39 protein-coding genes, 1 pseudogene and 1 CRISPR repeat array are annotated in these 50,749 nt (G+C 68.9%); of the genes and pseudogenes, 24 read left to right on the top strand and 16 right to left on the bottom strand.

Going from position 1 to position 50,749, the window contains the following annotated elements; genetic code table 11:
* From casA to cas2e, 7 genes and pseudogenes are all read left to right on the top strand, one after another.
* On the top strand, positions 1–1,600 hold a 1,600-nt coding region (gene casA / locus ON37_RS22925), incomplete at its 5' end, for a type I-E CRISPR-associated protein Cse1/CasA (RefSeq protein WP_157171554.1).
* On the top strand, positions 1,597–2,274 hold the full coding sequence (casB, locus tag ON37_RS22920; protein WP_083893219.1) for a type I-E CRISPR-associated protein Cse2/CasB: 678 nt from the start codon (positions 1,597–1,599) through the stop codon (positions 2,272–2,274). The genes casA and casB, both read left to right, overlap by 4 nt.
* Positions 2,271–3,413: a type I-E CRISPR-associated protein Cas7/Cse4/CasC gene (cas7e, locus tag ON37_RS22915; RefSeq protein ID WP_040722176.1), complete on the top strand. Its 1,143-nt coding sequence runs from the start codon at positions 2,271–2,273 to the stop codon at positions 3,411–3,413. Before casB ends, cas7e begins: the two co-directional genes overlap by 4 nt.
* Positions 3,410–4,120 (top strand): type I-E CRISPR-associated protein Cas5/CasD, encoded by a 711-nt coding sequence (gene cas5e, locus ON37_RS22910; RefSeq protein ID WP_040722175.1) that lies wholly within the window; start codon positions 3,410–3,412, stop codon positions 4,118–4,120. Before cas7e ends, cas5e begins: the two co-directional genes overlap by 4 nt.
* The gene (gene cas6e / locus ON37_RS22905) at positions 4,117–4,833 is read left to right on the top strand and encodes a type I-E CRISPR-associated protein Cas6/Cse3/CasE (protein WP_245553381.1); all 717 of its coding nucleotides are present in this window, start codon (positions 4,117–4,119) and stop codon (positions 4,831–4,833) included. Before cas5e ends, cas6e begins: the two co-directional genes overlap by 4 nt.
* Positions 4,830–5,555 (top strand): annotated as a pseudogene (cas1e, locus tag ON37_RS31955) (type I-E CRISPR-associated endonuclease Cas1e); the annotation flags it as partial. The gene cas6e and the pseudogene cas1e, both read left to right, overlap by 4 nt.
* A 217-nt stretch (positions 5,556–5,772) precedes the next feature.
* Entirely contained in the window at positions 5,773–6,144 is a 372-nt protein-coding gene (gene cas2e, locus ON37_RS31950; RefSeq protein WP_083893218.1) for a type I-E CRISPR-associated endoribonuclease Cas2e, read from the top strand.
* Positions 6,145–6,184: 40 nt separating this feature from the next.
* Positions 6,185–6,878: direct repeats of the CRISPR family, unit length 23 nt; unit sequence GTGCTCCCCGCGCACGCGGGGAT.
* Positions 6,879–7,083: 205 nt separating this feature from the next.
* Here cas2e and ON37_RS22900 read toward each other — a convergent pair.
* Positions 7,084–7,308 (bottom strand): hypothetical protein, encoded by a 225-nt coding sequence (locus ON37_RS22900; RefSeq protein ID WP_040722171.1) that lies wholly within the window; start codon positions 7,306–7,308, stop codon positions 7,084–7,086.
* A gap of 1,180 nt (positions 7,309–8,488) precedes the next feature.
* On the opposite strand from ON37_RS22900, the gene ON37_RS22890 reads away from it, so the two are divergent.
* The 3 genes from ON37_RS22890 to ON37_RS22880 all read left to right on the top strand — a co-directional run bounded on the left by ON37_RS22890 (position 8,489) and on the right by ON37_RS22880 (position 24,032).
* On the top strand, positions 8,489–22,141 hold the full coding sequence (locus ON37_RS22890) for a non-ribosomal peptide synthetase (RefSeq protein ID WP_083893217.1): 13,653 nt from the start codon (positions 8,489–8,491) through the stop codon (positions 22,139–22,141).
* On the top strand, positions 22,138–23,127 hold the full coding sequence (locus ON37_RS22885; RefSeq protein ID WP_040722167.1) for a daunorubicin resistance protein DrrA family ABC transporter ATP-binding protein: 990 nt from the start codon (positions 22,138–22,140) through the stop codon (positions 23,125–23,127). The genes ON37_RS22890 and ON37_RS22885 overlap by 4 nt, the downstream gene beginning before the upstream one ends.
* Before the next feature lie 83 nt (positions 23,128–23,210).
* The gene (locus ON37_RS22880) at positions 23,211–24,032 is read left to right on the top strand and encodes an ABC transporter permease (RefSeq protein WP_083893225.1); all 822 of its coding nucleotides are present in this window, start codon (positions 23,211–23,213) and stop codon (positions 24,030–24,032) included.
* 109 nt (positions 24,033–24,141) lie between these two features.
* Here ON37_RS22880 and ON37_RS22875 read toward each other — a convergent pair whose 3' ends face one another.
* Complete coding sequence (locus tag ON37_RS22875) at positions 24,142–24,477, bottom strand: RNA polymerase-binding protein RbpA (RefSeq protein WP_030517018.1); 336 nt, start codon at positions 24,475–24,477, stop codon at positions 24,142–24,144.
* A 207-nt stretch (positions 24,478–24,684) separates the two neighbouring features.
* Between ON37_RS22875 and ON37_RS34315 the strand changes: the two genes are divergently transcribed.
* Positions 24,685–25,008, top strand: coding sequence for a hypothetical protein (locus ON37_RS34315; protein WP_083893216.1), 324 nt, complete (start codon positions 24,685–24,687; stop codon positions 25,006–25,008).
* An 898-nt stretch (positions 25,009–25,906) separates the two neighbouring features.
* Here the strand turns inward: ON37_RS34315 and ON37_RS22865 are convergent.
* Complete coding sequence (locus ON37_RS22865; protein WP_040722165.1) at positions 25,907–26,887, bottom strand: glycosyltransferase family 9 protein; 981 nt, start codon at positions 26,885–26,887, stop codon at positions 25,907–25,909.
* Positions 26,888–27,146: 259 nt separating this feature from the next.
* Here ON37_RS22865 and ON37_RS22860 point away from each other — a divergent pair, with 259 nt between their 5' ends.
* Positions 27,147–27,497, top strand: coding sequence for a hypothetical protein (locus ON37_RS22860; protein WP_040722163.1), 351 nt, complete (start codon positions 27,147–27,149; stop codon positions 27,495–27,497).
* Between the two features lie 80 nt (positions 27,498–27,577).
* Here the strand turns inward: ON37_RS22860 and ON37_RS22855 are convergent, their stop codons facing one another.
* The 5 genes from ON37_RS22855 to ON37_RS22835 form a co-directional block, all read right to left on the bottom strand.
* Entirely contained in the window at positions 27,578–28,771 is a 1,194-nt protein-coding gene (locus ON37_RS22855; RefSeq protein WP_040722161.1) for a Dyp-type peroxidase, read from the bottom strand.
* A complete protein-coding gene (locus ON37_RS22850) occupies positions 28,764–29,378 on the bottom strand; it encodes a copper chaperone PCu(A)C (protein ID WP_245553373.1) in 615 nt (204 codons plus the stop codon). Before ON37_RS22850 ends, ON37_RS22855 begins: the two co-directional genes overlap by 8 nt.
* 441 nt (positions 29,379–29,819) lie before the next feature.
* Positions 29,820–30,362 carry a hypothetical protein gene (locus ON37_RS22845; RefSeq protein WP_157171553.1) on the bottom strand — a complete coding sequence of 181 codons (543 nt, stop codon included), beginning with the start codon at positions 30,360–30,362 and terminating at the stop codon, positions 29,820–29,822.
* 182 nt (positions 30,363–30,544) lie between these two features.
* Entirely contained in the window at positions 30,545–31,447 is a 903-nt protein-coding gene (locus ON37_RS22840) for a TIGR03619 family F420-dependent LLM class oxidoreductase (RefSeq protein ID WP_040722160.1), read from the bottom strand.
* Positions 31,444–31,953: a GtrA family protein gene (locus ON37_RS22835; RefSeq protein ID WP_040722186.1), complete on the bottom strand. Its 510-nt coding sequence runs from the start codon at positions 31,951–31,953 to the stop codon at positions 31,444–31,446. Before ON37_RS22835 ends, ON37_RS22840 begins: the two co-directional genes overlap by 4 nt.
* A 101-nt stretch (positions 31,954–32,054) precedes the next feature.
* Between ON37_RS22835 and ON37_RS22830 the strand changes: the two genes are divergently transcribed.
* Positions 32,055–32,855 (top strand): helix-turn-helix domain-containing protein, encoded by an 801-nt coding sequence (locus ON37_RS22830; RefSeq protein ID WP_051031936.1) that lies wholly within the window; start codon positions 32,055–32,057, stop codon positions 32,853–32,855.
* On the opposite strand, the gene ON37_RS22825 is transcribed toward ON37_RS22830, so the two are convergent.
* Both ON37_RS22825 and ON37_RS22820 read right to left on the bottom strand, forming a co-directional pair.
* The gene (locus ON37_RS22825) at positions 32,841–34,607 is read right to left on the bottom strand and encodes a hydroxysqualene dehydroxylase (RefSeq protein WP_040722158.1); all 1,767 of its coding nucleotides are present in this window, start codon (positions 34,605–34,607) and stop codon (positions 32,841–32,843) included. The two genes, ON37_RS22830 and ON37_RS22825, sit on opposite strands and share 15 nt — an antisense overlap.
* 120 nt (positions 34,608–34,727) lie before the next feature.
* The gene (locus tag ON37_RS22820) at positions 34,728–36,182 is read right to left on the bottom strand and encodes an NAD(P)/FAD-dependent oxidoreductase (protein ID WP_083893221.1); all 1,455 of its coding nucleotides are present in this window, start codon (positions 36,180–36,182) and stop codon (positions 34,728–34,730) included.
* Between the two features lie 217 nt (positions 36,183–36,399).
* Between ON37_RS22820 and ON37_RS22815 the strand changes: the two genes are divergently transcribed.
* The 4 genes from ON37_RS22815 to ON37_RS22800 all read left to right on the top strand — a co-directional run bounded on the left by ON37_RS22815 (position 36,400) and on the right by ON37_RS22800 (position 39,155).
* Positions 36,400–37,029, top strand: coding sequence for a TetR/AcrR family transcriptional regulator (locus ON37_RS22815; RefSeq protein ID WP_040722156.1), 630 nt, complete (start codon positions 36,400–36,402; stop codon positions 37,027–37,029).
* Positions 37,026–37,904 carry a fructosamine kinase family protein gene (locus ON37_RS22810; RefSeq protein ID WP_245553371.1) on the top strand — a complete coding sequence of 293 codons (879 nt, stop codon included), beginning with the start codon at positions 37,026–37,028 and terminating at the stop codon, positions 37,902–37,904. The genes ON37_RS22815 and ON37_RS22810 overlap by 4 nt, the downstream gene beginning before the upstream one ends.
* A 165-nt stretch (positions 37,905–38,069) precedes the next feature.
* Positions 38,070–38,456: an SMU1112c/YaeR family gloxylase I-like metalloprotein gene (gloA2, locus tag ON37_RS22805; RefSeq protein ID WP_040722154.1), complete on the top strand. Its 387-nt coding sequence runs from the start codon at positions 38,070–38,072 to the stop codon at positions 38,454–38,456.
* A gap of 207 nt (positions 38,457–38,663) precedes the next feature.
* Positions 38,664–39,155, top strand: coding sequence for a peptidylprolyl isomerase (locus tag ON37_RS22800; RefSeq protein ID WP_040722152.1), 492 nt, complete (start codon positions 38,664–38,666; stop codon positions 39,153–39,155).
* 91 nt (positions 39,156–39,246) lie between these two features.
* On the opposite strand, the gene ON37_RS22795 is transcribed toward ON37_RS22800, so the two are convergent.
* Positions 39,247–39,972 carry an SDR family oxidoreductase gene (locus tag ON37_RS22795; RefSeq protein ID WP_040722150.1) on the bottom strand — a complete coding sequence of 242 codons (726 nt, stop codon included), beginning with the start codon at positions 39,970–39,972 and terminating at the stop codon, positions 39,247–39,249.
* A gap of 101 nt (positions 39,973–40,073) precedes the next feature.
* Between ON37_RS22795 and ON37_RS22790 the strand changes: the two genes are divergently transcribed.
* Positions 40,074–40,946 (top strand): helix-turn-helix domain-containing protein, encoded by an 873-nt coding sequence (locus tag ON37_RS22790; protein ID WP_040722148.1) that lies wholly within the window; start codon positions 40,074–40,076, stop codon positions 40,944–40,946.
* Here the strand turns inward: ON37_RS22790 and ON37_RS22785 are convergent.
* Together ON37_RS22785 and ON37_RS22780 are read right to left on the bottom strand one after the other, a co-directional pair.
* Positions 40,884–41,594: a metal-dependent hydrolase gene (locus ON37_RS22785; protein ID WP_040722147.1), complete on the bottom strand. Its 711-nt coding sequence runs from the start codon at positions 41,592–41,594 to the stop codon at positions 40,884–40,886. The genes ON37_RS22790 and ON37_RS22785 overlap by 63 nt on opposite strands.
* A 42-nt stretch (positions 41,595–41,636) precedes the next feature.
* Positions 41,637–43,907 carry a serine/threonine-protein kinase gene (locus tag ON37_RS22780; RefSeq protein ID WP_051031935.1) on the bottom strand — a complete coding sequence of 757 codons (2,271 nt, stop codon included), beginning with the start codon at positions 43,905–43,907 and terminating at the stop codon, positions 41,637–41,639.
* A gap of 271 nt (positions 43,908–44,178) precedes the next feature.
* Here ON37_RS22780 and ON37_RS22775 point away from each other — a divergent pair, with 271 nt between their 5' ends.
* The 6 genes from ON37_RS22775 to ON37_RS22750 all read left to right on the top strand — a co-directional run bounded on the left by ON37_RS22775 (position 44,179) and on the right by ON37_RS22750 (position 47,022).
* Positions 44,179–44,925: an SCO6745 family protein gene (locus ON37_RS22775; RefSeq protein ID WP_040722145.1), complete on the top strand. Its 747-nt coding sequence runs from the start codon at positions 44,179–44,181 to the stop codon at positions 44,923–44,925.
* A gap of 115 nt (positions 44,926–45,040) precedes the next feature.
* A complete protein-coding gene (locus tag ON37_RS22770) occupies positions 45,041–45,313 on the top strand; it encodes a hypothetical protein (RefSeq protein WP_040722143.1) in 273 nt (90 codons plus the stop codon).
* Entirely contained in the window at positions 45,310–45,717 is a 408-nt protein-coding gene (locus ON37_RS22765) for a hypothetical protein (protein WP_040722141.1), read from the top strand. Before ON37_RS22770 ends, ON37_RS22765 begins: the two co-directional genes overlap by 4 nt.
* A 66-nt stretch (positions 45,718–45,783) precedes the next feature.
* The gene (locus ON37_RS22760; RefSeq protein WP_040722139.1) at positions 45,784–46,323 is read left to right on the top strand and encodes a hypothetical protein; all 540 of its coding nucleotides are present in this window, start codon (positions 45,784–45,786) and stop codon (positions 46,321–46,323) included.
* Between the two features lie 70 nt (positions 46,324–46,393).
* A complete protein-coding gene (locus ON37_RS22755) occupies positions 46,394–46,702 on the top strand; it encodes a hypothetical protein (RefSeq protein WP_051031934.1) in 309 nt (102 codons plus the stop codon).
* A complete protein-coding gene (locus ON37_RS22750) occupies positions 46,699–47,022 on the top strand; it encodes a ribbon-helix-helix domain-containing protein (protein ID WP_157171552.1) in 324 nt (107 codons plus the stop codon). The genes ON37_RS22755 and ON37_RS22750 overlap by 4 nt, the downstream gene beginning before the upstream one ends.
* Here the strand turns inward: ON37_RS22750 and ON37_RS22745 are convergent.
* The 3 genes from ON37_RS22745 to ON37_RS22735 all read right to left on the bottom strand — a co-directional run.
* On the bottom strand, positions 46,988–48,490 hold the full coding sequence (locus tag ON37_RS22745) for a MutS-related protein (RefSeq protein ID WP_051031933.1): 1,503 nt from the start codon (positions 48,488–48,490) through the stop codon (positions 46,988–46,990). The genes ON37_RS22750 and ON37_RS22745 overlap by 35 nt on opposite strands.
* The gene (locus ON37_RS22740) at positions 48,487–50,007 is read right to left on the bottom strand and encodes a MutS-related protein (protein ID WP_040722136.1); all 1,521 of its coding nucleotides are present in this window, start codon (positions 50,005–50,007) and stop codon (positions 48,487–48,489) included. The genes ON37_RS22745 and ON37_RS22740 overlap by 4 nt, the downstream gene beginning before the upstream one ends.
* A 170-nt stretch (positions 50,008–50,177) precedes the next feature.
* Positions 50,178–50,749: SRPBCC family protein (locus tag ON37_RS22735; protein ID WP_479687407.1), on the bottom strand; the 572-nt coding region annotated here is incomplete at its 5' end.

Here is a 50,749-nt window from a genome sequence, read left to right as displayed (position 1 = left end):
AGGTGGTCGGCCCTGCGAATTATCACTGCGCGATGTCTTCGCTCGGGCCCATGAGCTGGGGAGCCTGGCCGGGGAAATTCCGACGCAATCGTTCGCCGTGCTGCGTCTTCTGCTTGCAGTATTACTGCGGACTTGCGACGACCGTTCTCGACCGGCCGCCGAGGCGTGGGGAGCGCTGTGGCGTCCGGGGGGCGAGGCGAAAAAGCTACCAGTCGAGCAAATAGACGGGTATTTGGTTCGCTATCGGCATCGCTTTTCGCTGCTGGATACGGTTGAGCCGTTCATGCAGGTAGCCGGCCTGCGGGCGGAAAATGAAACGGTCAGCGGACTGGACAGGATTATCGCGGACGTTCCGAATGGAGAGAAATACTTCACCACGCGAGCCGGATCCTCGATTGCCCGGATGAGTTTCGCCGAAGCTGCGCGATGGCTCGTGCACACCCATGCGTTCGATTCGTCGGGCATCAAGACCGGCGCGGCCGACGATCCGCGGGTCAAAAAGGGCAAGGGTTACCCGATCGGTGTTGCGTGGGCAGGGTGTCTCGGCGGAGTTGTCGTCGAGGGCGCCACCTTGGCGGAGACCTTGCTACTCAACCTCGTTCTGCATGACGGCAACGGCGAGCGTTGGGATCTCGATGACCGGCCGGTCTGGGAACGAGACCGCGACAGCGGTCGGGCAAGGCTTCATTCGGTGCCGGCCGGGCCTGCGGATCTGTTCACTTGGCAGAGTCGCCGAATCCGGCTTGTCCACGACGGCCATCACGTAACAGGCGTCCTGTTGTGCAATGGCGACGCGCTCGAGCCTTTCAACCGACAACGGATAGAGCCCATGACGGCGTGGCGGTTCAGCAGTGTGCAGTCGAAGAAGGCCGGCCAGCCCCGCCACTACCCAGTACAGCACGATCCGGACCGGACGCTGTGGCGCGGGTTGACAGCGATGCTCGGCGAACTGGGCAGCCGCGGCTCTCAGCAGGGGCGACCGTTCGCGCCGGGCGTGATGGAATGGGTTCGCTACCTGATCGATGAGGAGGAGTTGGACTCGGCATATCCACTGCGACTACGCGCCATCGGAATGCACTACATAAACAATCAGTCGGTCGTCGGCGACATCGTTGATGACGCCCTGGGATTCCGCGCCGCCCTGCTGACTACCGATCCAGCGCTCCGGGTGTGCGCACTGCGAGCTGTGGAAATCGCCGACAACGCCGTCGGTGCGCTCGACAACCTCGCCGGCACTCTCGCCCGCGTCGGTGGGGGTGATCCAACCGGTGCCCGTCACCGCGCCCGTGAGCAAGGCTTTATCGCCTTGGATTCGCCGTATCGCCAGTGGCTTTCGAAACTCTCTTCATCTGACGACGTACCCGTGTACGAGACCGAGTGGCAGATCACCGTGCGTGAGGTCATCGAGTCAGCGGCCTCACAGATCGTGGCTGCGGCAGGACCGAAGGCGTGGATCGGCCGCCTCATCGATGGCAGACATGTCGATGCCGGATTGGCCGAAATCTGGTTCCACCACCGAATCCGCAAGATCCTGCCTGCCCTATTCCCTCGCCTGTCCGAGGAGCACGCAAAGCAGAACAAGGACACTGCAGCAGCATGACCACTACTTCGAATACTCGGCGTGACAGCAGTTTTGCTGCACGGGATCGCGAATTGGAATCGTTCGTAGGTCGACAGGTCAGCCGTCGCCAACGCGAAGGACTGGCCGATAACCCCGCCGCTGTCTCAGCCCTCGCGCGCCTGCGCCGCGGGCTCGGGGCGCCGCTCGGCTGTGATCCCGCGCTGTGGGCCTTGGTGATGACAGGCTTGCCGGAACTCTTGGCAGATCCCAGCTTGTACTCGGTGGCCGAGCGGGATGGCATCGCCACACCTTGGGAGCAGGCAGCCTACGACGCCGTCACGCTGCACGCATGGCATCAGCAATCGCGCAAAGAACCCATGCACGTCCAGGGATGTACGTTCGGTGCCGCAGTGTGGACGCTGGGGCGGCGGTCGGATGCAGAGGAAGCCGTGCGTCGGCGGTTCCACGCGGTCGGCAGCGCGCGTGAACGGCGCACTCGCATGGTGTATTTGCGCGCTTTGATCACCCAGTTACGTGACTATCGCATTCCCATCGACTACGGCCGGCTCGCGCGTGACCTACGCCGCCTCCAGCAACCCGATCTCGCACCGCGGATACGTCTGCAATGGAGCCGCGACTACCACCGGCCCAGTGCCGCCGCCGACGAGAGCGACGACAACCTCGTTAACCAGACCTCAGGAGACAACCAATGACCCGAATGTTCGTCGATGTGCACATCCTGCAGACCGTGCCGCCGAGCAACATCAACCGCGACGACACGGGAAGCCCGAAAACTGCTGTATACGGCGGAGTGCCACGAGCACGCGTCTCGAGTCAGGCATGGAAACGCGCTGCCCGCCTGATGTTTCGTCGTGACCTCGATCCAGGTTCTCTCGGTGTGCGCACCAAGCGCGTAGTCGAACTGGTATCGGAGGCCATCATTGCTCTCGATGAGACTCTCACCGATTGCGATGACCTGGCCATCAGCGTCCTCAAAGCAGCGGGGATAAAAGAACTCGAGAAGCCGACCCGCAAAACGAAAACAGACAAAGCTTCCACCGAGGGCGACGAACGTGCGCAGTCCAAGTACTTGGTCTTCCTCAGCGCCACCCAAATCCAACGACTCGCCCAACTCGCGGTCGACTCGGCCCGCGGCGGAAAGGCCGTCGACAAGGCTGAGGCCCGCGCCGCAGCGCAGACCGGCAACAGTGTCGACGTGGCATTGTTCGGTCGCATGATCGCCGACGCCGCTGACCTGAATGTCGATGCCGCCGCGCAAGTTGCTCACGCGATCAGTGTTCACGCCGTGGACACCGAATTCGATTACTACACTGCGGTCGACGATCTGTCCCCTGATGACAACCGTGGTGCCGGAATGATCGGCACTGTCGAATTCAACTCGTCCACGCTGTACCGGTACGCTACGGTCGACGTCGCACACCTGCGTAGGAATCTCGGCGACGACGCCGCCACCGTTCGTGCGGTCGAAGTCTTTCTGAACGCCATCGTCACGAGCATGCCCACTGGCAAGCAGAATACGTTCGCCAACAGGACCCTGCCCGATGCCGTGGTGATCAGCCTGCGAACCGATCAGCCGGTCAACCTGGTCACGGCCTTCGAGGAACCAGTCAACGCAGCAGGCGCCGCCCGTGCCGTCGCAGCGGCTAAGGCCCTCGTCGCCCGCCAGCGCTCGATTGAAGAGGCATTCGGTGATGGAACGACCGAGAACTTCGTTGTCGCCGCGGGCGAGGGCATCGAGGAGCTTGCGGCGCTGGCTCCTCCGGCCTCTTTCGCATCTGTCCTCGCGAGCATAAGTGCGCGAGTCGAAGCGGCCCTCGGGTCCCGATCATGAGCGTGCTGGTTCTTCGGCTGGCTGCCCCGTTGCAATCCTGGGGAGTCGCCAGCCGGTTCGCACGACGCGAAACACAGCAGTACCCATCGAAGAGCGGAATCCTAGGCCTGATCAGCGCTGCGCGTGGTCACCGGCGCATCGACCCCATCGAGGACGAACTCACCGGCTTGGCGTTCGGCACACGCATCGACCAGCAGGGAAGTCTCGTCCGCGATTTTCAAGTCGCAGTCAGCCTCGACGGACGCAACCAGTATCCGCTGTCGCAGCGCTACTACATCGCCGACGCGGTATTCACCGCCTATATCCAGGGTGATCGAAACCTGCTCGACGGAATCCGGGAGGCCTTGCGCCGCCCTTCATTTCCGCTGTATCTGGGCCGCCGATCGTGCCCGGTGACCGAACCGCTTGTCCTCGGCGATATTCGAGAGATGACACTGATTCAGGCGCTACAAGAGGTCCCCTGGGAAGCGAGCGAGCGGTACCGTCGCCGACAGCCGACAACGGTACACCTGCCGATATATCGCGATCGGTTGCCCGGGGATCCTGTGGATCCGATGGATGACCGTGTTCGGGATGTCCCGATCAGCTTTGATCCGGAACGACGTGAATACGGTTGGCGTGCGGTCGTGGCCGACCATGTCCGCGTCGGCAATCCCGCATCGCGAGTTCAGGGCCACGATCCGATGAGTGTGTTCGGAGGCGCATGATGTATCTGTCGCGGATACCGCTCAACCCCGCACGGCGTGATACAGCCAAGCTCATTACCTCGCCACATGCCACACACGGTGCGGTCATGAAGTCCTTTCCACCGGAAGCGCTCGAACAGCACACCGGCGACGGGCGCGTGCTGTGGCGAATGGATCGAGTCGGGCACGCGATTCATCTGTATGTCGTCAGCCCGATCGAACCTGACTTCACCCACGTCGTCGAGCAAGCCGGATGGCCGACCACAACAGCGTGGGTAACACGCAAGTACGGTGAGCTTCTCGACATCTTGCAGCCAGGTCAGTCCTGGCATTTCCGGCTGACCGCCAACCCCGTACGTGGCGTTCCGAAACCGTTCCCCACCAGCACAGCCGCCCAGGGCGCGACTGTGGGCAAAGGTCGCGGAGCTCCCAGAGGCCTCAATTCCGCTCAACAACTGGACTGGTTCCATCGTCAAGCATCCCGCTATGGATTCATCACCTGCGAATGCGGGCCCAACGACGACCGCCAGCCCGACGTCGCCATCGTCGACCGTCACACCGCACGCTTTCGACGCGGCAACGGCACCGCGAACAACGTCACACTGTCGATGGCCACATTCGAAGGCACACTGATCGTGACCGATGCCACGCTTCTCAAATCCGCACTGATCAATGGCATCGGTCGCGGAAAGGGTTACGGCTGTGGACTGCTGACCCTTGCCGCAGTCGGATGAATGACCTTCCAGGGGTACGGCCCCCACGCATTAGTGAACTCGTACGCGCACAGGACCGGCTGTCGTTCATCTACCTCGAACGCGCCACCGTGCACCGCGATGCAAATGCAATTACCGCAACCGACGAACGTGGCGTCGTCCACATCCCTGCCGCGACACTGGGTGCGCTGCTGCTGGGGCCAGGCACCCGAGTAACACATCAGGCAATGATGCTGTTGGCCGAAAGTGGCTCAACTGCGGTATGGGTAGGAGAGCGCGGTGTCCGGTACTACGCACACGGACGGTCTCTCGCCCGTACCTCGCGCCTACTTGAAGCACAAGCAGCAGCCGTGTCGAATCAAACGGCCCGGCTCGCTGTTGCCCGGGCAATGTATGCGATGCGGTTCCCGGGCGAGGACGTCAGCGCCCTGTCCATGCAGCAATTGCGTGGACGCGAGGGAGCACGTGTTCGTCGGCTCTACCGCGAACACGCCGAACGCACGGGAATCGACTGGAAGAGAAGGAGTTTCGACCCAAACGACTACACCGCCAGTGACGCTGTCAACCAAGCGCTTTCGGCCGCAACCACCTGCCTGTACGGCATTGTCCACGCCGTCGTGGTAGCCCTGGGATGCTCGCCGGGCCTGGGATTCGTCCACACCGGCCACGAGAGATCGTTCGTCTTCGACATCGCCGACCTCTATAAAGCCGAATTTGCCATACCCGTGGCATTCGACGTAGTCGCGGAAGCGACAGATGACATCCCCAGCGTCACCCGTCGCTCCGTTCGAGACACTGTCTACGCGGGAAATTGCTCGAACGATGCTGCAGAGATATCCATGCGCTGTTGCTTCCCGACAATCCCGAGGCCGGCGACGAGTGGGACACCGACATCGTCGAATTGTGGGACCGCAAAGGTAATGTCGCTGCCGGTATCTCGTACGACGACGAGGAAGTTCCGTGGTAGTCCTCGTCCTCAGTGCCTGCCCGGCAGGCCTGCGTGGTCACCTCACCAGATGGTTGCTCGAGATCAGTCCCGGTGTATTCGTTGGAATCCTCACTACCCGCGTCCGCGACCTGGCCTGGCAACGTGTCGTCGAACTGTCGAAAGACGGGCGCGCCATCATGATCTACTCCACCCGCTCGGAACAAAGACTGGCGTTCAAGGTGCACCGCCACGAGTGGGAACCCGTAGAAACCGACGGTGTCCACCTCATCCGCCGACCGCACCCAGGAAACCAGAAGACCGTGGGCCCTCGAGCGGGTTGGAGCAAGGCCAGCCGATACAGGAAGGCTGGCCGCAACCGACAGACCCGACGGGAAACTGAATGAAAAACCGCCAGGTTCAATGCAAACCTGCATGTCAACAAGTGTGCTCCCCGCGCACGCGGGGATGAGCCGAACCCGGTTGCGCGGTACGGGCCGCCATCGAGAGTGCTCCCCGCGCACGCGGGGATGAGCCCCCAGCCGACGAGTCCGGCTGGTTCGTCCACATGTGCTCCCCGCGCACGCGGGGATGAGCCCGCCTTGTTGTACGGATTCGACCCAGACAGCACGTGCTCCCCGCGCACGCGGGGATGAGCCCCGCGTCCGCAAACTGAACAACCCTGAGCGCCTGTGCTCCCCGCGCACGCGGGGATTAGCCCCGGCCGGACCCGGGTGAGAGCTTGCGGCTGGCGTGCTCCCCGCGCACGCGGGGATGAGCCCGTCCAGCACAACATGTTCCCGGATCCGGCGTTGTGCTCCCCGCGCACGCGGGGATGAGCCCTCGCCGGAACCGATCGGGCATCGTCCGTCACCGTGCTCCCCGCGCACGCGGGGATTAGCCCCTGCTGGCCCGCACCTACGGGAGACCGCAGATGTGCTCCCCGCGCACGCGGGGATGGGCCCTTCCCGGACACGATCATCCGGACCAGGGTCAGTTGCTCCCCGCGCATGCGGGGATGAGCCCTGCTGCTGTGCAGCGCTCACGCGCTGGCGTGGTGCTCCCCGCGTATGCGGGGGTGATCCCGAGCTGGTTGGTGCCGGCGGGGGCGGCCGCATGCGCTCCCCACGTCCGCGGGGATGATCCCTCCTTTTCGCCCGTGTTCATGCGGGATGTGATACTCACCCACACTCCGCGTTACGAACGTCGCTACCCGCCACAACCAGAACTCGGGGCCGTCGGTTTCGGCGGATGCGGTGGCGTCCAGGGCGGTTTGCTGCAGGGCGGGCCAGCTTTGGATTCCGTGTTCGCGGTTGGCCCGCTGTGTCTCCTCAGCGGTGGATTGTTCAGGTGTGAGATCGGCGCGGCGTGAGTTCAGCCTCGAGCTCGGTGAGTTCGTCTTCCAGCCAGGCGGTATCCGTCGAGTCTCCTGCGTTGGTGATGCTGGGTGCGGGGCCGTAGATGGTGGAGTGGTCGTCGGCGAGGTGAATGCGGAGTTCGAGGGTGCTGATCGCTTGGACGAGTTCGGTATGGGTGAGCCATGTGAGGCGGATCGGGCGGATCGAACCCACTGTCGCCGTTGGGATGCTGCGGTGAATGGCCTTCGCCCACTGGGTTTTCGGCTGTCATCAGTGCGTCCGCGAAGGTTTCGATGGTGGCACGGGCGGCTGGGTTTCGCGTGTGGCGCCAGTCTTTCCGTAGCGGGACAGTGCCGCGCCGGACAGTTGCTGGGTGGTGATGAATGTGCATCGGGCGGCGATGTGATCGGCGGGGGTGTGGTCGGGGATGCCGGGTTGGTTGTCGCCGCGGCAGCTGCTGCAGAGTCCGTCGTCGCAGTGCAAGTGTCGGTGTCGGGGCGGGCACGCTCGAGCCCACGGGCCAGGCACGGGAGTTTGTGGTGGTCGGGCACGGCCTGCCGGTCATTGTCGACGTCGTGGTCGGTGCCGGGGAGGAAGGTGGTGCTGTCCGCGTGCTCCGATGTCCTGCGGCCCGTTCGGTGTCGGGTGGTGCCGGCGCCTTCGGGACGGGTGGGTGGGGGTCGGGGCGAGCTGGGTGCCGACGTGCGGGTCCACATATTCGCGGTGATCGCATGCTGCATCTCGCCGGTCGCGGTTGGGCCGCGGGTCGAGTGGTTGATGGAGGTGGTGGTCGACTGCCGTTGGTTCGGTGGACCGCGTATTTCGCGCCCGCAGTGCAGTCGCGTGAAGCTCCCGCTGGGTGGCCGAATCACGCCCGTGACCGCGATGGTGCCTCGGCCGGAATGTGTGTTGTGTATTCTTGCTGCGGCCGTTGCCCTGGTCGCGGCTATTCGGCGGCGAACGGCGCATTCGATGCGTCGCGGCGATGAGGACGTCACCGGCGACCCGGTATTCGCCTGACGGCTGGTACAGCTCTCCCGGACAATCGAAAATCGCGGGCTCCCGCGGATCGACGTCTGCTGAAATCTGTCGGTCCCGAGCCGCCCATGCGCATTCGCCGATCGGTTGCGGAACCGGTTGCCGTGCACTGCGGGTCCGGCCGTTCTCGGCGGACTTCCCCCGCTCCGACCCGCAGTTTGCGGTGAATTAGCTGTCTGAATGCATTCCGTGCCGACGGTGTTCGAGGCCAAACATCACGACATCGTTACCAGTCCGGCTGCATGGGTGCTCCGAATCATAGGGCGTGGATCACGTCCTACCCGCTGGCGCGCGCTTTTCCGCCGCGGGACGGGGACCGGGGAGTTGCGTCAACAGCGGCAGAACGGAGTGATTGATGAGTTCATTGGCCACCGATCGCGTCGACCAATGTGCTTCCGGCGAATTTTCAGCACAGCCCTTCGCTCTGTCACCGGCGCAAACCGCCCTCTGGTACGCGCAGCGAATCCGGCCCGATGTTCCGTTGACCATCGCGCAGTACGTCGAGATCCACGGCGATCTGGATGTCGGGCGGTTGCTGTATTCGATCGAACGCTTCGGTGCCGAATCGCAGGTGGGCCAGGTGCGCGTCGTCGAGATCGACGGCGTGCCGCATCAGGTGGTCGACGGCGCGCATCGGCCGGGCTGGGCCCGGATCGATCTGCGGCAGGAGCCGGACCCGCACGCGGCCGCGCTGCGGTGGATGAACGAGCACGCCAGCAGCCCGATCGATATCGAGAACGATCCGCTCACCATCAACGTCGTGCTGCGCACCGGCGACCACGACTACATCTGGTACTCGCGCGGACACCACATCGTCATCGACGGGTACGGCGCGATGAACGCCCTCACCCGCACCGCCGAGATCTACACCGCGCTCGAGAACCACACCGAACCCCCGGTCTCGCGCGCGACGCCGCTGGCCGAGATCTACGCCGGTGAATCGCAGTACCGCGAGTCCAGCCGCTACCGGGCCGACCGGGAGTACTGGCGCGAGCAACTCGAAGGGGTCGGCGCCCCGCTGACGCTGTCGTCGAGCGGGATCGCCGCCTCGGTACCCGACCCGGGCCGGCGGATCGCGGCCGCGGTGCTCGATCCGGAGACCGAGGCCCAACTGTCCACGGCCGCAACCGCATTCGATTCCCAGAACTCGGCTCTGGTGGTGGCCGCACTGGCCGGCTACGTGCGGGCGGCCACCGGCAACTCCGATGTGGTGCTGAGCCTGCCCATGTCCGCGCGGACCACGGTGGCGCTACGCCGGTCGGCGGGGGTGGTGTCGAATGTGGTGCCGATCCGGGTGCGCTTCGGCGCCGACACCACGGTCGCCGACGTGATCAAGGCCACCGAACTCCAGATCACGGGCGCGCTGCGGCATCAGCGCTACCGCCACGACGACATCAGACGCGACTGCGGCTACTCGCGCGACGCCCGTGGCTTCTTCGGGCCCATGGTCAACCTCATGCTGTTCCACAGCGAGCTGAATTTCGGCAGTCTGGTCGGATCGCTGAACGTGCTGTCCACCGGACCGGTGGAGGACCTGTCGATCAACCTCTACAACGGCGCCGGCGGGCGGATCCACGTCGACTTCGAGGCCAATCCGCAGCTGTACGGCAGCGCCGAGCTGGCCCGCCATCATCAGCGGTTCCTCGACTATCTGACCCGCTTCCTGACCGCTGATCCGGCGGACCGGATCGCCGATGTCCCGGTGATCACCGCCGCCGAACGCGAGCAGGTCCTGCGGCACTGGAACGCCACCGAGGCGCCGACCCGGCCGGGTACTCTCGCCGATCTGTTCGACGCCCAGGCCCGGGCCACGCCGGACGCCGTCGCCGTCGAATTCGACGATGCCACACTGACTTACGAACAGCTGCGGGCCCGTGCCGATCGGCTCGCCCGGATACTGATCGAGCGCGGAGCGGGTCCGGACACCGTCGTGGGTCTGGCCATGCGCCGCAGCCTCGAACTCGTCGTGGGCATGTACGCGATCGTGCGCGCGGGCGCGGTCTATCTGCCGATCGACCCGGATCACCCGGCCGAACGCACCGGCCACATCCTCGAGCAGGCGGCGCCGCTGTGTGTGCTGACCACGACCCGCGACGAGGTGACGCTGCCGGCGGATCTCGCCGTGATCGATGTCCGGGCACTCGAGGCGGTCGCACCGGACGGTGCTGTCGAACCCGTGACCGATGCCGATCGCCGTGCCCCGCTGCGCGGCGATCACCTCGCCTACGTGATCTTCACCTCCGGTTCCACCGGTAAGCCCAAGGGTGTGGGCGTCTCCCATGCCGCGATCGTGAACCGGCTGGCCTGGATGCAGGCTCGCTATCGGCTCGACGACACAGATGCCGTCCTGCAGAAGACGCCGGCCACCTTCGACGTCTCGGTCTGGGAATTCTTCTGGCCGTTGCAGGTCGGTGCCCGCCTGGTGATCGCCGCTCCGGACGGTCACCGGGACCCGGCGTATCTGGCCCGCGTCATCGCCGAAAAGCACGTCACCACAGCGCATTTCGTTCCGTCGATGCTGTCGGTGTTCGTGACCGACACCGACGTGCGCGGCTGCGGTGGCCTGCGGCGGGTGTTCTGCAGTGGTGAGGCGCTGCCGGCGGCGACGGTGCGCGACTTCCACGCCGTCGTACCGGGGGCCCGGCGCATCGGTGCGACGGCGTCGGCGGGTGGGCCACAGCTGCACAATCTGTACGGCCCGACCGAGGCGGCGGTCGACGTCACCGCCTGGGCCTGCGACCCGGAGAACGAGATCGTTCCGATCGGTGCGCCGATCTGGAACACCCAGGTCTACGTCCTCGACGAGATGCTGCGGCCGGTGCCGCCGGGCGTGATCGGCGAACTCTATCTGGCGGGCGTGCAGCTGGCGCGGGGATATCTCGGCCGTCCGGGCCTGACCGCCGATCGCTTCGTCGCGAACCCGTTCACCCCGGGCACGCGGATGTACCGTACCGGCGATCTGGTCCGGTGGCGGGTGGACCCGATCACGGGCGCCGACTCGGCCGAGCAGCCGTCCGCTGTCCTGGAGTACTTGGGGCGCAGTGACTTTCAGGTCAAGATTCGCGGGCAGCGGATCGAGCTCGGCGAGGTCGAGGCGGCGCTGCTCGACGACGAACGGATCAGCCGCGCGGTGTGCATCGCACACGGCGGTCCCGCCGGTGACGAACTGGTGGCGTATGTGGTGGCAGCACCCGGACACACCGTCGACAGCGCCGCGCTGATCGGGGACCTGCGCGGCGTTCTGCCGAGCTATATGGTGCCGGCTGTCGTGGTCGTGCTGGACGAACTGCCGTTGAGCCCGAACGGCAAGATCGATCGCAAGGCGCTGCCCGCGCCCGAGGCGCCCGTGCGCCGCGGTGACGGCGAGATCGTCGCGCCGCGCACGGCGACCGAACGGCATCTGGCGGCCATCGTCACCGAGGTGCTCGGGTGTGAGACGCTCGGCGTGGACGACAGCTTCTTCGATCTGGGCGGCAACTCGCTGTCGGCCGCCAGGGCGGTGGCCCGGATCAACGCCGCGTTCGGGGCCGGGCTGACCATCCGGGATCTGTTCGAATCGCCGACCGTCGCGGCGCTGGCCGGACGGATCGGCACCGGGGGCGACGACCAGGCGTCGCCGAAACTGGTCGCCGGCCCACGGCCACAACGGATTCCGCTGTCCCTGGCCCAGCAGCGGCTGTGGATCCTGAATCGGTTCGCCGAACACGCGGGCGCCTACAACATGCCGCTGGCGGTCGAGCTGACCGGCCCGCTCGAGGTCGGTGTGCTGCGCGCGGCCCTGCTCGATGTCCTGGAGCGGCACGAGAGCCTGCGCACCACCTTCCCGGATTCGCCGACCGGCCCGGTGCAGGTGATCCATCCGGCCGACGAGATTCCGCTGTCGTTGGATCCCATCGACGCTTCGGGCGCGGATGTGCTGGCCCTAGCGACCGAGTACGCCGGCTACGGTTTCGACCTGCGCAGCCAAGCGCCGATCCGGGTGGCGCTGTACGCCACCGGCCCCGACCGTCACGTTTTCCTGGTGGTACTGCACCACATCTGTGGTGACGGCTGGTCGGTGGCACCGCTGGCCCGGGATCTGATGAGTGCCGTGGCCGCGCGGACCGCGGGTGACGCGCCGCAGTGGACGCCGCTGCCGGTGCAATACGCCGATTTCGCGTTGTGGCAGCGTGAACTGCTCGGCGACGAAACCGACCCCACCAGCGCGCTGGCCCGCCAGCTGGCCTACTGGCGGACCGCGCTGGCCGATCTGCCCGATCAGCTCGACCTGCCGTTGGACCGGCCCCGGCCGCGGGAACGCGACACCACCGGCGGCCGTGTCGAATTCACGATTCCGGCCGAGACCCGGCGCGCGGTCGCCGCGCTGGCGGCCGAACGCGGCGTGAGCACGTTCATGATCCTGCACGCCGCGCTCGCGAGCCTGCTCGCGCGGCTGTGCAACACCAGCGATATCGCCATCGGCACGCCCATCGCCGGGCGATCCGATCCGGCGCTCGACGATCTGGTCGGCATGTTCGTCAACACCCTGGTGCTGCGGACCGAGGTCGACCCGGCCGGCGGATTCGACCGCATGCTCGACCGGGTCCGGGAAACCGATCTGGACGCCTTCGCCAATTCGGATGTGCCGTTCGAGCGGCTCGTCGAGGTGGTCAATCCCTCCCGCGACGCCGGCCGGCATCCGCTGTTCCAGGTGATGCTGTCCTACGAGAATTCCCCGGAACTGCGGGTGGAGCTGCCCGGACTGAGCGCGCGGGTGCTGCCGATGGATGTCGGGGTCGCGAAGTTCGATCTGCAACTGATCGTCCACGACTCCGACACCGACACCGAGGACGGTCCGTTGACCGCCGAATTCGGTTACGCCGCCGACGTTTTCGATCGGGGCACGGTGCAGCGCATGGCCGGGCGTTTCGTTCGGCTGCTGGATGCGGCCGTTGCCGCGCCGGCGACCCCGGTGGGCGATCTGCCGATCCTCGACGCGCGCGAAATCGGGAACCTGGTGCCGATCACCGGTGCGCCCGGCGTGCCACCGGTCAGTCTCGCCCGGCTGCTCAGTGAGACCGCCGAACGGGTACCGGATGCGGTGGCGGTCCGGTATCAGGGCCGCGACACCACCTACCGGCAACTCGACGAGGCGTCGAACCGGCTGGCCCGCGTGCTGATCGAACACGGCGCCGGACCGGAGGTGGTGGTGGCGATCGCGCTGCCGCGCGGCCTGGCCTCGATCACCGCCATCTGGGCGGTCGCGAAATCCGGGGCGGCCTACGTCCCGATCGACCCCGACTATCCCGCCGAACGCATCGCCCACATGCTCGACGATTCGGGCGCGATGCTCGGCCTCACCGACGCCCGCAGTCGCGCCGCGATGCCGGACCGGCCGATGCGGCGCGGGCGGCACCGCAAACAGGGCGCCGATTGGCTGCTGATGGGTTCCGAGGCGCTCGCCGACGCCCTCGCCCGAGTATCGCCGGCGCCGGTCACCGATACCGACCGGCATCTGCCGCTGCGGATCTCGCATCCGGCCTATCTCATCTACACCTCCGGATCGACCGGCAAACCGAAGGCGGTCGTGGTCACCCACGGCGGGATCGCGTCGCTGGCCCACGAGCAGATGCAGCGGTTCCGGGTGTCCGATGCGGCGCGAACGCTGCACTTCTCCTCGCCCTCGTTCGACGCCTCGGTGCTCGAACTGCTGCTCGGCTTCGCCGCGGGCGCGACGATCGTGGTGGCCCCGCCGGGGCTTTTCGGCGGCGCCGAACTGGCTCGGTTACTGCGCACCGAGGGGATCACCCACGCATTCGTCACACCGGCCGCGCTGGCGACCGTCACCCCGGAGGGGCTGAACGAACTGGAGGCCGTCATCGTCGGTGGCGACGCCTGCCCGGAGGATCTGGTCCGCACCTGGACCGCGGGCGGTCGGCGCATGCACAACATGTACGGCCCGTCCGAGGCCACGGTCGCCGCCACCGTCACCGATCCCATGGTGGCGGGCGCACCGGTGCCGATCGGCAGGCCCGTCCGCGGGATGCGGCTGTTCATCCTGGATTCCCGGCTGCATCCGGTTCCGCCCGGCGTGGCCGGCGAGTTGTACCTGTCCGGCCCGGGGCTGGCCCGGGGCTACCTCGGCCGTCACGGCCTCACCGCGGCCCGGTTCCCGGCCAATCCGCACGGCCGGCGCGGCGAACGCATGTACCGCACCGGCGATCTGGTGATGACCGACGCCTCCGGCGTGCTGCGGTTCCTCGGGCGCGCCGACGATCAGGTGAAGATCCGCGGATTCCGGATCGAACTGCGCGAAATCGACCACGTGCTGCGCGAACACCCGGGTGTGCGATTCGCGATGACCGTGGTGCACACCGGAGAGCACGGTGCCGCGCGACTGGCCTCGTATCTGGCTGCCGACACCGAACTCGACCCCGCCGATGTGCTCGAGACCGCGCGCCGCCGGCTGCCGGCGTATATGGTTCCGGCCGCGATCACGATCCTGGACCGGGTGCCGGTGACCCCTGCCGGCAAGGTCGACCGCAAGGCCCTGCCCGCGCCGGTCTTCACCACCGGCGGCCCCACGCGCGCGCCGGAATCCGGTCTGGAACAGCGGGTCGCGGAGGTGTTCGCCGCGGTGCTGGGTCATGCCGTGCGGGGCGCCGAGGACAGTTTCTTCGACGCCGGCGGTAATTCGCTGCTGGCCACCCGCCTCACCGCCGCGCTGCATGCCGAATTCGGGGTGGAACTGCCGGTCCGTGCGATCTTCGAAACTCCCACGGTCGCCGGTGTGGCCGCCCACCTCGCGCACGCGCCCCGCACCCGGCGGGCGCCGCTGGCGAGGTATTCGCCGCGACCCGGCCGGGTCCCGCTGTCGCTGCCGCAGCAGCGGATGTGGTTCCTCAATCGCTATGCGCCCGAATCCAGCGCGTACAACATCGCGTTCGCGTTGCGCATCGAGGGCGAGCCGAATGTGCCGGCCCTGCGCGCGGCGCTCACCGACCTGGTCGAGCGGCACGAGGTGCTGCGCACGATCTTCCCGGAGGACCAGGCCGGTCCGTACCAGCTGGTGCTGGATGCGCACCGGTGCCTGCCGGTGCTGGAACCCGTGGTGACCGACGAACGCGGCGCCCGGCTCGCGCTGCGGACGCTGGCGCAGCGCGGGTTCGACCTCACCCATGAGATTCCGTTGCGAATGGTGTTGCTGCGCACCGGAGCTCGCAGCTATCGGCTCGGGATCGTGGTGCATCACATCGCGGCCGACGGCTGGTCGCTGGGCCCGCTGACGAACGATCTGATGGTTGCCTACACCGCGCGCCGCGAGGGGGTCGCCCCGGCGTGGACACCGCTGCCGGTGCAGTACGCGGATTTCAGCCTGTGGCAGCGCGATTGCCTCGGCGACGAATCCGATCCCGCCAGCGCCGCGGCACTTCAGCTGCGGTTCTGGCGCGAGACCCTGGCGGGTCTGCCCGAAGAACTGCCGCTGCCCTACGACCGGCCGCGCCCGGCGGACCCGACCAACCGGGCCGGAACCGTCCGCATCGAGGTTCCCCAGCAGCTGCGCGAGCGCCTCGACGAGTTGGCGCGCACGCAGAATGCGAGCCCGTTCATGGTGCTGCGGTCCGCGCTGGCGGTGATGCTGCGCATCATCACCGGGGGACGTGACATCGTCATCGGCACCCCGATCGCCGGCCGCTCCGACACCCGGCTCGACGATCTGGTCGGCATGTTCGTCAACACCTTGATGCTGCGCTCCGACGTCGATCTCGACCAGAGTTTCGCCGAGCAGTTGCGGGCCGACCGCGACGGTGAACTGTCGGCCATGTCGCATGCGGAACTGCCCTTCGAACGGATCGTCGAGGAACTCGGCCGCGGGCCGGGCGGGCTGCGGCCGTTGCTGCAGGTCGCGCTCACCGTGCAGGACACCACCCCGCCGGCGCTGGAACTTCCGGGGCTGCGGCTGCAGGCGGAGGAACTCGACATCGCGGTCGCGAAGTTCGATCTGGAACTGCGCGTACCCGCCGATGCCCGGGTTTTCGAACTCGTCTACGCCGCAGAGCTTTTCGACGAGGACACGGTGCGAACCCTGGCCGAGCGGCTGCTGATGGTGTTGGCGACGGTGAGCGAGGATCCGCGAATTCCGGTGCGCGACATCGACGCTCGCACCGCATTCGAGCGGGCGCAGTTCACGCCCGGCCGCGGTCCGGCCGCCACCCCGCAGTGCAGTCTGGCCAACTACTTCACCGCGACCGCCCACCTGCATCCGCACCGCCCCGCGATCCGCAGCGGCGAAACCGAATTGACCTACGCCGAACTCGACCGCTACTCCAACCGGATCGCGCGCGCACTCATCGCCCGCGGCGTCGGCAGTGGCGACCGGGTCGCCCTGGGATTGACCCGATCGGTGGAATCGGTGGCCGCCGCCCTCGCGGTCGCCAAGTCGGGCGCCGCCTTCGTGCCGGTCGATCCGAACTATCCGGCCGACCGGATCCGGCACATGCTCACCGATTCCGGGTGCGCCCTCGGGCTCACCGTCACCGCCCAGGTGGGCCGGCTGCGGCAGGCCGCCACCGGCGGGAACGGGTCGGACCGTGGCGCGAGCACCCGGTGGCTGCTGCTCGACGACGAGGCGTTTCGCGCCGAACTGACGGCCCAGGACGAGCGCACCATCACCGATGCCGAACGCGTGCGCACGGTGTGGACCTCCGATCTGGCGTACCTGATCTACACCTCCGGCTCGACCGGTAAGCCCAAGGGCGTCGCCGTCACTCACGCCGGTCTGTCGAATTTCGCCGACGAGATCCGCGATCGGATGCGGGTGGATCGCGAATCACGCACCCTGCATTTCGCCAGCCCGAGTTTCGATGCGGCGGTGCTGGATCTGCTGCTCGCGATCGGCGCGGGCGCGACCATGGTGGTGTGCCCGCCCGACATCTACGGCGGCGACGAATTGGCGGCCCTGCTCGAGCGGGAACGCATCAGCCACACCTTCATGACGCCGGCCGCCCTGGCGACCATCGATCATCGGCGCTGGCCGCTGCCACACCTGCGTTCGATCATGGTCGGCGGCGAGGCGCTCGGCGCCGATCTGGTGGAGCGGTGGGCACCGGGACGGGCGATGTTCAACGGATACGGCCCGACCGAGACCACGATCGTCGTGTCGATCGCCGGCCCGCTCGCGGTCGGTGCGCCGGTGACCATCGGCTCGCTGGTCCGTGGAGCGCGCGCCCTGGTCCTCGACGAACGGCTGCGGCCGGTGCCGGTCGGCGTCCCGGGCGAGCTGTACCTGGGTGGCCAGTCCGTCGCACGCGGGTACTTCGACCGGTTCGGGTTGACCGCCTCCCGTTTCGTCGCCGACCCGTACGGGCCGCCCGGTTCGCGGATGTATCGCACCGGTGACGTGGTGCGCTGGCGGGCCGACGGCGAGATCGTCTACCTCGGCCGCAGCGACCATCAGGTCAAGGTGCGCGGATTCCGGATCGAACTCGGTGAGATCACCGAGGTGCTGGCCGCGCATCCCGCGCTTCGCTTCGCGCACACCGAGGTTCGCGAGATCGCGGGTACCGCCCGGATCGTGTCCTATGTGCAAGCAGCCGAAGCCGGTGCGGTCGTCGACCTCGACGCCCTGCGCGGACATGTGGCGGCACATCTGCCCGCGCACATGGTGCCGAGCAGCATCACCGTGCTCGACCGGATCCCGCTGACCCCGGTCGGCAAACTCGATCGCGACGCGCTGCCCGAACCGCAGCCGCCGACCACCGCGGCGCGGGAACCGGAAACCGACAGCGAACGCCTGGTCGCGCGGGTGATGGCGGAACTGGTCGGCGCCGAATCGGTCGGCGCGGACGACAACTTCTTCGAAATCGGCGGAAACTCGCTGCTGGCAACGCAATTGGTTGCCCGGCTGAGCGCCGCCACCGGGGTCCGGGTCGCGGTCCGTTCGGTCTTCGGCGCCCCCACGGTCGCCGAACTGGCGGCCCTGCTGGACGGCGGTGACCACAGCGGCGAGCACCCCGCGCTGGTGCGGCGCGAACGGCCCCGCCGGGTGCCGCTGTCGGCAGCGCAACGCCGGCTGTGGTTCCTCGAGCGGTTCAACGCCTCGGCCGGCGCACAGGTAGCGGGCGTGTACAACGTGCCGGTGGCCCTGCGGATGCGTGGCGCACTGGATGTGACGGCCCTGCGCTCGGCACTGCACGCGGTGCAGCGGCGCCACGAAACGCTGCGGACGGTGTTCCCGGAAGTAGACGGCGAACCGTACCAGAGGGTGCTGGACGCCGGTGAGGCCGCGGTGGAGTTGCCGGTGCGGGAGGTGGCCGACCACGAGATCGACGCCGCCGTCCGGGAATTCGCGACCCCCGGCTTCGATCTCGCGACCACCGCGCCACTGCGCGGGCAACTGCTGCGGATCGGGGCCGAGGACCATGTGCTGGTGCTGGTCGTCCATCACATCGCGATGGACGGCTGGTCCCTCGAGCCGCTGGCCGCCGATATCGCGGACGCCTACCGCTCCTATGCCGCGGGGTCGGCGCCGGACTGGACGGAACTGCCCGTCCAGTACGCCGATTACACCCTGTGGCTGCAGGAGACGCTCGGCTCGGAGGACGATCCGGAATCGCCGATCAGCCGTCAGCTCGACTACTGGCGCGGTGCGCTCGACGGTATTCCGGAGCTGCTGGGCCTGCCGACCGACCGGCCGCGCCCGCCGCTGCCGAGTTATCGCGGCGGCACGGTCGAATGTGTGCTCGACGCGGCCGTTCACCGCGATCTGCAGACCGTCGCGGCCCGGCACGGCGTCACCATGTTCATGGTGCTGCACGCCGCGCTGGCCACCCTGCTGCACCGGATCAGCGGCGAATCCGACATCACCGTCGGCACCCCGATCGCCGGCCGGGGCGACCAGGCCCTCGATGCCATGGTCGGCATGTTCGTCGGCACCCTGGTACTGCGGACCCCGGTGACGGGCGGACGGTCGTTCGCCGAGCTGTTGAACGCGGTGCGCGACACCGACCTCGAGGCCTTCGCCCACGCCGATGTGCCGTTCGAGCGGCTCGTCGAGGTGCTCAATCCGGCACGCTCGCAATCGCACCACCCGATGTTCCAGGTCATGCTCTCGGTGCGGAACGAACCCGTGCGGACTGTGGAGCTGCCGGGCCTGCGCATCGACGCCCGCGACGCCGATCCCGGCATCGCCAAATTCGATCTGCAGTTCACGCTCACCGAATCCTGGACCGCGCGGCGCGAGCCGGCGGGCATCACGGTCTCGGTGAACTACGCCCGCGACCTGTTCGACGAGGACACCGCCGCACACCTCGGTTCCCGCTTCGCGCGGCTGCTGCGGGCGGCGGCCTCGGATCCGGACCGGCCGGTGGGCGATCTGGAACTGCTCGACCCGATCGAATGGACGAGCCTGGCGCCGGTGCGCGGGGCGAACGCGGATCGGCCCCGGACGCTACCGGAGGTTTTCGCCGCGGCCGTGGCCGTCGATCCGAGCGCGGTGGCGCTGCGCAGCGCGGGCACCGAGATCACCTACGAATCTCTCGACCGCTGGACGAACCGCTTGGCCAGGGTGCTGATCTCCCTCGGTGTCGGCCCGGAAACCCTGGTGGCACTGGGCATTCCGCGTTCGGTGGAATCGGTCGCCGCCACCCTGGCGGTGGCCAAGACCGGGGCGGCGTTCGTGCCGGTCGACCCGAACTATCCGGCACACCGCATCGCCCACATGCTCACCGATTCCGGTGCCGCCCTGGGCATTACGCTGGCCGCCCATCGTGACCGGATGCCCGGTGACGTCGAGTGGTCGCTTCTGGATGCGCCGCTGATGCGGGAGCGGGTGCTGAGCACCTCCGATGCGCCGATCACGGCCGCCGAGCGACCGGGCCGGTTGCGGATCGAGAACCCGGCCTACGTGATCTACACGTCGGGATCCACCGGCACACCCAAGGGGGTGGTGGTCACCCACGGCGGGCTGTCCAATTTCGCCGCCGAAACCGCCGAGCGTTTCGCGGTCGGGCCCCACAGCCGGGTCCTGCACTTCGCCACGCCGAGTTTCGACGCGGCGATGCTTGATCTGCTGCTGGCCCTGGGTGGCGCGGCGACGCTCGTCATCACCCCGCCCGGGGTGTACGGCGGCGCCGATCTGGCTCGGGTGCTGACCGAGGAACGCATCACGCACGCGTTCATCACCACCTCCGCGCTCGGCACGGTCGACCCGACGGGTATCGACACCTTCCAGCACGTGCTGGTCGGCGGTGAGGCCCTGCCGCCGGAACTGGTGGCACGCTGGGCGCCCGGCCGCCATCTGCACAACGTGTACGGCCCGACCGAGACCACCATCGTCACGGTCATCTCGGAACCGACCGCGCCCGGTGCGCCCATCACCATCGGCGGACCGATCCGTGGCGTCTGCGCCGTGGTGCTGGACCCGCGGCTGCATCCGACGCCGGCCGGGGTCGTGGGCGAGCTGTACCTGTCCGGTCCGGCGCTGGCGCGTGGCTATCACGAACGGCCGGGGTTGAGCTCTCAGCGGTTCGTCGCCAATCCCTTCGGCAAACCGGGGGAGCGGATGTACCGCACCGGCGACCTGGTGCGATGGGTGCATCGGGACGGCCGGCCGGAGCTCGAGTACGTGGGCCGGACCGACCATCAGGTGAAGATCCGCGGCTTCCGCATCGAACTCGGCGAGATCGACGCCGCCCTGCATCGGCATCCGGACGTCGAATTCGCCACCACGATCGGCCACCGCACCGCCGCGGGCGCCACCGCACTCGTGTCGTATGTCAAGCCGCGCACGGGTACCGGCCCGACCCCGGGGCAACTGCGTGATCACGTGGCGGCGCTGGTGCCGAGTTACATGGTGCCGCAATCGATCATGCTGCTCGATCGGGTGCCGCTGAGCCCGGTCGGCAAGTTGGATCGAAAAGCGTTGCCGGAACCGGTCTTCGGCGCCGAGCGCGGCTACCGCGCACCGTCGGGTCCGGTCGAGACGGCCATCTGCGCCGCCTTCGCGGATGTGCTCGGGGCGGAACGGGTCGGCGCCGACGACGGATTCTTCGATCTGGGCGGCAATTCGCTGCTGGCGACCAAGGTGGTCGCCCAGTTGCGCGCCGCCGGGATCGAGATGCCGGTGCAGCTGATGTTCGGCGAATCCACCCCGGCCGGGATCGCGCGCCGGCTCGAGGCCTCCGGTGAGGACGCGCTCGCGGTGGCCATGCAGCCGCTGCTGCCGATCCGCGCGGCGGGCGATTCCGGAGTGCCGCCGCTGTTCTGCGTCCATCCGGCGATCGGGTTGTCCTGGTGCTATGCCGGACTGCTGGCACATCTGCCCGGCGACCGTCCGGTCTACGGCCTGCAGGCCCCGCACATCACCGGTGGCGAGAGCCACGATTCGATCCGGGCGGCCGCGCAGGACTACGTGGCCCATATCCGGTCGGTGCAGCCGGAGGGGCCCTACCATCTGCTGGGCTGGTCGCTGGGTGGTCTGATCGCCCACGAGATCGCGGTCCAGCTGCAGGAGGCCGGGCAGCAGGTGGCATTGCTGGCGATGATGGACAGCTATCGGCTCGGCGACCGCTGGCTCGATCAGGCGATGCCCGATGTGGCGGATATCCTCGGCGAATTCGGCAGCGATGTGCTCGGCGGGGAACACGGCGTGGACCGGGAACTGACCCTGAGCGAGGCGGCCGAGTTGCTGCGCAACCGGCCCGGACCGTTCGCGGCGCTGACCATGGATCACCTGGAGCGTCTCTACACCGGCTACGCCGCCGGCACGGTGCAGGCCAACAGCTTCCGGCCCCGGGTCTTCGACGGTGACCTGCTGTTCTTCACCGCCGCCGACGACGAGGTCAACCTCGCCGATCCGGCTCGCCGCGCCCAGGCCTGGCAACCGTATGTGACGGGCGCGATCGACGATCGTGCCCTGCGCTGCCGGCACTCCGGCATGACGACACCGGAAGCGCTGGCCGTCATCGGGCCGGTGCTGCGGGAATACCTCGAGGCCGCGCACGGCCGCGACACGAAGGAGTCACTGTGAGTCTGGCAGTGGAAATCGGAGGTCTGGTCAAGACCTACGGCCGGGTCCGCGTCCTCGACGGCATCGATCTGGAGATCCCGTCCGGCACGGTCATGGGGCTGCTCGGTCCCAACGGTGCCGGCAAGACCACCACGGTGCGGATCGTCACCACCTTGCTGAAACCGACCGCCGGCACGGTCCGGGTCGCGGGGGTGGACGTGGTCCACCATCCGGCGCGGGTGCGCACCCGGATCGGGCTGTCGGGACAGTACGCCGCGGTGGACGAGAACCTGTCCGGGTTCGAGAACCTGCGCATGGTCGCCCGGCTGTACGGAATGGACCACAAGAAATCCGCCGAGCGCGCGACCGAGCTGCTCTCGGCGCTGGGCCTCGAGCATGCGGCGGGCCGGCGGGCGGGCACCTATTCCGGTGGTATGGCGCGGCGCCTGGATCTCGCCGGGGCGCTGGTGGCCCGGCCGACGGTGGTGGTGCTGGACGAGCCCACCACCGGACTCGATCCACGCGGCCGGTTGGACATGTGGAAGGTCATCGGCGATCTGGTCGACGACGGCACGACGGTCCTGCTCACCACGCAGTATCTGGAGGAGGCCGACCAACTGGCCGACCGGATCACGGTCATCGACAAGGGCCGGGTGATCGCCCGCGGATCGACCGACGAACTGAAGACCTCGATCGGTGGTGATCGGCTCACCGTCACCCTCGCCGAGGGTCAGGATCCGGGCCCGGCGAAATCGGTGCTGAGCGAGGTCGGCCTCGGCGAGCCGATCCACGAACCCGGCGCCGACCACGTGTCGATCGTTGTCGGCGACGGCACCCGCACCATGGTCGAGGCGTTGCGCCGCCTGGACGACGCGGGGGTGTGCGTGGTGGACGCGGTGGTCACCCGGCCCAGCCTCGACGATGTGTTCCTGTCGCTGACCGGTACCCCCGCGGCGCCGGTCGAGGAGTCCGAAACCGAAGACGTAGCAGAGGAGATCATGTCGTGAGTACCGCGGAAGTGGCGGTCGCCGAACAGGATTCGGCGGCCGAGGCCGCCGAGCAGGCCGACGCGGCCGGGACGCGGCCGGATATCGACAGCGACGTCCGCGCGATCGCCGCGCCGGTCCGGGTCTTCCGCGACAGCGCCATCATCGCCTATCGCAATCTGCTGACCATCCTGCGGGTGCCGACCCTGCTGGTGACCGCCACCATTCAGCCGCTGATGTTCGTGTTCCTGTTCGCCTACATCTTCGGCGCCTCGCTGGGCGGCGGACAGTATCGCGAATTCCTGCTGGCCGGTATCTTCACGCAGACGGTGGCGTTCAACGCCGCGTTCACCACCGTCGGGCTGGCCAACGACCTGCAGAAGGGCATCATCGACCGGATGCGGACGCTGCCCATGTCGCGGATGGCGGTGCTGATGGGCCGCACCCTGTCCGACACCGTGGTCAACGTCGTGGCGCTGGCCGTGATGGTCGGCTGCGGCTATCTGGTCGGCTGGCGGATCAACGGCTCGATCGCCGATGCGGCCCTGGCGTTCGCGATCCTGCTGCTGTTCGCCTTCGCGATGTCGTGGGTGGGGGCGCTGACCGGGCTGATCGCGCCGAATGTCGAGGTCGCCCAGAGCGCCGGGTTGATCTGGCTGTTCCCGGTCACGTTCATTTCCTCGGCGTTCATCTCCGCCGAAACGTTGCCCGGGCCGCTGCGCTCGATCGCGGAGTGGAATCCGATCACCGCGGTGTCGGCGTCGGGTCGCAAGTTGTTCGCCAACAGCTCCCCGCCGACCTTCGCCGCCCCGCACGGCTGGCCGGTCGATCACTGCGTCGAATACGCGGTGGCCTGTTCGGTCGCGATCCTGCTCGTCGCCGTCCCGCTGGCGCTGCTGCAGTACCGCAAGGTGGCGAGCAACTGACAGCAGGCGCCGCGGCGCCCGACCAGACAGTCACCGAACGACGATGTCCCCCTCGCATTCGGGTGCGAGGGGGACATCGTCGTATTCGTGGATGCCGCTATTCCTGGGATCAGCGTCCGCGGCGGGTCTTGAGCAGTTCGAGGCGCTCCTGCAGCAGTTCCTCGAGCTCCTCCTTGGAGCGGCGCTCCAGCAGCATGTCCCAGTGCGTGCGCGGAGGCTTCACCTTCTTCGGTTCCTGGGTGGTGCCCTCGATCAGGATGCCCTCCTGACCGTTACGGCACAGCCAGGTCGGCGGGATCTCGGCGTCGTCGGCGAACGGGACGTCGAACTCCTCACCGTTGTCGGTCCGGTACCGCGCCACTCGACGTGGTGCCAGGTCGTGGTCGCGGTCGGTCTCGTAGCTCACCGCTCCGAGCCGGCTACCTCGGAGTACGCGATCTGCCATGGTGTGCGGTCCTCTCTGGCCTGTCGGCAACGTTCTACTGGACTATCAACGCGCCAGCGGCCCGATCGGTTCCCGGTGACGGTCAACCGGTGTATTTTACGGTCTCCACCGGGGCGCGAGTTCCCCGACCCGGCCGAGTCGCGGTGATCGGACGAATTCGGCGTGCCCCCCGGGCGGGGCGCGGGGCGGAGGCTAAGGTGTCGGGTCATGTCGCGCCGTCTGCTGTCGTGTCTGTGGTGCGGGCGGGAGATCGCCGATACCGACATCGGTCGCCGCCGCCGGTATTGTCGGCAATCGTGCCGTCAGCGTGCCTACGAGCACCGGAAGGGCTTGGAGGGCACCGGGATTCCCGAGGATTCGGTGGTGCTGAGCGCTCAGGAAGCGGCGGATCTGGCCGATCGCTGGTTCGCGGCGCGCTGCGCGGCCGAGGATGTGGCCACCGCTGTCGCCGAGGGCGCCGACCGGGCCGAACTGGCCGAGCTGACCGCGAATCTGGTGGCGTTGGCCAAGGACGCCGAACGACTCCGATAGCCGTGGACCAGCACGCCGACGAGGCGGCCGCGGACGCGCTCGTCCAGCCAGGGACGCCGGCGCGCCACCCACGCCGTGGCGACCGCGATCGCGATCAGGATCTGAATGCCGTGCAGCCCGGCGAAGTGGGGGATACGCAGATCGCCGCCGAGCGTGCTCCAGTGGACGATCGGCATCTCGCCGACACCGTCGCGGACCGTAAGCACCGGATCGGTGACGGTGTGTCCGGCCGCCAGCCGCACCGGATGTCCGGCCGCGTCCCGGACCGTCTGCTCGCCGGTGAAACCCATCAGATAGCCCAGCGCCATTCCCGCCACCGCGATCGCCAGCCCGGCGTGTACGGCCCGGCCGGTCGGGCGGTCGAGGATGCGCTGCCACGAAAGGTTCACGGCCACCACGAGATTCGCGACGAACAGGCCGGGAACACCGGAGGTGAAGATCACCTGTCCGACGGAGTTCACCACATCGGTCTCGGTGTCGAAGTGGCTGAAGGTGCCGCGCGCGGCCTGGACGACGATGAAGCCGACATCGACGATTCCGGTGACGGCGAACAGGGTGCCCATCCACCGGCTCAGCCGCGCACCGCGATGGGGTTGCGAGACCAGCCAGGCCAGGGTGAGGGTGTACATCGCGAAGGCCACGCCGAATTTCGCGGGTTTGAGCCAGACCGATTCGCCCAGGATCCGGCGATCGTCGACGAACATCGCCACCAGCGACACCACGGTGAGTGTGGCCATGACGGCCGCGGTCACCGTCAACGGGCGATGCCAGTGCCGCGGCGAGAACAGCTGGGCGGGGGCGGGGAGGGTGGTCATGCGGCGACGCTAGGTCCGGAAGATCGGTGCCCGCGTCCCCCGGCGGTGCCGTCCGCCCCTCATACCCCGGTATCAGGGCACGGTCATCCCACGCGCCGGTAGTTCGTGCCGCGCCGGTCCGCTTCGGCCCAGCGCCGCCTGCTGAGCTGGGTGTCCACCGCCTCCATGACATCCGCGGCGGTCAGTTGCAGCAGTCCGGGGTCCGGGGTGTGGCCGTCACGGTCGCCGGTCCGGCCCGCCCACAACGCGATGTGCCGGCCCGACAGATGCGGCGGCGGCCCGCTGTGGCTGGGGGCGGTGGGCCCGAACAGCACCACCGTGCGGGTGCCGAACGCGGTCGCCAGATGGGCGACACCGGTATCGCCACAGACCACCAGCGCGGCCTCGGCCACCGTCGCCGACAGTTCGATGAGATTCTGCTGTCCGGCCAGGACATGGTCGTGCGAGAGGCCGGCCCGCGCGGCGATGGCCAGCGCGATCTCGCGCTCGAACTCGTCGCCGGTCACCACGACCTCGCGCCCCTGCACCAGCAGATGGCGGATCACCGCGGCGAAACGTTCCACGGGCCAGCGGCGGGCGGGCGCTCCGGCGCCTACGTGCACTACCACACAGTCGCGGTGGCTGGTGGTCGCCACCGGGGGAACGAGACCGAGATTGCGGCGGTCGGCACTCATCCCGGCCGACTCCAGCAGGTGGCACCAGCGATCGATGTCGTGCATCTCCGGCACCCACTGCGGCCCGTCGAGCTCGGGGAAGGCGGGGTTGCGATAGGTCAGAATCCGGGTGGGTTCGGTGCGGGCCAGCTCGACGATGGGTTCGGCGCCCGGTCCGTGCAGGTTCACCGCGAGCGCGGGGGCGGGGCCGTCCCAGCGCAGACTCTGCGGATCGGCCGCGGGCACCATGTCGTCGACCGAGGTGATCAGGTCGACGATGGGTTTGAGCCGGTGCGGTGCGGCCAGCACGATCTGATCGCGCGGCCTGGCCCGGCGCAGCGCACGGAGAGCCGGGACCGCGGTGAGGAGATCACCCAGTCCGCGTGCGCGCAGCACGAGTACAACCGCCACCCTCTTCTCCTAGCCATCACCGAGCGACCCAGCAGTCCCGACCCACTCGATTCCGCGCCGATGTCGCGGCACGGCCGAAGAGAGCCACCTGAGGATGACTACCCGACCCGCTCGGGCGTGAAACGCACGCATTTCCGCCCCGCCTCGGCACGGCTGTGCGGTGGCCGGCGTGAGAGTGCATGCAGCGCAGCGTGACCGGGCCACTCAGCTCTACTACATGCTGTCGTTGAATCGTCGTCGATGATCTACGCTGTGAGCCATGACAGTCGTCTACAACCTGGTGGTGATCACCCACCTGCTCGGTCTCGCCGCGGTGATCGGCGGATATGCGGCCGGTCGGCCGGCGGTGTCGCAGGTGATGCTGTGGGGCGCGCGAGCGCAGATCGTCACCGGCCTGATCCTGGTCGGCATGGCCGACGGCATCGATTCGCTGGACAAGAATCTCGACATGGCCAAGATCGTGGTCAAACTGGTGATCGCGGTCGCCGTGGCCGGGCTGGCCGAGGTCGCGCACGCGGACGCCAAGCGCGGCAAGACGATTGCCTGGATGGCCGACGCCGCCGGAGTGCTGGCGATCGCCAACGTGTTCGTGGCCGTGCTCTGGCACTGAGCGTCGAGGTCGCGACGGCGGGGCACTGTGTGCCTACCGGCATCGAGTGCCGGATCGCAGCGAGTGCCCCCGCCGTGCTCTCAGCCCTCCAATAGGGTCTGCCCGATATAGCCCTGCTTGTCGGCGATCCCCGGCGGGATCACGAACACCGCGGAACCGACAGGGGTGGTCCAGGTGTTCAGGGCGTCGAATTCGGCCAGGCGGCGCTGCACCGGCAGATACTGCGCCGCGATATCGCGCTGGTAGGCGGCGAACAACAGCCCCGAATTCGAGGTCGCACCCGGCGCGGGTGCGTCGTCGTAGTTGTAGCCGCGCCGCAGGAACCGTTCGCCGTCACTGGTGTGGTGTGCGCGAGCGATATGCGCCGAGGGCGGGATGACCGGAATGCCGTGAGCGTCGACCGCCGCGAAATCCGGATCGTCGGTTTCGCGGGTTCCGGTCAGCGGGGCACCGGTCGCGATGCGCCGGCCCACGGTCAATTCCCGGCCCTCGGGGTCGAGTTCGTCCCAGGTGTCCAGATTCATCGCGATCCGGCGCAGCACCATCGAGGTTCCGCCCTGCAGCCACGGCCGGGCCCGGCCGTCGTCCCAGACCAGTCGATCGAAGTCGGCGCCGGCGGCGATATTGACGGTGCCGTCGATCTGACCCATCAGATTGCGCATCGTCTGCCCGGCAGCAGCGTTGCGGAATCCGCGTTGGGTCCAGCGCACGGTGACCAGTGAGCTCACGCTGCGGGTCAGAGCCCGCACCGCATGCGCGACCGTCGTCGCCTCGTCCGCGCAGACCTGCAGCAGCAGATCCCCCTCACAGAATGCGGAGTCGAGGCGATCGATGGAAAACGGCGGCAGTTGCGCCAGCCAGTCCGGCCGCGCGGCGTCGAGTCCGGCGACCGTGAACAGGCGGGGTCCGAAGCCGATCGTGACGGTGAGCCGGGCCGGTCGGGCGGCCAGTTCCGGTTCGGTGTCGGCGAGCGCCGGCTCACCCTGGGTGAGCCGCGCCGCGTCCCCGGACCAGATCCGCAGCAGGCCCGCGATATCCGCCCGGGTGGTTCCCGGCCGCAGGTCGAAGGCGACGAATGCCGCGTGCAGTTGCGGTGCGGTCGCCACGCCGGCCTGGTGCGGCCCGTAGAAGGGCTCGCATGCCGTTCCCGGGTCGGGCGTGTTGTCGCGGCGTGACCAGCGATCGGCGCCGAGCGTCAGCCCCGCGACACCGGCGGCGCCCGCGGCCGCCGCGCCGCCGCTGAGCAACCGGCGGCGCGAGAGCCGCTCAGCCACCGTGCGCGGGGGTCGAGCCGTCGCCGGGGGAGTAGTTCTCCTGATTACCGGCGAAATCCCGCACCTGCGCGGTGAACGTGGTGCTGGTGCCGTCGGCGTATTTCACCGTGACCGGGGTGTTCGCACCCGTGCGCAGCGGGGCCTTCAGATCGATGAACATCAGGTGGTCGGCCCCCGGCTTCAGGGTGGCGCTGCCGTGTGCCGGGATGACCAGGCCGCCGGCCTTGGGTCGCATGGTGGTGCCACCGGCGGCCGACACGAGCTCGTGGATCTCCATTCGGGCCGAGGCGGGGCTGGTGGCGTCGACGATGCGGATCTCGTGATCGCTGCGGTTGGTGAATTCGGCGAACGCCGCCGACATCCCCGCATCGGCCGCCTTGATCCACTGATTGCTCACCGCGATCGAATCGGCGTCGGCGGTGGTGGTACCGCCGGAGGAGCACCCGGCGAGCGCCAGCAGGACGACTGCAGCGGCTGCCACGGCGAGCCGGCGCAGCGGTCGGGTGTTCGCGCGGAGGCCGCGCCGGGCCAGGGTGGCCGGGCGGCCGGAGGACGCCGACGGCATCGGTGTGGCGTCGGCGCGTTGGGTACGGGGGACCGAGAACATGATTCGAACTCCATTGCGGTAGAGGGCTTTTCACTCCCGGTGTGGGTAGGCCGGGAGCGCGCTGATGCGCCCCGGGACCGGGAGGACACATATCTCGAACGGGTTCGTAACAGCTGCAGGTGCTGTCCGCGATGTGGCAGCGCGATTCGCCCGGGCAGGGCGTGGTGCGGTAGCCGAGTCGGCTTCCTCGGCGCGACCGATGCCGCGCCCGAGCGCACCGGCCGAACCTGCGGTGACACGCCAGGTCGTCCGCGCGTGCCGCGATGCGGCGGCCGCGGTCCGATCGTTGGATCGGCAGTACGCACCGCGCCGTCACGCAAGATGGCCCGGCACAAACGGCTGCCACCTTCGACGGCTACTCGCGTGTCCCGCGAGACCGCGCGGGTCGCCGACAGTGTGCTCGACGAGTGCAGCCTGGGTGCCTCGGATCTGCCGCGGTCCTCAGACCGAGCAGCGGACAGCGTACGAACCCGCGTACGCCGGCGGACCCCGTCGGCCCGTCCCCGAGGCCAGGACCAGCCGATGCGGCCGGCCGGGCGTATCCGGGGTCACGATCACGACCGGATCACCGGAGACGAGGAGAGCATGGACCGCGGCGACGGCGCGGCGGATACGTGAAATCGCTCGCAGCAGCGTGGATTCCGCGGCGCGGATGAGTCCGGCGCCCACCACGATCGCCACGACGTGCGCGATCAGCATCGGCGCGGTGAGCAGCATGTCGTGACAGTGCGGCGCGAGCGACAGCGCCGCGTGTCCGGCCACCTGGCCGACGGCGAGCAGAGCCATCAGGCGCAGCGCGCCCGTGCGGGCGTGCGCGGCGAGCGAGCCGATCACAGTACTGGTCGCCAGCAACAGCATGATGCCGGCCGATCCGGGGGCCGGGGCGCCACCGCCGAGAGCGTGGGCCGCGACACTCACCGTCGCCGACGCGGCACCGACGCAGCTACCCCGCAGCCGCATGGCCGGATCCGCCGTCGCTCGCACCCGGTCATGGTATCGGTGCTCCGCGCCGACCGGCCGCGCCGGTCCGCCCACCGCCGACCGCGGTGACCGCGGTCACGCCCGGCGAATTCTCCGATCACCACAGCCGCGCCGGGCGATCGGTGCTCGTCCGGAATCGGCTGCGCCGGTGGCCGTTCGAGCTCGCGAACGAACCGCGCGACCGCTCAACGCACGCCGTCCAGCACCCGCCGGGCCAGGTCGGCCGCCTGCTCCACCGTCGCCGCCACATACATCAGATCGACGAAATAGTCCTGAAAGCCGGTCTCCGCCGTCGCCGTCCGCAGGGCCGCGACGATCTCGTCCACGGTGGTGCCCCGCCCGGCATTGAGCCGGACGATCGTCTCGATCGCGGCCGGATCGCGCCCCGCCGCTCGTGCCGCTGTATCCACCGCCGCCCGCGCCTGCCGCAGCAGCTCACCCTGACCCGGCGGTCCCGCTACCCGCCACACCGGCAGCCAGCCGTCCGCACGCCGGCCGACGCGGGCCAGCCCGGCCGGCGAATACGCGCCGAGATGGATGGGTGGATGCGGACGCTGGACCGGGCCGAGCTCACGTCGGTGTTCGGGTACCGAGACATAACGACCGCGATAGCCCGCCGGATCCGAGGTCCAGATCGCCTGCAGGGCGTCGAGCGTCTCCTCCAGCCGCGCGCCGCGCCGATCGAACGGCACTCCGGCGGCGGCATATTCCTCCGGTGACCAACCGATACCCAGCCCGACCAGCAACCGGCCACCGCTGACGACGTCGATACTGGTCAGCGACCGGGCCAGCAGCGCGGGCGGATAGAGCGGCGCGATCAGCACATCGGTTCCCAGGCGCACCCGCGAGGTCGCCGCGCCCGCGACCCCGAGGGTCACGAAAGGATCGAGGACGGAGTGGAATTCCCGGGGGAACGAATCGGTACCGGCGTAGCCCACGGTGGGATTCGTCGCCGCGAACACCCGGTCGCCGACCCAGAGGCTGTCCGCCCCGGCGTCCTCGACGCGCCGCGCGAACCAGGCGATCCGGTGGCCCTCGTGTGCCTGCGGACCCAGCTGCGGCAGGGCGAATCCGACCCGCGGGTTCACAGGATCTCCAGTTCGGCCTCGCGCAGATCCTGCGGAAAGACGAAGCGGCGCAATGCCCAGAACCGGAACGCCATCGCCAGCAGCACGCCGAGGATCTGCCCGGTGACGAAATTCGACACCGCCTGGGTGAACGGGCTGACATGCGGCACCCGGATGTCGAAGACGTACAGCGAGACCGCCTGCGGGATCACCGTCACCCCGACCGCCAGGGCACTCACCGCGAAGAACAGCGCCGCCTCGTGATGCCGCTGGCGCCCGCCGCGGGTGTTGAACGACCACTCACGGTTGAGGATGTAGGACACGATCGTCGCGATCAGCACACCGAAGGCGCGCGCGGTCAGCGGCTTGTCCTGCAACACGGTCAGCTTCAGCGCGTACACCACCCCGGTGTCCACGAACCAGGTGATCGCGCCGACAACGGCGAATTTCATCAGCTCCCGATGGGCGAGCAGCAGTGCTCGCCACCGTTCGGGCAGCCGGTCCAGTCCAGCCTGCACCAACGACACGCATCCCACCCTAACCGTGCCCTGCCTCGGGGGCATCCGGGCAGCGATCATGACCTCCCGGGTAATCGTGGCGCCCACCCGCGCCGCCTACCATCGGGCGGGTGCCCACCCATACCGCCGGGGACCTGCTGCGCCACTGGCGCCGCACCCGCCGCCTGAGCCAGCTCGAACTGGCCGGTCGTGCCGAGACCTCGACCCGCCACCTGAGCTTCATCGAAACCGGTCGTTCCACCCCCAGCCGTCAGCTCATCCTGCACCTGAGCGAGGAGCTGGAAATCCCGCTGCGCGAACGCAATCGCATGCTGCTGGCGGCCGGCTACGCCCCCGTCTACGCCGAACCCGGATTGGACATCCCCACCATGGCCCCGGTTCGTACCGCGATGCGGCAGATCCTCACCGGTTACGAGCCCTATCCCGCGCTGGCGGTGGACGCACAGTGGAACATGGTCGACGCCAATTCCGGTGTGGCCCTGTTCCTCGACGGCATTCCCGCCGAGCTGCTCACCCCGCCGGTCAACGCGCTGCGGCTGAGTCTGCACCCGGACGGCCTCGCCCCGCGCATCGTCAATCTGGCGCAGTGGCGCGGACATCTGTTCGAACGCATCGAACGCCAGATCGAGGCGACCGGCTCGACGGAGCTGGCCGAACTACGCACCGAACTCCTCGGCTATCCCGGCGGGCGCGACGACCCGGGCCTGCCCGAACCCGATCAGGCAGTGGTCCCGCTGCGCCTGCGCCGGCGCGACCCCGAACACGGTGACGTCGAACTCGATTTCATCAGCACCATGACCATCTTCGGCAGTCCGATGAACGTCACCGTCGCCGAACTCGCGATCGAATCGTTTCTGCCCGCGACCCCGGCCACCGCCGAATTCCTGCGCCGCCGTTCACATGTCGAGTAGATGCGGCAGTCCGGCCCGGTAGCGGTCGGCGTCGAGACGCTTCAACGGCTCCAGTTCGGGCGGTGCGTACAACGCGAACACCGCCGCCCGCGGCGACGGATCACCGGCCGCGTCCAGCACCCCGTTGGCGGCCTTGCGCCCGGCCTCACACGCGCCCTCCATCGTGGCCAGATCGATGCCGGTGCGGACATGGTCGCCGCAGAAGAACAGGTTGCCGATCGCCGATCGAGCCTCCGGCCGGTGATCCCACGATCCGACCGTATTCACCAGCAGCGGAGTGTCGTTGGTATTGCCGCCCTCCTCGAAAAGCACCCCGGGATCGACGAACCAGGACCGCAGATCCTCATCGCGCAACCATCCGGTGCCGGTGTTGAGCCAGCGTTTCAGCTGCGCCCAGACCTCTTGCACCACCTCGTCCTTCGAGCACTGCCGGGCGGGTTTGCCGAACAGGATTCCGGGAGTGTCCCAATCCGACACATCCGCCGACAGACATTCGACCACGGTGCCGTCGCCGTAGCGGGCCGCGAAATCGCCCCGCCACATGGGCGCCTGCCGCAGGGCCGTGATCGCCCACGGCGAGCCGAGCGCCGCGATATGGCCATCGGGAACCCCCGTGGGTTGCCGGAGGTAGAACTGCACACCCACCATCCAGTCGAGCACCAGCTCCCGCATCCCGGCCAGCGCCGGATCGGCGGTGAGTACCGCGTCGTCGAGAACGGTCGCCGCGCGGTCGGCCGGCATCGCGCAGACGTACCAGTCCGCGCGCACGGTCCGGCCGCCCACATTCGCGCCGGTGATCCGATCGCCCGACACCCGCAATCCGGTCAGCCCGGCGCCGGTCACGAAGCGAACACCCAGTCCGGACAGGTACGCCACCCACGGATCGATCCACGCTTCGTTGGTGGGCCCGTTCAGAATGCGATCCACCCCGCCCCGATACTGTGGCGCGATGCCCGCCCCGGCGAAAACCAGTGCCTCCCCGATGGTTCCGATGGTCCGGGCCGAACTGGTCTCGGCCTTCGCCGCCACCGTGATCCGGGTGAGCGCCCGCGCCAGATACTCGCGATAGGCCCGCGACTTCCCCTCGGCCCGCACCGCATCGAGCCAGGAGCGATATTCCCACTCGCCGAAGCGGCGTTCGGTCGACGTGGTGAACCACATGAGCATCCGGTCGCCGAAGAAGGCCAGTTCCTGCGGTGGCAGGCGGGGAATGAAACCGAGGCCGGCGAGCAGCGCATTGCGCAGGCGATCCGGATTCAGTTCCCGCAGCCCCGCGATCTCGGTCGGCACCGTGACCGGCGGCAGGTCCGCGAAGCCCGCTACCGTCGACTCCACCCGGACCAAGTTGCCGGCGACGCCGTTCACGTTGCCGGGGAACGGGATTCGCGCCATCGTATCGGGCACGTGCTGATAGCAGCCGGGGAAGAACCGGAAGCCGTGCTCGCCGGGCAGATCCGCCCGCCCGCCCGTGCCGGTGCCCGGCACCCCCATGCTGCGCGCCTTACCGCCCGGGGCGGTCGGCTCGTAGACGGTCACCGCGTATCCGCGTTCGGCCAGTTCGTGGGCGGCCGTCAGCCCGGATACCCCGCCGCCGAACACCGCGACCTCGCGGCCCGGCCGTACCTGTCGGCGCACCGGATTGGCCCGCGCGTGCGCGGACCACATCCCGCCGGCCGCCCACGCCGCACCCGCCACCGCCGCGCCGCGTAACAGGTGTCGCCTGTCGAACGTCCCCGTGCCTCGACCACCCATGTCCACTCCTCGATCCAGCGAGCGGGACCGGCGCTGGGTCGACCCCCGACTCGAATTACCTTGACCGCCAGTCGCTCTCGACGCAGCCCGGCGGTGCACCGGGCACGGCCGGGCTGCTCGTCATCTCGAGGCCGAAGCCCGCCGCGGCAGGGCCGGACCCCACTGCGCCAGCCGGCGCTCACGCCAGTCCTCCGCGCCATCGCGCAACTCGCGAATCACGGTCTCCACCACCGCGGCCGGCGGCGCGTGCCACAGCGCCTGCACCGCGAACTTCGCTGCCCGCACCGGAGTCAGCAGCTGGTCCGGAGTCCGGGCGCGCGTCATCACATCGAGCGCCAGCCCGGCGAGGTGCGGATCGGTCGCCCCCGACCGGTACAGCTGGACCTCGAGTGGTGACATCTCCGTACCGCGGGCCAGTCGGTTGGTCCACTGGTACATGGGCAGGCAGTCACGTTCGCGCCCGCGCTCCCAGCGGGCGAGTGCCCGGTCCAGCGCGGCGGCGTCGTCGAGGACCGGGGCGGCCGATTCGCCGAGCAATCGCCCGTAGCGCATGGCGTCGCGCATCCCCTGCGCGGTGACCGGGTCCTTGAAATGCCCGGCGTCACCGGGCAGCGCCCACCCCGGTCCAGTGGAGCGCCGGAAGTAGGAGACGATGTCGGTGGCCGATCGGACCCGGCCGAGTAGTTCGCAATCGGCCAGGCGCGCAGCCAGTTCCGGGATCGCCTCGATCATCTCGCGGTAATGCCGCTCGGTCCGGCCATCGCCGCGGCGGACGCGCTCCACCGGCGGTTGGATCAGGGACAGTACCGTCCCGTTCTCGCACGGGAATGCGGTGCCCAGCAGATTTCCGGCCCGCCACTGGGCGGCGGTCGAACGCCATTCCGGGCGCTCGTCGCGCCAGTATCCGAAATAGCAGGCCCGCCCACTGGGTTTACTGCGATACGGGTCGAGGGCGCCGGTCAGTCGCGCCACGGTGGAGCGCCGACCGTCGGCCCCGACTACCAGCCGGGCTCGAATCCGGTGGGTCGCTCCCGTGCGGTCGACGGCCCGCACCCCGGTGACCCGCTCGCCGTCGCGGAGCAGTTCGGTCACCCGCATCGACTCGTACACCGTCGCGCCCGCCGCACGGGCGGTCTCCACCAGAGCCGCGTCGAACCCGGTGCGCCGCACACACATCGCGTAGTCGATGCCCTCGATCATCGTGAAGGGCGCTCGCACGACCTGTCCGGCGCCGGCCGCGAAGGCCACCCGCAGCCGGGGCGCGCCGAGCGCGAGGACCCGTTCCAGCGCGCCCAGCGCCGCGACCTCGGCAACACCGGCGGGCCACAGCAGGTGAGTCGACAGCGTGTCGGACGGGAAGCGGGCCGAGTCCAGGACGAGCACTCGGCGTCCGGCGCGGGCGAAGGCGACGGCGGCAGCCGAACCGGCGCAGCGCGCACCGACGACGACCACGTCGGTGGAAACCGTTGCCGGACAGGATGTTCCGTCCGCATCGTGCGGAATGGCGACGTGCCGCCCAATCGCGGTGTTCCCGGCGCTCGTCGACGCGGCGGCGGGCTCGGTCTCGGTGGGCATCGGCTCGTCGGTAGGCATCGGCGCCGCCCTTCCGGGTCACTCTGTTCGGACACTGTGTCCTATTGAGAGAATGAAGTGACTCGCCTCACATTGTCAATGGGTGGCTCGAATTTCTTCCCGCTGCGCGCCACGACCCGCGGGGTGCGGGCTCGTCATCGGCGCTGCGGTGGTCGATGGGCCACAATGTGCGCATGGCCGACCTCCACGAAACCCCGGCATGGCCTCGCTGACCCGCCCCGGCTCCCGGTCCCGGCAGCGGGACGAGCGGCGCGAGGCGGTGGAGCGGCGCGTGCTCGCGGCCGTGGACCGACTGCTGGATACCGGGGTGACCTATACCGAACTGCCGGTGGCCCGGATCGCCACCGAGGCCGAGATCGCCCGCTCGACCTTCTACCGCTATTTCCCGGACAAGAGCCGGTTGCTGATCCGGATGGCGGACCTTGCCACCGACGAGCAGTTCCGCACGGCCGAACAATGGTGGGCCGCAGACCATCTCGACGGTGAGGACGGCGTCGTCGCCGCGATGCGGCTGATGATCGCCGGCACCCGGGCGCATCATCGGGTGCTGCGCGCACTGACCGAGGTGGCCGGATACGACCGCGACGTAGGGCGCTACTGGCAGGATCGGGTGCGGCGCTTCACCGAACTGGTCCGCCTGCGGCTGGACCGGGAGCGGGCTGCGGGCCGCGTCCCCGCCGACCTCGAGGTCGACGCCACCGCTATCGCCCTGACCTGCATGGTCGAGCGCGCGATCGACTTCACCTTCGCGACCGGAAATCCGGTCGGCGACGAGCAGTTGGCGCGGGCGCTGGGCCGTGCGATCTGGCAGACGGTGTACGGGTCGTGAGCGCGCCGGATCTCGCGCCGTATCTGGCCTCGATGCTGGGCGCGGCGGTGGTGACGCAGAGCCGCGTCGGCACCGGGCACGCCTGGACCCTGCATCGGGCCGTACTCGCCGACGGCCGCGCGGTCTTCGTGAAAAGAGCCGCGGGCGAATCGGATTCGGTGACACTGCGCGCCTTTCGTGCCGAGGCCGACGGACTGCGCTGGCTGCGCGAGGCCGACGCCGCCGATCTCGTACCGCCGGTGCTGGCCGCCGACGATCGAACGCTGGTACTGCCGTGGGCGGATTCGGTGCCGCCCACCCGCGCCGCCGCCGAACGCTTCGGTGTCGCGCTCGCCGAACTCCACACCCATGCCGTCGATCGCTACGGCGCACCCTGGGCGGGATGTATCGCCACACTGCCGCAGGACAACACGATGGTCGCGGGGGAGTGGGGCTCGTGGTATGCCCGCCACCGCCTGCTTCCGCTACTTCCCGCCGCCGCAGCGCACTTGGGGCGCAGGGGAATCCGGCTCGTCGAGCGCGTCATCGCCGGGATCGGCGAGCTGGCCGGACCGCCGGAACCGGCCTGCCGGATCCACGGTGACCTGTGGTCGGGCAATGTGCTGTGGACCGAGTCGGGCGTCCGGCTCGTCGACCCGGCAGCCCACGGCGGTCATCGCGAGACCGATCTGGCCATGCTCCGACTGTTCGGCGCGCCGCATCTCGATCGCATTCTCGGAGCGTATCGAGAGCGTTTTCCACCGGCGCCCGGAGCGGAGGAGCGAGTGGCGCTGCATCAGCTGTATCCGCTGCTCGTGCACGTCGTTCTGTTCGGTGCGGGATACCGGGAGCAGGCCGTCCGGGCTGCGGAGAAGGCGCTCGCCGGCTCCTCGTAAATGGACCCTTCGGGAGTCACTCGCGTTGACGGCTGCGCGGAAAATTTAAGGATACCGGTATGACATTATGCGCATCTACGCATTAGTTGGTGAGGCGTCCTGGAGCGGCGCCACACGCCGCCCCGCTGCTGAACAGCAGCAGGGGAGAGGCGATACCGTCGGGCGATGGAGTTGCGGCGGATTCACCACGTGGCGATCATCGCGTCGGACTATGCGCGGTCGAAGGTGTTCTATACCGAGGTGCTGGGATTGCGGGTGCTGGCCGAGCACTATCGGGCCGAGCGGCGTTCCTACAAACTCGATCTGGCGCTGCCGGACGGGGCGCAGCTGGAGTTGTTCTCGTTCCCGGACCCGCCGGCGCGGCCGTCACGGCCGGAGGCGTGCGGGTTACGGCATCTGGCATTCGCTGTCGATGATGTCGCCGCGGCCCTGGCGGAACTGTGGGGGAGGGGAGTACCGATCGAGGAGACCCGCATCGACGAATTCACCGGCCGCCGTTTCGGTTTCTTCTTCGATCCGGACGACCTGCCGATCGAGCTCTACGAAGCGTGAGCGGGAAGGGCTCGGCGCTCGAATCCTGAGCGACTCGTTCAGGGGGAAATGGAGATATGCGCATCTAAACATGTGTCTCGCCTATGCCCGCGTCTCCCATCCTCGACACCACTCACGACAAGCTCAAAAGCCCCGACGACGAAGCAGTCGCCGCTGGACGGGTGAGGGGGGTCCGATGGGTGTAGGCGGCTGCCATACGATGGCCGGATGACCACAGTGTTGCTCAACACATCAGCCGGGGACATCACCCTCGAACTCGACGAGGAGAAGGCGCCGCAGACGGTTGCCAACTTCGTGGACTACGTGAAGTCCGGTCATTACGAGGGCACGATCTTCCACCGCGTGATTCCGGGCTTCATGGTGCAGGGCGGCGGGCTGACCGCCGATATGCAGCAGAAGCATGCGCCCAACCGGGTGCAGAACGAGGCCAAGAACGGTCTGCGCAACGACAAGTACACCGTTGCGATGGCGCGTACGTCGGACCCCCATTCGGCGTCGGCGCAGTTCTTCATCAATACTGCCGACAACGACTTCTTGAACTACCCGGGCCAGGACGGTTGGGGCTACGCGGTGTTCGGTCGGGTGGTGGACGGCAGTGCCGTCGTCGACGCAATCGAGGGCGTGCGTACCGGTTCGAAGGCCGGCCATCAGGATGTGCCGGTGGAGCCGATCACCATCGTGTCCGCGTCGGTGGCCTGACCCGCCGTCGCGCACCCGCCCCGGATTCGGCGCCGAGTTTCCGCGCCGGATGCGGGGCTTTGTGCGTTTTTCGGGTGCGTGTGCCCTGACGTCAGACGAGGCGGTGGCCGCCCTCGACGTGCAGGACCGTTCCGGTGATGAATTCGTTGTCGATGACGGCGTGGAACGCGGCCGCGATATCGGCGGGCCGGCCGACCCGGCCGGCGGGCAGGCGTTCGGCCATGGCGGCGAGCCGGTGATGTTTGTCCGCGCCGGCGAATTCGTCCCAGATGGGGGTGTCCACCCATCCGGGGGAGACGGCGTTGACCCGGATCGGCGCCAGTTCGAGGGCGAGTGCGCGGACCATGCCTTCCAGGGCGGCATTGGCCGTGGCGACGACGGAACCGCCGGGTGCGGGCCGGTAGGCGGCGATCCCGGAGGTGAGGGTCAGTGAGCCGCGCAGCTGTTCGGCCGCGTACTTGGCGACCAGCCAGGGGCCGAGGATCTTGATGTCGAAGACGGTGCGGGCGTCGGTGGTGGGCAGTTCGGTGAGGGCGCCGTAGCCGTGGCGCATGTCGGCGGCGGTGACGACGACATGATCGAGGGGCCCCACGACGTCGAACAGGGCGGCGACGGACTGTTCTCGGGCGATGTCGACGCGATGGGTGCGTACCCGCTCGCGGCCCAGGCGCTCGGCGGCGTCGGCGAGCCCGCGTTCGTCCCGGGCGGCGATGTCGACGTGGTGGCCGGCGGCGAGGAGCCGTTCGGCGAGGGCGTAGCCCATGCCGGAGCTGCCGCCGATGACGAGGGTTCGGACCTGGTCGGTGTTGTCGGTCATGGTTTTACGGTGCGGCTGCGCGGCGGCGGTGGGGAGACCGGCTGTGGCCTGGTCCCGGCAGGGCCACCCCGCGACGGCGTGGGAGCGGGCACACTGGATGTGTGAGTGATCGTCGTGCCCTGGGGGATTTCCTGCGTGCCCGCCGTGCGCGGCTGCAACCGTCGCAGGTGGGTTTGCCGCCGGGCACGCGGCGGCGGCAGACGGCGGGGCTGCGTCGGGAGGAAGTGGCGGCGTTGGCGGGGCTGAGCGTCGACTACTACATCCGGTTGGAGCAGGGGCGCGATCGGAATCCGAGCCGGGAGGTGCTGGCGGCGCTGGCGTCGGCGCTGCTGCTGGATGCGGAGGAGGCGGCGCATCTGGAGCAGGTGGCGCGGTTGGCGGGTGCGCGGACGCCGGCGGCGTCGGCGCCGATCGAACGGGCGGGTGCGGGGCTGGTGTCGCTGCTCGAATCGGTGCGTCCGACACCGGCTTTCGTCCTCGATCAGGTGAGCAATCTGCTGGCCGCGAATCCGGAGGGGTTGCGGCTGCTGTGGGGTATCGAGCAGTGGGAGCCGGTGCGGCGCAACCTGATCCGGTATGTGTTCACGCACCCGGCGGCGCGTACGGTGTTCGAGGACTGGACGGGCATGGCGCGCGATTGTGTGGCCCATCTGCGGGTCGTGCAAGGTGCGGGTTCGCATCCGGGTGAGCTGGCCGCGCTGACGGGTGAATTGTGTGCGGCGAGTGCGGATTTCGCGGCGCTGTGGGCGCATTACGATGTGCGGACCAAGCGCGGCACGCGCCGGATGTTCCGGCATCCGGCGGTGGGGCGGATGGAGTTGACGTCGGAGATTCTGACGGCGCCGGACGGTCAGCGGTTCGTCGCGTTCCAGGCCGAGCCGGGCAGCCCGGATCGCGACGCGGTGACACTGTTAGGGCTGGTGGGTGATGACGTACCAGAGCGCGGCGAGGGTGCCGAGCACGAACAGCGGTGAGATGACCCAGGTTTCGACCTTGTTGCCGGTGCGGTCGATGATCGGGATCCGGGTGCGGATGTCGAGGGGCCAGAACAGCCGGCAGCCGCGGTCGGTGAGGCAGTCGCCGATGAGGTGGGCCAGCGCGCCGAGTCCGACGGAGAACGGCAGCCACGCCGGTTTGTCGGAGATCCACTGGTCCATGGCGAAGGTGCCGGCGACGGCGAGGACGGTGATGGTGGCGTAGGAGCGGAATCCTTCGCCGGGCGGGCACAGGTTCAGCGCGCGGACGGCGAGGGCGAGCAGGAAGAAGACCAGGCCGAGGGTGAACCAGCGGCCGATCCAGTGTTCGCCGGCCCAGGTGCCGTAGGCGACGGCGGCGACGAAGGCCAGGGAGTGGGTGGCGTGGCGGTGTCCGCCGGAGACGGTGGAGATGATTTTGCAGGCGGTGTGTGTGATCGGACCGAGTGCATGCGAGATGGTGCCGCTGGGGTGGTCGGCGTCGGGGAGCAGTGCGGCGCCGGCGGTGAGGAAGGTGCCCATCAGCAGGTCGACGGTGCCGAGGTGGCCGATCTGCGCGGCGGGGAAGGTGAGAATCGAAAGTGGTAGCGCGGCAGCGGCTCCCGCCCACGCGAGCGCACCACTGGTCGCATGTGAATGTCCTAGCACCGCCTCGAGGTTAGCCGATCTTGGTCGTTCGTCCGTAGCCGGTCAGGAGTGGGATGGGGGGTCGAGGACGCGGTCGAGGGCGTTGAGGTCGGATTCGAGTGCGTAGAAGGTGCGCAGGGTGATGAGGAAGGCGAAAACGCCTCCGACGCAGAGGCCGACGATGGGGCCGATGACGATTTGCTGTTGGTCGGGGGTGAGGAACACCAGTCCGGCGGGGACGCCGACGAGTGGGACGCAGGCGGCGACGCCGAGGTAGATGCGGCTGCGGTGGACCATGCGGCGCAGCATGGCGGCATCGGCGGGGGTGGTGGTGCCGGCGGCGACCAATCCCGGGTAGTACCAGCGCAGGACGAAGTAGGTGACGGGGAAGTAGGTGTAGACGACGGCGACGCAGGCGGCGACGAGGTTGCTGGCGATGAGGCTGGTGGTGAGTCCGGCCGGTAGACCGCCGAGGGTGTGCAGTTTGATCAGGAAGATGCCCAGTGCGGCAAGCCATCCCACGAAGGTGGCGATGGCGATGCGGTCGCCGCAGGCGAGGGTGTCGGCGCGGGCGCGGGCCAGGGTGGCGGCGTCGAATTGCCGGCCGCGGCGTAATCCGTTGGGGACGACGAAGACCGAGCGGCACCAGTAGACGAGTGCGGCGATGCCGACGGGGTAGGCGATGAGGATGACGAGCAGGCCGAGGCGGATCATCTGCTGGGCGGCGTCGAGGCCGAGCGCGTCGCGGATGAGTCGCAGGTTGTGGGAGCCGAGGTAGAGCCCGGCGAGGAGATGGCCGAGCAGGCTGGACAGGGTGACCACGGGCATGGGTCGCATGCGCAGGCGGGCGCGCAGGCTGTTGGCGGGTGGGTCGACGAGGTCGCGGGCGGCGCGGTCCTGGCTGAGGTCGAGGTGCTGGGCGAGTTCGGCGCCGCTGGTGTAGCGGTCGTCGGGGTCGGGGGACAGGCAGGTGAGCAGGGCGTGGCGGAGGAGTGCGGGGGTGTCGGGTGGGAGGTCGGCTTCGAAGCGGCGGGCGATGGGGTTGCGGCGCCGGTCGATCATGGCTTGCAGGGATTCTTCGGTTTCGCCGGCGTCGTGGCCGTCGTCGAAGGGGATGTGGCCGGTGAGCAGTTCCCACAGCACGACGGCGAGGGCGTAGAGGTCGGCGCGGGTATCCAGATCCGCTGCGGTCGTGGCCGATTCGGGGTGGCAGGCCTCGAGTTGTTCGGGGGCCATGTAGGGCAGGGAGCCGCCGAAGTAGGCGACGGGGTTGGCGCCGGGGAGGTGGCGGCTGAAGCTGATGTTGAAGTCGGCGAGTTTGGGTTGGCCGTCGGCGGTGAGCAGGACGTTGGCGGGTTTGATGTCGCGGTGCAGGATGCCGCGGCGGTTGGCGTAGTCGAGGGCGGTGGCGAGTCGGCTGCCGAGCCAGGCGACGGTTTCGGGCCAGGTGAGGCGGGCGAGTTCGGTGCGGGTGGGGGAGGGTTGGGGTTCGAGGACGCCGCCGGTGGTGGTGGCGGCGTCGATGGCTTCCAGGAGGAGTCGGCCGTTGCGTTGGTCGGGGGTGGTGCGGCGCAGCAGGCGCAGGACACCGAGCAGGGTGCCGCCGGGCACGTACTGCATGTACATGAGTTTGAGGTGCTGGTCGGTGATCTGGCGCTGGTCGAAGACGCGGACGATGTGGTCGTGGTCGAGTTGGGCGAGGGTTTGTGGTTCGCTGCCGCGGTCGTGGGAGATCTTGACCGCGACGAGTCGTCCCATGGAGCGTTGGCGGGCGAGGAAGACGCGGGCGAAGGCGCCTTGGCCGAGGGGGAGGAGCAGGTCGAAGTCCTCGACGGTGGCGCCGGGGTTGATGGTGTCGAGGGCGTCGAGTGCGGTGGGGTCGGCGAGCATGGTGGTGCGCAGTCCGGGTGCCGAGGGCGGTAGGTCCTCGAATCGTTCGGTGATGCGGGCCATCTGGGTGGGGTAGTCCTGTTCGTATTCGCGGAGGTCGACGGTGTGGTCGTGGCGGCGACTGCGGGCGTTGATCTCTTCGAAGACGAGGTCGGGGGGCAGGGGTGCGGCGGCGAGTTCGGGGAAGCGGTCGCGGTAGTCGGCCAGGCGTGGGGCTTCGGCGTCGCGTTGCCAGCGTTCGTGCAGGTCGATTTTGATCAGTTCGATGAGTGCGGAGCGGCGCAGCGTGGGTTCGGCGGGGAGGTGCGCGGACAGGTCGGGTGGTTTGCCGGCTATTTGCCATTGTTGGGCGAAGCGGGCGACGAGAGACGTCAGCGCGGCCTGTGTCGCGGTGGCGCGGTCGGCACCGGGGTCGGGTGCGGTCGCGCCGAGGTTGTCGGTCATCCTCGCTCGCTTCGAGATCGTGGTACCCGGGCCCGGTCCCGAGGATAGGTGAATCCTCCCATGAATATTCGGGAATGTGCCGATACCGTTACGTTATACGGGATTTCGCGGCGGCGGGTGTGCTGCGGGTGTGTGCAGTGGGTTAGCTCGGTGTTGTCGGCGGATTGCGGTCAGGGGCTGGCGTTAGTGGACCGTAGCGAGATAGGCTGCGGTCGATTTGTCGGAGTGTCCGAGCGGCCGCCGTGGCCGCTCTCGTCGAAAGGGGTCCGCCGTGTCGGTGCCGGCCGCGGTGAAGTCCGAGATCCAGAACATCGGGGGCGCGTTCATGTTCTCCCGGGAGGCGAAGGCGTTCGGTGCCGCCACCGGAGTGGACGGGTTCATCGGGCCCTACACCCGCGGGCGCGGCAGTGTGCTGGGTGAGGTCGACGCCGATGTGGTGGCCGCGGCGTTCGGGTTCTTCCAGCCCGATACCGTGCGCGCGGCGTGGGAATCGGTCTCGATGCCGGTGGCGGAGGCGGCGGCCGGATATCTGGCGGCCTGCCAGGATTTCGGTCGCCGTAAGCTGGCCGGCTTCGAGTCCGCCGAGCGGCTGGCCGAGTTGCTGCAGGTGGTCGTCGACGCCGCGGAGGTGGCGGGGGTGAGCCTGTTCGCGGGCTGGCGCGCCATGCCGCTCGCCGCGGATGCGCCCGGGCGGGTGCTGCAGTTGATTCACTGTCTGCGCGAATTGCGTGGTGGGCTGCATCTGATGGCGGTGCGGGCGAGTGGCTTGTCGCCGTTCGAGGCGGTGCTGATCGGTGGCTCGCCGCGCGCGGACGGCCCGACTCAGGCGAGGTTGTTCGGCTGGGGCGATCGGGTCGATGCCACGGAGGTGACGGCCGCGCTGCGGGAACGCTGGGCCGCGGCCGAGGCGCTGACCGACGTACTGATCGCGCCGGCGTTCGCCGGGCTGGACGAGCAGTCGGCCAAGGAGCTGGTCACCGGGCTGCAGGAGGCGCACGCGACGGTCTTCGGCCGCTGACCCCGAGGCGATAGCGTTGCCGCGCAACGATGTTCGCGTCTGTGGTGGCGAGCGTCGGGCGCGGCGGCGGTCTCTCCGGTGTCGGGGGCTTGCCATACTGTCGTAAGCTGATGGTATGGCGGAGACGAAGAAGGTGACGATCTCGGTCCCGAAGGATGATGTGTCCACCCTCGAGCGGTGGAAGGCCGCCGGGCGCATCGACAACCTGTCCGCCTATGTCTCGGCCGCCTTGCGGGATCGGATGAACCGCGATATCTCCCTGGATGCGATCGAGTCGGCCTTCGGTGGTGTGCCGCCGTTGGAGTTGGTGAATCGGGCCCGCGCTCAGCAGGGGTTGCCGCCGCTGTCGGCGGATGAGCTGGATCGTCCGAGCGCCGGCGCCGCGTGAGCCCGGCCGCACTCGGCGGCGTGGTGTTCGACACCGCCGCGGTGGTCGGCTGGACGCGGCGGCTGCCGTATGTGCATGCGGTGGCGTGGGCGACGGCCAATGCCGGCCATACGATCGTCGTTCCGGCCGCGGTGGCCGCGGCCGGGCAGGCGCTGATCAGCTCCGACCGGCTCGATATCCTCGCGGTGCTGCTGGAGTTGCCGCACACGGTGGTGACCGGTTTGGACACCGGAGCCGCGGTGCGGGTGGCGACCGCGCTCGCCGGTCGATCCGATGCCGACGCGCTGGTGGCCGCGGGACAGGCCGCGTGTGAGGCGGTCGCGCGCAATTGGCCCTGTTTGACCGCTCGGCCGGATATGTTACGGCGCATCGACCGCGCGGTGTTGGTCGATCCGCTGCCGTGACGATGCGGTTGCGGTGAACAACTGCGGCTGCTGCCGCCGTGTGACGACGAGGAGAGGACCGCGACGATGTCAACGGCCCTGAGCCCCAGGATTTCTCGGCTGCGCCAGTTGATCGACCATCCCGCGACCGGTGCGGCCGAACGGGAGGCGGCGCAGCGGATGCTCGACCGCATTCTGGCCAAACATCCCACCGCCGGGCAGCGCGGCGATCGCGACTACGGCCCCCGCTACCATCGCGTCGGCCGGCATGCCACGCTGGCCAGCATCGCCGAGATGATCAGCCAGGACATCGCTTTCGCGAAGATCTTCAGTATGCCGCAGCATCGTGCGGAGATCGTCGAGCGTTCGCCCATTCGCGATGCGCCGGTGGAGATCAGCTACTCGGTCGATGCGCCGTATGTCGGCAAGATCATCGTGACCATCGAGGGCGTCCCGCGCGAGTGGGGATGGGTCAGTGACTGCGGGATCGACAATCCGAGTCCGGCGCTGCAGGAACTGGCCGACGAGCTGGCCGAGATCATGAACGCCTACAACCACGACGGCAGCGATATCGGTAAGCGCTTCTTCGCCTGCGTGCGGGTTCCGGGCCGCACCCTGATCTGGTGATCGGCCGACCCGGGCGGATGGGTGGTCACCACTGCCCGGGCCGGTAATACACGGGTATTATGGTGGCTGCGTGGAGTACGCATGGTGGATCGGAATCCACTCGTTCCTGGCTCGCGCCGAGGTGGCGCCCTGGGAGGTGATGGAGGTGCTGTATTCGTCGCGGCGCTGGGCACGCCCGGCCCGCACCCGCGAAGGGCTGCCGGTCACCACTGTCTGGGGGCGGACCGAGGCGGGTCGTCCGCTGGTGGTGATGTTGCGGCCGCTGCCGTCGCCGCCGCGAGTGCCGGCGGCGGCGACCGACACCTGGGAGATCCTCATGGCCGCGCAGATGCGCCCGCACCAGCTCGAGGAATACACCGCATGGGAGGCGAACCGATGACCGACAAGGAGACATTCGAACCGGCGGCCGGCGCCGACCCGCAGGCGATCGTGGACGGGCTGGTCTTCGACGATGCCGCCGCCGCGCCGGCGCTGCCGCCGACGGGCGAGGAGGTCGAGCGGGGCATGGTGACCACCTCGCTGAAGCTGCCGAAGGATTTGCGCGACCGAGTCCGGGAGGCGGCCGCCGAGCACGGCATCACGCCGTCGATGCTGATCCGCCAGTACATCGAGATGGGTCTGCTGTCCGAACAACCCGGCCGGATGATTCCGCTGTCGGACGCGATCAGGGTGTTGAGCAGCCTGCGTCCCTCGGCGTGACCGGCGGGCTGCCGAAGACCTGCGCGAAGATGTCGTCGCCGTGGCCGCCGGGTTCGGGCGCGCCGGGCACGACGCGGTGCGTGCGCCGGCCCTCGGCGGTGCGTTCGGCGCGCAGAAACAGATCACCCGGGTGCGCGTCGGCGTGCCGGGCGCGGGCGTAGTCGTAGAGGTGGGTGACGAAGACGACCTTCACGCCGGACTCGGTGAGAGCGCGCAGCAGCGGCGCGGTGATCCGGGTGGCGTCGCGTTCGCCGGTGGAGGCGAAGGCCTCGTTGCACAGCAGCAGCCCGTGCGGGCCGATCCGGTCGACCATGGCATTCATCCGGACCAGTTCGTCGACGAGCTTGCCGTAGGACAGGGTGCGGTCCTCGTCGGCGACGAACTGGCTGAAGACGCCGTCGCGCAGGTCGGCGGCGAATTCCTCGGCGAGCACGAACATTCCGGCCTGCATCATCAGCTGCGCGGCGCCGAGGCTGCGCGCGAAGGTGGTTTTGCCGCCGTTGTTGGCGCCGGTGATCACCAGCAGGGACCGGCCGTCGGCGTCGAGGTCGTTGCCCTGCACCGCATTCGGTTCGCTTCCCAGGGCGAGGGTGAGATCACGCAATCCGCGGCATCGCAGCCGGAGCGCGCCGGCCGGGTACGGCCGGGGCAGGCAGTAGGGGATGCCCGCGCGGTCCAGCCGGTCCCGCAGGGCGAGACATCCGAGGTAGAACGCGGTGCTCTCGTGGAGCCGGAGGAAGAAGGTGTGCAGTTCGTCGGCGGCGGCGACCACGACATCGGCGAGCGCGGCCAGGGCTGTGTCCTTCAGCGCGACGACGGGATCGGAGTGGACGTCGCCGTCGTGGGCGGTGTCGAAAATGTCTGCGCTGCGGGCGAATCCGAATCGCTGCCGCCGCGCGCGGGGCTCGTGCACGACGATGTCGGCGATCTTGTTACCGGCCCCGAGACCGGCCTCGATCTCGAGGCCGCGGTCGAAGCGCAGCAGGCGCAGGTGTTCGTGCACCGCCGCCAGGTAGGTGTCGTCGAACTGCCGTGTGGTCGCGATCAGGTCGGTCCAGCCGGCGGCGGTGAGGTGGTGGGCTTCGCGGTCGAGCACCGTGCGCAGCCGGCGCAGCAGATCCAGCTGGTGTGCGAACGGTGTCAGGGCCAGTACCAGCTTGCCGTGGGCGCGGCGCCTGTTCCCGGTGGGCCAGCGGCGTACCGTGGTCGCCGCGGCGGCGATGGCGTGGATCTGGCGCAGCAGCCGCGGCCGGGCGCAGCTGTCGGTGAGGACGTCGTGGCGGTGGGCGATGACCGCCGGGTCGGCCGCGGTGGTGGTGAGGGCGGCGCGGATCGCGTCGACCACCCCGGGCGGGGTGTCCGCCAATGCCTCGAACAGGGCGGGCATTCCCAGATCCGCGACGACGGTGTCACCGTGGTTCGGCGGCGTGGGTTCGGCCCCGTCGGGGTGCAGCAGCCGAACCTTCATCGGGCCAGCCTCGCCAGCACGGTGTCGTAGCCGAGGCCGTAGTGTTCGGCCAGTTCGGTGGCGTAGGCGTTGCCGTCGGCGGGGCGGCGCACGATGCGGAAACTGCGCCGGGTGCGATCGTGCGGCTCGGTGAGCGCCACCATCGACACCACCTGGGGTCCGGCCTCGGCCAGTTCGTCGAAGAAGCTCACCCAGACCCCGCGGACACCGCGGCGGGTGAGGCGGTGCAGGACGTCGGCGGCGATGCGGACGCCGTCGTGGGTGGTGGTGGTGCTGAAACTCTCGTTGAGCACGATCACGGTGTCCGCGGTCGCGGCATCGAGGATGGCGCGCACGGCCCGGAGGTCGGTCAGCAGCCGCCCGTCCGGGTCGTCGGCGCGTTCGCCGTGTTCGAAATGGGTGCAGAGGCGATCCGGGAGCGGCAGCTGCGCGGCGCGGGCCGGGACCGGGCCGCCGAGCGCGGCGAAGTAGATCAGTTGTCCGACGGTGCGCGCGAAGGTGGTTTTGCCGCCCTGATTGGGGCCGGTCACCACCAGGATCCGTTCCGGATCGGTGAGCCGGAAGTCGTTGCACACCAACGGTTGTGATGTCCGCGCGGCCAGGGCGAAGTCGAAGGCCGCGGTGGCGTGGATCGGTTGTCCTCCGGTGGCGAGGGTGGGCAGGCAGATGGCGCGGTGCGCGCCGGCGGCGCGGTGGGCGAAGCGCCGATAACGCAGATAGAACTGCAGCTCGCGATCGAATTCCGAGATCTGCGCGGTGATGAAATCCCGGTGGCGGTGGGCGAATTCGGCCAGTCGCGCGAACGGTTCCGGATACCGGTCGGCGACGCGGTCGAGGATCTGTTCCTCCGTGTGATTCATATCCGGCCACTGCGGGACCGGGCGGGTGGTGCGGGGCTGCTCGGCGCCGAAGCGGGCCAGCAATTCGGTCACGGTGGCGGTGTAGTCGGGCGCCGGCCGGGCGGCGCTCACCTCGAGGCTGCGGTCGATCAGACGCACCCGGTAGCGCACCCGCGCGAGGTCGGCGCGCATCGCGTCGATGTCGCGGATCAGCGCGCGCACGGCGGGGCCGGCGCAGTAGCTGCCGAGGTGGTCGCGCCAGCGGCGCAGTGCGGGTGAGCGCAGCGGGAGCCGGGTGATCGCCGCGTGCAGGGCGGTGATCGTCGCGACGTAGGCGGCTGCGGCATCGAGCTGCCAGCGGTGGCGCTGGTGCGGGTGGTACAGGCCGGCGGCCACCTGTAGACGGTGCCGGACCTGCCACATGCCGACAGTGAATTCCTCTGCGGCTGCGCGGATCTCGTCGTCGTCGAGATCAGTGAACACCTGGTGGCGGAATCGGATGGTGTCGGGGTCGCGGACCGGGCGGCGCAGCAGGGGAGCGAGCCGGTAGTCGTCGCGGTCGCCGATGACGGCGGCGATCACCGCCTCGATCTCGAGGTCGCGGCGCGCCTGGTCCGCGATCTCGACGGCGGCGATGCGCTCGGGCGGCGCGGGCCACAGAATGCTGACGGTGTCCATCCCCACCCTTCCCGCACCCGCGGCGTATCGGCCGGTGGGGTGCTGTTCGGCCAGGTTAACGAGATAACTTACCGGCCGTCAAGTAATCAGCAGGGGTGGTGAGATATACAGCTAACTGTTCAGTTGGCTTGTCGAATGGTTCCCGGCCCGCCCACGGGTAGGGCCCCGGCTCACCGGTAGGTGTCGATCAGCGCCGCCACCCGCTGCTGCGGCCACGGGCAGCGGATCTCGCCCAGGACGGCGGCGAAGAACAGCTCCAGATGGACCTGCCAGGTGGCCAGCAGTTCGGCGCGGTGGGTGTCGAGGTCGCGGGGCAGGGTGTGGGTGAGGTCGACGCGGGTGCCCAGCTGTGGGTCGGCGACGATCTCCCACCGGACCCGGCCGGCGGGCCGGCCGGCGCGGCGCACCGGGTAGGTGAGCAGCCGCGGCGCGTCGAGTTCGCTGATCGGGTCCGGTTCGACGGCGGGGTTGGTCGCGCGCGCCGGTGGCCGTTCTCCGATGTGCAGGGCGGCGCCCTCGGTCAGCACATCCCATACCGCGTCGGCGGGCCGCCATACCAGGTCGCGCGAAAACCGCAGCGCCACTGCGGATTCCGGGCCTCCGGCGGGTTCGACGCGGCCGCGGCCGAGACCGAATTTCTCGACGTAGGCTTCGGCCCGGCTCAGCCATTGCGCCGGGACCGAGCCGGTGCCCGCGGGTGGCGGTGCGGCGTGGCCGCTGTCGAGGGCGGCGGCCAGGCTGG

This window comes from Nocardia veterana NBRC 100344 (genome assembly GCF_000308855.1).
GTDB lineage: Bacteria > Actinomycetota > Actinomycetes > Mycobacteriales > Mycobacteriaceae > Nocardia > Nocardia veterana.
Note: the sequence above shows the minus strand (reverse complement) of the source record. Positions and strands in the feature narration are given on the sequence as shown.

What these genes read in the sequence shown, in the direction of transcription:
- casB (WP_083893219.1), top strand. Translation starts at nt 1,597, where the DNA reads ATGACCACTACTTCGAATACTCGGCGTGACAGCAGTTTTGCTGCACGG.
- cas7e (WP_040722176.1), top strand. Translation starts at nt 2,271, where the DNA reads ATGACCCGAATGTTCGTCGATGTGCACATCCTGCAGACCGTGCCGCCG.
- cas5e (WP_040722175.1), top strand. Translation starts at nt 3,410, where the DNA reads ATGAGCGTGCTGGTTCTTCGGCTGGCTGCCCCGTTGCAATCCTGGGGA.
- cas6e (WP_245553381.1), top strand. Translation starts at nt 4,117, where the DNA reads ATGATGTATCTGTCGCGGATACCGCTCAACCCCGCACGGCGTGATACA.
- ON37_RS22890 (WP_083893217.1), top strand. Translation starts at nt 8,489, where the DNA reads ATGAGTTCATTGGCCACCGATCGCGTCGACCAATGTGCTTCCGGCGAA.
- ON37_RS22875 (WP_030517018.1), bottom strand. Translation starts at nt 24,477, where the DNA reads ATGGCAGATCGCGTACTCCGAGGTAGCCGGCTCGGAGCGGTGAGCTAC.
- ON37_RS34315 (WP_083893216.1), top strand. Translation starts at nt 24,685, where the DNA reads ATGTCGCGCCGTCTGCTGTCGTGTCTGTGGTGCGGGCGGGAGATCGCC.
- ON37_RS22860 (WP_040722163.1), top strand. Translation starts at nt 27,147, where the DNA reads ATGACAGTCGTCTACAACCTGGTGGTGATCACCCACCTGCTCGGTCTC.
- ON37_RS22850 (WP_245553373.1), bottom strand. Translation starts at nt 29,378, where the DNA reads ATGTTCTCGGTCCCCCGTACCCAACGCGCCGACGCCACACCGATGCCG.
- ON37_RS22825 (WP_040722158.1), bottom strand. Translation starts at nt 34,607, where the DNA reads ATGGGTGGTCGAGGCACGGGGACGTTCGACAGGCGACACCTGTTACGC.
- ON37_RS22820 (WP_083893221.1), bottom strand. Translation starts at nt 36,182, where the DNA reads ATGCCCACCGAGACCGAGCCCGCCGCCGCGTCGACGAGCGCCGGGAAC.
- ON37_RS22815 (WP_040722156.1), top strand. Translation starts at nt 36,400, where the DNA reads ATGGCCTCGCTGACCCGCCCCGGCTCCCGGTCCCGGCAGCGGGACGAG.
- gloA2 (WP_040722154.1), top strand. Translation starts at nt 38,070, where the DNA reads ATGGAGTTGCGGCGGATTCACCACGTGGCGATCATCGCGTCGGACTAT.
- ON37_RS22800 (WP_040722152.1), top strand. Translation starts at nt 38,664, where the DNA reads ATGACCACAGTGTTGCTCAACACATCAGCCGGGGACATCACCCTCGAA.
- ON37_RS22795 (WP_040722150.1), bottom strand. Translation starts at nt 39,972, where the DNA reads ATGACCGACAACACCGACCAGGTCCGAACCCTCGTCATCGGCGGCAGC.
- ON37_RS22780 (WP_051031935.1), bottom strand. Translation starts at nt 43,907, where the DNA reads ATGACCGACAACCTCGGCGCGACCGCACCCGACCCCGGTGCCGACCGC.
- ON37_RS22770 (WP_040722143.1), top strand. Translation starts at nt 45,041, where the DNA reads ATGGCGGAGACGAAGAAGGTGACGATCTCGGTCCCGAAGGATGATGTG.
- ON37_RS22760 (WP_040722139.1), top strand. Translation starts at nt 45,784, where the DNA reads ATGTCAACGGCCCTGAGCCCCAGGATTTCTCGGCTGCGCCAGTTGATC.
- ON37_RS22750 (WP_157171552.1), top strand. Translation starts at nt 46,699, where the DNA reads ATGACCGACAAGGAGACATTCGAACCGGCGGCCGGCGCCGACCCGCAG.
- ON37_RS22745 (WP_051031933.1), bottom strand. Translation starts at nt 48,490, where the DNA reads ATGAAGGTTCGGCTGCTGCACCCCGACGGGGCCGAACCCACGCCGCCG.
- ON37_RS22740 (WP_040722136.1), bottom strand. Translation starts at nt 50,007, where the DNA reads ATGGACACCGTCAGCATTCTGTGGCCCGCGCCGCCCGAGCGCATCGCC.